Here is a 57,671-nt window from a genome sequence, read left to right as displayed (position 1 = left end):
ACGCTGTAGTAAAGGCTGTTAATGGTGAAGTCGCGGCGCTGGGCATCTTCTTCGATGGAGCCGAAGATGTTATCGCGCAGCAGCATACCGTTCTGGCCGAGCTGCGAGGTGACGCGATCGGTGGTATGCCCTTCGTGGTGGCCGCGGAAGGTGGCGACTTCGATAATCTCCGGCCCGAACATGACGTGAGCCAGGCGGAAACGGCGGCCGACCAGGCGGCAGTTGCGGAACAGTTTACGTACCTGATCCGGGGTCGCGCTGGTGGTGACGTCGAAATCTTTCGGTTTCTTGCCGAGCAGGAGGTCGCGTACGCCACCGCCGACGAGATAGGCTTCGTAGCCCGCCTTGTTCAGTCGATAGAGCACCTTGAGGGCATTATCACTGATATCTTTGCGGGAAATTGCATGCTGTTCACGCGGGATAACCGTCATATGCGTTTGTTCGACGGCGGCTTCTGCCTCGCGCTCCTCACGGCTTAGCACCTTACGGCAAAAATTAGCGACTCGGGTAAAAATGTTGCACCTCGTAGTGTCAGACGGACTTCAGATCAAAATATTACTCTATGCATTTCGGGTTGCAGCAAGGTGGCAAACTTGTGAGTCCCAGAAGCATAGATAACTATGTGACTGGAGTGAACAAGTGCAGCCAACGCAGGAGCAACTTGAAAGGCGAAGAGAAAAATAGCGGCTAATCATAGCTCAGCAAGAGTGATTTGAGAATGCTGGATTTTTTCCGCTTTCCAGTTCGCCACCGCATTCTTGAGTAAATCATCGAGACTCAACGCCCGCCACTCCTGCTCAACATCCTGATTAAGAAACATTAGCGCCCGTATAATTTCGGGACGCGGATCGCCCTCCGACAGCGGCGGGGCGTGATTTTGTTTGGAGAGTTTATTCCCCTCGGCGTTCAGCGCCAGCGGCAGATGCAGGTAATCCGGCGCCTGCCAGCCGAAGTGCTGATAGAGAGAAATCTGCCTTACCGTCGGCTCAATAAGATCGGCGCCGCGGACTATCTCAGTCACGCCCTGGAAACGATCGTCCACCACTACCGCAAGATTATAGGCGAACAGGCCGTCGCGGCGGTGGATAATAAAATCTTCGCGCGCCAGCGGCTCGTCGGCAACGAGGGTGCCGCGCAGCTGGTCATAAAACTCAAGTACCGGTCGCGTCTGGCGTATGCGCAGAGCGGCGTTCTGAGCCGGCAGCCGCAGATCGCGGCAGTGGCCGTCATAGACGCCGCCGACGGCGTGAATACGCGCGCGGGTACAGGTGCAGTAATAGCACAGCCCCTGCTCATGCAGCCAGGCAAGGCGCTCGCGGTAGGCTTCATGACGCTGCGACTGCCACAGCACTTCGCCATCCCAGCGCAGGCCGTAGTGCTCAAGCTGGCGCAGAATGGTATCGGCGGCGCCGGGAACCTCCCGCGGCGGGTCGATATCCTCAATGCGTACGCGCCAGATGCCGTTTTTTGCCCGCGCCTGGAGATAGCTGCCAAGGGCGGCAATCAATGAGCCGAAGTGGAGTTCGCCGGAGGGGGAGGGGGCAAAGCGGCCGATATAGGGTGAGTCATTCATGGTCTACAGAGCATGTAGGCGGGAGAGACTCCCGCCGGAGATACGATAGCGAAGTGGATTAGCCAGCCATCTGTTTTTCGCGAATTTCCGCCAGAGTTTTGCAATCGATGCACAGATCTGCGGTCGGACGCGCTTCCAGACGGCGAATGCCGATCTCAACGCCACAGGATTCACAAAAGCCGAAATCTTCGTCTTCGACTTTCTTCAGCGTTTTTTCGATCTTTTTGATCAGTTTACGTTCGCGATCGCGGTTACGCAGCTCGAGGCTGAACTCCTCTTCCTGGGCGGCACGATCGACCGGGTCCGGGAAGTTAGCGGCTTCATCCTGCATGTGTGATACGGTGCGATCCACTTCATCCCTGAGTTGATTACGCCATGCTTCAAGAATACGCTTGAAGTGCGCTAGCTGGGCTTCGTTCATATACTCTTCGCCCGGTTTCTCTTGGTACGGCTCCACCCCAGCGATGGCGAGAATACTCAGGGACGATGTTTTACGGTTTTGCCCTTCTTGCATGTTGCTTCTCCTTAACACGCACTATCGATCCCCATGGTGGGGGAAAAATCAGGCCGCTATAAATAGCAGATGCTTTTCCGGATAGCAATTATCTAAACGTTACACTTGACAACCCTGTGAAGAAAAGCGTATTTGCGCTCGCGACCCGGACACTATTTAGCCGTTTTTTCACCGGGGGTTAATGTCACGGTAATCGGCTTATTCAGAGTCATCATCTCGGTAGAAAGTTCCGCTTTATAGGCGAGAATTTCAACCCCCTTGGTTTGCGCTTCAATCAATAGCTGTGCGTATCTGGCATCAATGTGGTGAGCGGGAGAAAAACGGTCGATAGCCGAATGCAGCACGGCGAACAAAATAACCGCCCGATCGCCCGCCGCCGCTACGCCCATCAGCTCCCGCAGGTGCTTCTGGCCGCGCTCGGTGACCGCATCGGGAAAATAACCGCTCTCTTTTTCCGCTAAGGTAACCGATTTCACTTCAATATAGCAGTTTTGTCGTTCTTCTGCCTGTAACATAATATCGATGCGGCTACTCTCATCACCATATTTCACCTCACTTTTCAGCGTGTTATATCCAGAAAGTTCGCGAATATTTCCCGCCAGTATCGCCTCTTTCGCCAGCGTATTGGCGCGTAAAGTATTTACGCAAATTGTTGCGCCCTGCTGGGTTTCGGTTAATTCCCAGGTATGGGCATATTTGCGCTTTGGGTTATCCGACGTCGAGTACCAGACGGTATCGCCGTGAGTAGCGCAGCCGGTCATCGCCCCGGTGTTCGGGCAGTGCAGGGTCAGCTCCTGCCCGTCGGGGGTTACCACGTCGGCCAGAAATCGTTTGTAACGTTTAATCAGGATGGCGGACTGGAGCGGTGGGTTGAACTGCATCAGCTTTCCTTGTTGAAGGGATAACGTTCCAGCGCGGTATAGCGGGTGCGTCCGCGGGCAAAACTGGATTCATAAAGTACAAATTCACGCACCGCAAACGTCCAGCTGAAGCCGGGCGGCGGAATGGGTACCGCGCTGCGGGCGTCGCGCAGCAGGGTGATATGCGGGTGGAACGGCTGCGGGCTCTGATAGCAGCCGCTGCGGGCCGCCTGGGCGCGCAGCATGCCGGCCAGCTGCAGCACGCCGCGCGGCGGCTGGCGCGTACCGAGCCACACCACCCGCGAACGCAGCCACTGTCCGGCATCGTCGAGGGTCAGCGTAAAGCCGGGCTGGCGAATGCGTCCCGCCAGCGCCGCCAGCGCGCGCTGCTTATCCGCGCTGACCTCGCCAAGAAACGCCAGCGTCAGGTGCAGATTGTCTTTTGCCACCGCTCTGCCGGCGTCATCCGGGAAGCTCAGGGCGCGCCAGTCGACGATCTGTCGCTGCACCTCTTCAGGCAGTTCAAGGGCGAAAAACAGCCTTTTCGGCTCGGACATGATAAATACCCGCTAATCATTTCAGTGCGATGAATGTCAACCTGCAGCGGATCTACAACGCGAAAGACGGCAAGTCTGGCGTGATGCTACAATGCCTGCCCCTGAATGTTAAGCCCTGGAGCCTTTCGTGTCCTCATTGCCGGTTGCCGCCGTCCTCCCCGAACTTCTCTCCGCTCTGCAGCAGGCGCCGCAGGTGCTGCTCAATGCGCCAACCGGCGCCGGTAAATCGACCTGGCTGCCGCTGCAAATCCTCGCGGCGGGCCAGAACGATGGGCGCATTATTCTGCTGGAACCGCGCCGGCTGGCGGCGCGCAACGTGGCGCAGCGGCTGGCCGAACTGCTGGGCGAGAAGCCGGGCGAGACCGTGGGCTACCGGATGCGCGCGGAGACCTGCGTCGGGCCGAATACCCGCATCGAAGTGGTCACCGAGGGGATCCTGACGCGCACGCTCCAGCACGATCCCGAGCTGACGGGCGTGGGGCTGGTGATCCTCGATGAGTTCCACGAACGCAGCCTGCAGGCGGATCTGGCCCTCGCCCTGCTGCTCGACGTGCAGCAGGGCCTGCGCGACGATCTCAGGCTACTGATTATGTCGGCGACGCTGGACAACGATCGCCTGCAGCGGCTGCTGTCGCAGGCGCCGGTAATTACCTCCGCAGGTCGGGCTTTCCCGGTGGAGAAGCGCTATCAGGCGCTCGCCGCGCACCAGCGCTTTGATGAGGCGGTGGCGATAGCCGCCGCCGAGCTGCTGCGCCAGGAGAGCGGGTCGATGCTGCTGTTTCTCCCCGGCGTCGGCGAAATTCAGCGGGTACAGGAACAACTGGCCGGGCGGGTGGCCGACGATGTAGCGATCTGCCCCTTGTACGGAGCGCTGCCGCTGAGCGAGCAGCGTAAGGCGATTCTGCCGGCGGCGAAGGGCACGCGCAAGGTGGTGCTGGCGACCAATATCGCCGAAACCAGCCTGACTATTGAGGGGATTCGTCTGGTGGTGGATAGCGCCCAGGAGCGGGTTGCCCGCTTTGACGCCCGCAGCGGCTTAACCCGCCTGCTAACTCAGCGCATCAGCCAGGCCTCCATGACCCAGCGCGCCGGCCGCGCCGGGCGTCTGGAGCCCGGTATTTGCCTGCATCTGATCGCGAAAGAACAGGCGGAGCGCGCGGCGGCGCAGAGCGACCCGGAGATCCTGCAAAGCGATCTGTCGTCGCTGCTGCTGGAGCTGCTGCAGTGGGGATGTCACGATCCCGCCGAACTCCGCTGGCTGGATCTGCCGCCGGAAGTCAACCTGGCGGCGGCCCGGCGCCTGCTGACGGCGCTCTCGGCGCTGGAGGGCGGCAGGCTGTCGGCGCTCGGGCGGAAAATGGTCGCGCTGGGCAACGATCCGCGCCTGGCGGCCATGCTGATCGCGGCGGACTCTCCCGATGCGGCGGCAACGGCGGCTAAGCTGGCGGCGATCCTCGAAGAGCCGCCGCGCGGCGGTAATAGCGATCTTGGCTCGGCGTTTGCCCGCCAGCAGCCTGGCTGGCAGCAGCGGGCGCAGCAGCTGCTGAAGCGCCTCGGCGGTCGCGGGGGACATCCGGACGCGCAGCGCGCGGCGGTGCTGCTGGCGCCGGCCTTTGCCGACCGGATTGCCCGCCGCCGCGGCCAGGAGGGGCGCTATCAGCTGGCCAATGGCATGGGGGCGATGCTTAACGCCGATGACGCGCTCGGACGCCACGAGTGGCTGATCGCGCCGCTGCTGCTGCAGGGGAGCGCGTCGCCGGATGCGCGCATTTTACTTGCGCAACCGCTGGATATTACCGCGCTGCTGGAGCAGCTGCCGGATCTGGCGCAGCGCTCCGATACCGTGGAGTGGGATGAAGCGCAGGGAACGCTGAAGGCCTGGCGCCGCACCTGTATCGGCCAGCTGGTGATCAAAACTCAGCCGCTGGCAAAACCGTCGGAAGAGGAGCTGCACCGGGCGATGCTCAACGGCATTCGCGATAAAGGCCTCGGCGTGCTGAACTGGACCGCGGAGGCGGAGCAGCTCCGTCTGCGCCTGCACTGCGCGGCGCAGTGGCTGCCGGAGGAGGCATGGCCGGCGGTGGATGAGGCTTCGCTGCTGGCTACCCTGGAGGCGTGGCTGCTGCCGCAAATGAGCGGCGTGCACTCGCTGCGCGCGCTCCGGGCATTGGATATTCGCCAGGCGCTGCAAAACTGGCTGCCGTGGCCGCTGCGCCAGAAGCTCGATAGCGAGCTGCCAACCCACTACGTGGTGCCGACGGGCAGCCGGATCGCCATTCGCTACCATGAGGAGAACCCGCCGGCGCTGGCGGTACGCATGCAGGAGATGTTTGGCGAAGCGACGACCCCGACGATTGCCCAGGGCCGCATGGCGCTGGTGCTGGAGCTGCTGTCGCCCGCCCAGCGCCCGCTGCAAATCACCCGCGATCTCAGTGCCTTCTGGCAGGGCGCCTATCGGGAAGTGCAAAAGGAGATGAAGGGGCGCTACCCCAAACACGTTTGGCCGGACGATCCGGCAAACGCCGCGGCGACCCGGCGCACCAAAAAGTATGCGTCGCCGGGGTCGAACTGAGCCCGGTCTATGCCGCCTGGGCCCACAGGAACAGGCCGCCGCCGGCCAGCGCCAGCCAGGGGCCGAAGGCCAGCGGCTGGTCCAGCGCCCGGCGGGTGAGCCGGCGCTGGACCAGGGTGCAGATCAGCCCGCTGGCGGAGGCCAGCAGCAGCGTATTGGGCAGCGCCTGCCAGCCGGACCACGCGCCGAGCGCCGCCAGCAGCTTAAAATCGCCGTATCCCAGCGCCTCCTTGCCGGTCAGCAGGCGAAATACCCAGTACACCGCCCAGAGCGATACGTAGCCCGCCATCGCGCCGATAACCGCCTCCGTCAGCGGCACAAACGCGGCGTTGAGATCGCCGCCGATGGTACGATTACGCTGCCGGCCTGGTCCGTTGCGGTTCTTCCGCGATCAGGAGAAAACGTGTGATGATTCGCCATGATGAAGTGTGCGCGATGCCTGCGGTAAGCATGCGGGATGCGCAATCGCCGGTAGCGGTCGGCGGAATGGTGCAGGTTCCCTGGCTGACCGTGCCGCTCTACGCCGGGTTATTTATCGCGCTGGGCTGGTTTGGCGGCGAGCAGTGGCGAAGCGCGCCGGTCGCGCAAACGTCGCTGGCGCCGGTGGCGCACGCGGCGCTGGTGCCGCTTAGCCATTCTATGCCGGCCCCCACTCCGGATCCGGCAAAGACTTCGACAAAGAAAAAGGCGCAGGCCAGCGTAAAGAACGCTGAGGATGAGAGTTTAGAGGAGGGGTATTTACCGGCATTACGCTACAGCGCGCATATTTACGCTTCGCACGAGGATAAGCGCACAATTGTTCTCAACGGCCAGTCCTGGCAGGAGGGGCAATCACCGCTGCCGAATCTGGTGATCGAGCAGATTCAGCAGGATTTAACCGTATTTAGCTTTAAGGGCAATACCTTTACTTTGGCGGCGCTGGATGACTGGCCGGGCGGTATTATTGCGGATAGTCCGCAGGGGCAATAAATTAGGCGCCTATAAAACACAAAATAACCGGCTGCGATATTTTATTCGCGACCTAAGCCAGCAATAAAGGGCGCCAGCTGGCGATTAAACTGACTGCATTTGGTGGTTTCCGGAGTGCTATCCTGCTGCAGCTGTTGATACATCTGCGCGCTGCGCTGAGCCAGGGTCGCGTAATCGATATTTCCCCATCCTCTTTTTTTCCCCACATTCCACGCGGCCTGTGTGAGGGCCTCGTCGGCGGGCAGATCGCTGCGGTTGCATTTATTCTTCAGATAGCGGGCGCCTGCGGCTACGGGTAATGCCTCCAATCAGTAGAACATGTACTTTTCGATGAAGGCACCGATGACCTTTTCGTGCAATTCGATGGAACGTGAAAAACATATTGTTTTGCGTGCCAGCCGCTTGATACGGGTTCGCAGCGTCAGATTGTTTCGCTCAATGCGCTGTGTGAAAATTTTACCAGTCAGATGTATCTCCTTCGGCACCTCTCTGGCATAACTGCCCCAGTTATCGCTGGTAATCATGCCGATGCTAAAGGGCGTCAACAGGGCCAACAGTTCCCGACATGTCTCATCGGTACGTGGGCCGAAAGTATAAGCCAGTACGCCACCCGTTTTGGTATTGTAAGCATACCAGAGCCAGTGCTGCCGGGCTTTACTGCCAACAAAGCCCCACTGCTCATCAAGCTCGCAGATGAGTGCCACATCGGCATGAGCGACAGGAGAAGCGGTTATCCGGGACGGCGAGAGCTTTTTAATGTCCGTATGACGGTATTGATACCGACCTTAAGAACTCTGGCGGTATCGCGGACGCCGGCACCGTTGTGTGCCAGTTCAACTATCTGTTCTTTTACACCGGGTTTTCTGGCTTCATAGGTATAAGCCAGCTGAAAAACGCGGCGACATGACCGGCAACGAAAGCGCTCGTGCCCGGAACAGCTGTGCCCATGGCGATAAACAGAATCGGAATGGCAACGAGGACAATGAACAGTAACGGTAGCCATAGAAAGCCCTAAATACCAGTAGCATATCATGGTTTTCTATCGATTGAAGGCATTACCATATTATTATATATAGTTAAGCGCCTCTCACTTTTATCCGCGGATGGTTTAAGATTTATCTTTACTTACGGGAAAAATATCTATTGTCACAGTCCGAATATAATATTTCGTGCGGCGGATAGTTTCCGCTTTTATCCGCCGCGTGGAGCCCGAAAACCTTGACGCGCGCGAAGCGGTGGGGAACATTATTTATGTTATTAAAAAACATAATATTTTCCCTTTTGTTACGTCCTGGGGGTGTAAAATGCTGGTTAAGCATATCCTGGTTTAGTGCTATCCTGTGTTCCCTGGACTATTAGTGCTATGTCCCCAAATTCTCTGCAGGTAAAGTATGTAAGACAATGATTTATTTTATGATTTTTTTAACTAAACTCATGAAAACCGATCATAGCTGCGCCCTGAGACGCTGACCGCGCGAAGTACAGTCAATAGATGGCCGCCTGCAGGAATAAGACCCCACGGGCGTGAATTTGAGAGATATCTTCTTCCTCTGGCAGGGGGAAGCATTGAGAATCAGGCTTTTACGCCTGAAAGTTGCGGAGAAAAAGCATGGCGGGAGATGACCGCGAGCCTATCGGACGTAAGGGTAAACCCTCGCGTCCGGCAAAACAAAAAGTGACTCGTCGTCGGGTTCGGGACGAGGACTACGACGATGATTACGACGACGATTATGAGGACGAAGAGCCGATGCCGAAGAAAGCGAAAGGCAAAGGTAGCAAGCCTCGGCGTAAACGTACCTGGCTGTGGCTGCTGGTCAAGCTGGGTATTGTTGTTGCGGTGCTGGTTGCCGCCTACGGTGTCTACCTCGATCAGAAGATCCGCAGCCGCATTGACGGCAAGGTTTGGGAGCTTCCGGCGGCGGTATATGGCCGGATGGTCAATCTCGAACCCGATATGCAGATCAGCAAAAACGAGATGGTGCGCCTGCTGAACGCCACGCAGTATCGTCAGGTGAGCGCGATGACGCGCCCGGGCGAATACACCGTGCAGGCCAACAGCATCGAGATGATTCGCCGTCCGTTTGATTTCCCGGACAGTAAAGAAGGGCAGGTGCGCGCGCGCCTGACCTTTGACGGCGATCGCCTGGAAACGATCGAGAACATGGAGAATAACCGCCAGTTTGGCTTCTTCCGCCTCGATCCGCGGCTGATCACCATGCTGCAGTCGGCCAACGGCGAGCAGCGCCTGTTCGTTAAGCGCAGCGGCTTCCCGGACCTGCTGGTTGATACCCTGCTGGCCACCGAAGACCGCCACTTCTACGAGCATGACGGCATCAGCCTCTACTCGATTGGCCGTGCGGTGCTGGCCAACCTGACGGCGGGGCGCACGGTGCAGGGCGCCAGTACCCTGACCCAGCAGCTGGTGAAAAACCTGTTCCTCTCCAGCGAGCGCTCCTACTGGCGTAAAGCCAACGAAGCCTATATGGCGCTGATCGTTGACGCTCGCTACAGCAAGGATCGCATCCTCGAGCTGTATATGAACGAGGTGTACCTCGGCCAGAGCGGCGATAACGAAATTCGCGGCTTCCCGCTGGCCAGCCTTTACTACTTTGGCCGCCCGGTGGAGGAGCTGAGCCTCGATCAGCAGGCTCTGCTGGTGGGGATGGTAAAAGGCGCCTCGGTTTACAACCCGTGGCGCAATCCGAAGCTGTCGCTGGAGCGGCGTAACCTGGTTCTGCGTCTGCTGCAGCAGCAGAACGTCATCGACCAGGAGCTGTACGACATGCTGAGCGCTCGTCCTCTGGGCGTGCAGCCGCGCGGCGGCGTCATTTCTCCGCAGCCGGCATTTATGCAGATGGTGCGTCAGGAGCTGCAGGCGAAGCTGGGCGATAAGGTAAAAGATCTCTCCGGCGTGAAGATCTTTACAACCTTCGACTCCGTGGCCCAGGACGCGGCGGAAAAGGCGGCCATCGAAGGGATCCCGGCGCTGAAGAAGCAGCGTAAGCTGGCGGATCTGGAAACCGCGATGGTGGTGGTTGACCGCTATACCGGCGAGGTGCGGGCGATGGTCGGCGGCGCGGAGCCGCAGTTTGCCGGCTACAACCGCGCGATGCAGGCCCGTCGTTCGATTGGCTCTCTGGCCAAGCCGGCGACCTATCTGACCGCGTTAAGCCAGCCGAACAAGTACCGCCTGAATACTTCGATTGCCGATGCGCCGGTGACGCTTCGTCTCTCCAACGGCCAGACCTGGTCCCCGCAGAACGACGATCGTCGCTTTAGCGGCCAGGTGATGCTGGTTGACGCGCTGACGCGTTCGATGAACGTGCCGACCGTCAACCTCGGGATGGCGCTGGGCCTGCCGGCGGTCATTGATACCTGGGTTAAACTGGGCGCGCCGAAGGGTCAGCTCAGCCCGGTACCGGCGATGATCCTCGGGGCGCTGAACCTGACGCCGATTGAAGTGGCGCAGGCGTTCCAGACCATCGCCAGCGGCGGTAACCGCGCGACGCTGTCGGCGCTGCGTTCGGTGATCGCCGAAGATGGCACCGTTCTGTACCAGAGCTATCCGCAGGCGGAGCGGGCGGTTCCTGCGCAGGCTGCCTACATGACGCTGTGGACTATGCAGCAGGTTGTGCAGCGCGGTACCGGCCGTCAGCTTGGGGCAAAATATCCGGGCCTGCATCTGGCGGGTAAAACCGGGACCACCAACAATAACGTCGATACGTGGTTCGCCGGTATCGATGGAAGCCAGGTGACGATTACCTGGGTTGGTCGCGATAACAACCAGCCGACCAAGTTGTACGGTGCCAGCGGCGCGATGTCGATTTATCAGCGCTATCTGGCCAACCAGACGCCAACGCCGCTGGCGCTGACGGCGCCGGAAGACGTGGTGGATATGGGCGTCGACGGCAGCGGTAACTTCGTCTGCAGCGGCGGGGTGCGTACGCTGCCGGTATGGACCACCGCGCCGGATGCGCTCTGTCGCCAGGGCGAGCAGATGCAACAGCAGCAGCTTGAGCAGCAGCAGCAGAACAATCCGTTTAATCAGTCCGGCCAGCAGCCTCAGCAGCAGCAGCCGGCGACCCAGCAGCCGCCGAAGCAGGAAAAAAGCGACGGCGTAGCGGGCTGGATTAAGGATATGTTCGGCGGTAATTAACGATTTGCGAACTTCTTCAGGCCGCCGCGCTGGGGCCTGAAAGGCGATGCGAACAGGTTGTTACAGCATCAGCCCTCTGATACTTCAGTATTCGAGGGCTTTTTCATTTCTGTCGATTACTTAACAGTCACTTAACTCCACAATTACCGTCTGGTTATTTATTCAGCCTTTAATATCTTCGCGGCGGCATATCGCTTGCCTTGCGTTTCGCGTTTCGCCTATTATGTCAGCCGTCATAATAATAATTCTCGTTTACGTTATCATTCACCTTTATCAGAGATCTACCAATGGCGCGTCTAAAAACTGCTCAGCCAAATCACTCGCTGCGTAAAATCGCAGTCGTAGTAGCCACGGCGGTTAGCGGCATGTCTGTCTACGCACAGGCGGCAGTTGAACCGAAAAAAGAAGAAACCATTACCGTAACCGCAGCGCCCGTCAGCCAGGAAAACGCCTGGGGGCCGGCCCCGACTATCGCGGCAAAGCGCTCCGCAACTGCCACCAAAACCGATACCCCTATTGAAAAAACGCCGCAGTCGATTTCCGTGGTTACCCGCCAGGAAATGGAGATGAAGCAGCCGACAACGGTGAAAGAAGCGCTGGCCTATACGCCAGGAGTCTTCTCCACTCGCGGCAGCTCGACGACCTATGACGTGGTGACGATTCGCGGCTTTACGACGTCGACAACGGTCAATACCAACCAGTATCTGGATGGCATGAAGCTGCAGGGGAATAACTACTCTGAAGTGTCGATGGACCCTTACTTCCTCGAGCGTGTAGAAGTGATGCGCGGGCCAACCTCCGTGCTGTATGGTAACAGCAACCCTGGCGGTATAGTCAGCATGGTCAGCAAGCGCCCGACGACCGAGCCGCTGAGAGAAATTCAGTTTAAAATGGGTACCGATAACCTGTGGCAGACTGGCTTTGATTTTAGCGATGCAATTGATGATAGCGGCGTATGGTCCTATCGCTTGACCGGCCTGGGCCGCAGTCAGGACGCGCAGCAGCAGATGGCGAAATCGACCCGCTACGCGGTGGCGCCATCCTTTAGCTGGCGCCCGGATGATAAAACCAACTTCACCTTCCTGAGCAATTTCCAGAGCGATCCTTATGCGGGTTACTACGGCTGGCTCCCGCGTGAAGGGACCGTGGTGCCGTACTATGACGCCAACGGCAAGGCACATAAGCTGCCGACCGATTTCAACGAAGGCGAGCCGAACAACAAGATGTCGCGCCGTCAGCAGATGGTGGGCTACAGCTTCTCACACCAGTTTGACGATACCTTTACCGTACGCCAGAACCTGCGCTACGCCGACGTCAATACGCTGTATCGCTCCGTTTACGGCAACGGCTACACGGCGCCGGGACAAATCAACCGCGCTTACGTGCGTTCTGATGAACATCTCAACACGTTCACCGTTGATACCCAGCTGCAGTCCGACTTTGCCACCGGCGCGGTCGACCATAAGCTGCTGACCGGCGTGGACTATTCGCGCATGCGTAACGACGTCAATGCCGACTATGGTTCTGCAGATCCGATCGGTATGTCCAATCCGCAGTACGGTAATCCAAACGTCTCGGTGTACTTCCCGTACGCGGTGCTCAACCGGATGGAGCAGACCGGCCTCTATGCCCAGGATCAGATGGAGTGGGATAAGTGGGTGATGACGCTGGGCGGACGCTATGACTACGCTACGACCTCTACGCTGACGCGCTCCACTAATACCCTTGCCGAAAATCACGACCAGCAGTTTACCTGGCGCGGTGGTATTAACTACCTGTTCGACAACGGTATTTCTCCGTACTTCAGCTACAGCCAGTCATTTGAGCCGGTTTCAGGCTCGAGCCTGGACGGCAAACCGTTCGATCCGTCGCGCGGCGAGCAGTATGAAGCGGGCGTGAAATATGTGCCGAAAGATATGCCGGTGGTGGTCACGGCAGCGGTGTACCAGTTGACCAAGGATAAAAACCTGACGGCAGATCCGCGTAATACGACGTTTAGCATTCAAACCGGCGAGATCCGCGCTCGCGGCGTGGAGCTGGAAGCTAAAGCGGCGCTGAATGCCAATATCAACCTCACTGCAGCCTATACCTACACCGATGCTGAGTACCAGCACGACACCATATTTAACGGCAAACGTCCGGCGGAAGTTCCGCGTAATATGGCGTCTCTGTGGGCAGATTATACCTTCCACGAAACCGCGCTGAGCGGCCTGACGGTTGGCGCCGGTGCGCGCTACGTTGGCTCTACGGTTAGCTACTACAAAAACGATACCGCCGATGCGAAGCAAAATGATTCCTTCGGCGTAGCGGGCTACGCGTTGATGGATGCGACGGTGAAATACGATCTGGCGCGCTTTGGTTTACCGGGCTCGTCGCTGGGTATCAACGTCAATAATCTGTTCGATCGCGAGTACGTTTCCAGCTGCTATAGCGAATATGCTTGCTACTGGGGCGCAGGGCGTCAGGTCATTGCAACAGCAACCTTCCGTTTCTAATCACTCAATGGGCGCGGTTCGCCGCGCCGTTAAACAAGTTGGCTGTTATGCAGGAAAACACTCCGCAATCCGATACCACGTTTTCGTTGAATCGCGTTACCTTTCGCGTGCCTGGCCGCACGCTGCTGCACCCTCTTTCGTTAACCTTCCCGGCAGGAAAAGTGACCGGCCTGATTGGTCATAACGGCTCCGGTAAATCGACGCTGTTGAAAATGCTCGGCCGTCATCAGCCGCCGTCAGAGGGCGAAGTGCTGCTCGATGGTCAGCCTCTCGATAGCTGGAACAGCAAGGCGTTTGCCCGCAAGGTGGCCTATCTGCCGCAGCAGCTGCCCGCGGCGGAGGGGATGACGGTGCGTGAGCTGGTGGCGATTGGACGCTATCCGTGGCACGGGGCGCTGGGGCGCTTTGGCGCGGCGGATCGGCAGAAGGTCGAGGAGGCCATTGCGCTGGTCGGGCTGAAACCGCTGGCGCACCGGCTGGTCGATAGCCTCTCCGGCGGCGAGCGCCAGCGCGCGTGGATTGCCATGCTGGTAGCCCAGGACAGCCGCTGTCTGCTGCTGGATGAGCCCACCTCGGCGCTGGATATTGCCCACCAGGTTGACGTGCTGGCGCTGGTGCATCGCCTGAGCCAGCAGCGCGGCCTGACGGTGGTTGCCGTGCTGCACGATATCAATATGGCGGCCCGCTACTGCGACTATCTGGTGGCTCTGCGCGGCGGCGAGATGATTGCTCAGGGTACGTCGTCTGAGCTGATGCGTAGCGAAACGCTGGAACAAATTTATGGTATCCCGATGGGAATTCTGCCGCACCCGGCGGGCAGCGCGCCGGTAAGCTTCGTCTATTAATAATGGAAAAAAACAATGTGATCACCCGTCGACGTTTACTGACGGCGATGGCGCTATCGCCGCTGCTGTGGCAGATGCGTGGCGCGCGGGCGGCGGCTATCGATCCGCAGCGCATCGTGGCGCTGGAGTGGCTGCCGGTAGAGCTGCTGCTGGCGCTGGGCGTCGTGCCCTACGGCGTCGCCGATATCCCGAACTATCGCCTGTGGGTGAACGAGCCGGCGATTCCGGACTCGGTCATTGACGTCGGGCTGCGCACCGAACCCAATCTCGAACTGCTGACGCAGATGAAACCGTCGTATATCTTCTGGTCGGCAGGCTACGGCCCGTCGTCTGAGAAGCTGGCGCGTATCGCTCCGGGGCGCGGATTTACCTTCAGCGACGGCAAACGGCCGCTGATGATGGCGCAACAATCGCTCAATGAAATGGCCGAGCTTATCGGTAAGCAGCAGGCAGCGAAGCGCCATCTGGCGGAGTTCGATGCGCTGATGGACGAGCTGCGCCCGCGTTTCGCCCGCCGCGGCGACCGGCCGCTGCTGATGATCAGCCTGCTCGACCCGCGTCATGTTCTGGTTTTCGGCAATAACTGCCTGTTTCAGGAAATCCTCGAACGCTTTGATATCAAAAATGCCTGGCGCGGGGAGAGCACCTTCTGGGGCAGCGTGACCGTCGGTATCGACCGGCTGGCGGCCTATAAGGATGTGGACGTGATCTGCTTTGACCACGGCAACGATGGCGAAATGACGCAGCTGATGAACACCCCGCTGTGGCGGGCGATGCCGTTTGTCCGCGAAGGGCGCTTCCAGCGCGTGCCGGCGGTGTGGTTCTACGGCGCTACGCTCTCGGCGATGCACTTTGCCCGCGTGCTGGCGGACGCTCAGGGAGGCCCGGCGTGAGATCGCGAATTTCTCCTCTGGCGGCTCTGCTGCTGGCCCTACTGCTGATTGCCGCCTTCGCGCTGAGCCTCTTTAATCTCCGCATCGCGCTGCCGCAGAACGAGTGGCGCCAGGCGCTGTGGCAGCCGGATATCGATAATATCGCCCAGATGCTGTTTCACTACAGCCTGCTGCCGAGGCTGGCGGTATCGCTGCTGGTGGGTGCCGGCCTCGGGCTGGTGGGCGTCCTGTTTCAGCAGGTGCTACGCAACCCGCTGGCGGAACCGACGACCCTTGGCGTCGCGACCGGCGCCCAGCTGGGGATGACGGTCACCGCGCTGTGGGCGATCCCCGGCGTGCTGGCCTCGCAGTTTGCCGCCCTGGCGGGCGCGTGTCTGGTGGGGGCGCTGGTGTTTGGCGTCTCCTGGGGCAAACGGCTGTCGCCGGTGACCCTGATCCTCGCCGGCCTGGTGGTCAGCCTCTACTGCGGGGCGCTTAATCAGCTGATGGTTATTTTCCATCACGACCAGCTGCAGAGCATGTTCCTGTGGAGCACCGGCACCCTGACGCAGACCGACTGGAGCGTGGTGCAGCGGCTGTGGCCGCAGCTGCTTGGCGGGGCGATGCTGACGCTGCTGCTGCTGCGGCCTCTCACCCTAATGGGGCTGGACGACGGCGTGGCGCGTAACCTCGGCCTGGCGCTCTCCCTGGCGCGTCTTGGGGCGCTGACGCTGGCGATTGTTATCAGCGCGATGTTGGTGAATGCGGTGGGGATTATCGGCTTTATCGGCCTGTTTGCCCCGCTGCTGGCAAAAATGCTCGGCGCCCGCCGCCTACTCTCGCGCCTGCTGCTGGCGGCGCTGATTGGCGCGCTGATCCTCTGGCTCTCCGATCAAATCATTCTGTGGCTTGCCCGCGTCTGGATGGAGGTGTCAACCGGATCGGTGACCGCGCTGGTTGGCGCACCGCTGCTGCTGTGGCTGCTGCCGCGCCTGCGCAGTATTAGCGCCCCGGTGATGAACGCCGGCGACAAGGTGCCGGCTGAACGGCACAATGTGCTGTGGTTTGCCCTCGGCGGGCTGGCGATTCTGCTGCTGGCGGCTATTGCGGCGCTGGCCTTCGGCCGCGATGCGCAGGGCTGGCAGTGGGCCAGCGGTACGCTGCTCGACCAGCTGATGCCGTGGCGCTGGCCGCGGATTCTGGCGGCGCTGTTCGCCGGGGTGATGCTGGCGGTGGCGGGCTGTATTATTCAGCGCCTGACCGGCAACCCGATGGCCAGCCCGGAAGTGCTGGGGATCAGCTCCGGCGCGGCGTTTGGCGTGGTTGTGATGCTGTTCTTCGTTCCCGGCAACGCCTTCGGCTGGCTGCTGCCAGCCGGCAGTCTGGGCGCGGCGGCGACGCTGCTGGTGATCCTGGTTGCCGCCGGGCGCGGCGGCTTTTCGCCGCATCGCATGCTGTTGGCGGGCATGGCCCTGAGCACCGCTTTCACCATGCTGCTGATGATGCTGCAGGCCAGCGGCGATCCGCGGATGGCGCAGATTCTGACGTGGATCTCCGGATCGACCTACGGCGCGACGCCGGAGATGGTCACGTACAGCGGCGGCATGATGCTGGTGCTGTTGGCTCTGGCGCCGCTGTGCCGCCGCTGGCTGACGATCCTGCCGCTCGGCGGCGAGGCGGCGCGAGCGGTCGGCGTTGCGCTGACGGCGTCGCGCATCGGCCTGCTGCTGCTGGCCGCCTGCCTGACGGCCACGGCAACGCTGACCATCGGCCCGTTAAGCTTCGTCGGTCTGATGGCGCCGCATATTGCGCGCATGATGGGGTTCCGCCGGACGATACCGCATATGGTGATATCCGGGCTGATTGGCGGCCTGCTGCTGGTATTTGCCGACTGGTGCGGGCGGATGATCGCGTTCCCGTATCAGATCCCGGCGGGCCTGCTGTCGACCTTTATTGGCGCACCGTACTTTATCTATTTGCTGAGGAAGCAGAGCCGCTAGCTTTCGCGGCGTGAGCCCGGGCGAGGCGTGATGCCCGCCCGGGATAGCGCGTGGACTACAGTTTGGCGAACGCGCGGCGCGCGGCGGCGATGGTCTGGTTGATATCTTCTTTGCTGTGGGCAACGGACATAAACCCGGCTTCAAACGCCGAAGGCGCCAGGTAAACACCCTCTTCCAGCATCAGGTGGAAGAAGCGCTTAAAGCGCTCAACGTCACACTTCACTACGTCCTGATAGCAGGTGACGGTTTCGGCGTCGGTAAAGAAGATGCCGAACATGCCGCCAACGTTATTCACTACCAGCGGAACGCCCGCGTCGCGCGCGGCGTCCAGCAGTCCCTGGGCCAGCTGGTTGGTTAAATCCGTCAGCGTCTCGTGAACTCCCGGCTGCGCCACTTCGCTTAAGCAGGCGAAGCCCGCCGCCATGGCGATCGGGTTGCCGGAGAGGGTGCCCGCCTGATAGACCGGGCCGGTCGGCGCCAGCGCATCCATCACCTCGCGACGGCCGCCGAAGGCGCCCACCGGCATGCCGCCGCCGATGATTTTGCCCAGACAGGTCAGGTCAGGGACCACATCGTAGTAGGACTGGGCGCCCGCCAGAGCAACGCGGAAGCCGGTCATCACTTCATCAATAATCAGCAGGGCGCCAAATTCGTCGCACAGCGCGCGCAGGCCCGGCAGGAACTCCGGTTGCGGCGGGATGCAGTTCATATTGCCGGCTACCGGTTCAACGATAATGCAGGCGATCTCCTGCGGATACTGTTCGAACGCGGCGCGCACCGAATCCAGGTCGTTATAGGTGCAGGTGAGGGTGTGTTTGGCGAAATCGGCCGGCACGCCCGGAGAGTTCGGCTGGCCGAGGGTCAGGGCGCCGGAGCCCGCTTTGACCAGCAGGCAGTCGGCGTGGCCGTGGTAGCAGCCTTCAAATTTGATGATTTTGTCGCGGCCGGTAAAGCCGCGCGCCAGGCGAATCGCGCTCATGGTGGCCTCGGTGCCGGAGTTAACCATCCGCACCATATCCATCGTCGGCACCAGCTCCGTTACCAGCGCCGCCATTTTCACTTCCATTTCCGTCGGCGCGCCAAAGCTCAGGCCGCGCTGCGCCGCTTCAATCACCGCATTACGAATGGCCGGGTGGTTATGGCCGAGTACCATCGGGCCCCAGGAACCGACATAATCGATATAGGCTTTACCATCGACGTCGTACAGATAGGCGCCGTCCGCACGTTCGATAAACAGCGGCGTGCCGCCAACTCCGCTGAAGGCTCGTACCGGCGAGTTAACGCCGCCGGGGATAAGTTCACGCGCGGCGCTAAAGAGAGTTTCAGATTTGCTCATTGCCTGGTTCCTGGTTCGTGAAAAATGTTTTGCCGGTTATTCTAAGTTATTCCAGGATAGTTATGAAAGTTTTGCCCAATTGAAACAAAGCGCGAACGGTGCATTTTTTCCGCGACGGCGGGCGTCCCGGCAGTTAAAATGCCCTCTGCACTATTTGTATGACTATTAACCGACGAGAGTATGAAAGCACAAGCCTCCTCTTTTGAAGCAAAACAGATCGTACGCCTGCGCCGCGGCGACGTGGTTCGTCGGCTGGTTCAGCGAGACAAAACGCCGCTGGCGGTGCTGCTAATGGCTGCCGTCGTCGGCACCCTGGCAGGGCTGGTAGGCGTTGCTTTTGAAAAGAGCGTCAACTGGGTGCAGAACCTGCGCATCGCCACCCTGCTGTCGGTGGCGGACTACGGATTCCTGGTCTGGCCGCTGGCCTTTATTTTATCCGCGCTGCTGGCAATGGTCGGCTACTTTCTGGTGCGGCGTTTTGCCCCGGAAGCGGGCGGCTCAGGGATCCCGGAAATAGAAGGGGCGCTGGAAGAGCTGCGCCCGGTTCGCTGGTGGCGGGTGCTGCCGGTGAAGTTTATCGGCGGGATGGGGACGCTGGGCGCCGGCATGGTGCTGGGCCGGGAAGGGCCGATGGTTCAGCTCGGCGGCAATCTTGGGCGCATGGTGGTGGATGTTTTCCGCATGCGCAGCCCCGAAGCGCGCCATACGCTGCTGGCAACCGGCGCCGCTGCGGGCCTCTCCGCCGCCTTCAACGCGCCGCTGGCGGGGATCCTGTTTATTATTGAAGAGATGCGCCCGCAGTTTCGCTACAACCTGATCTCCATTAAGGCCGTGTTTACCGGCGTGATTATGTCGAGCATCGTATTTCGCATCTTTAACGGCGAAGGGGCGATTATCGAGGTCGGTAAGCTGAGCAACGCGCCGGTCAACACCTTGTGGCTGTATCTGATTCTGGGGATGATTTTTGGCGCCGTTGGCCCGCTGTTTAACGCTCTGGTGCTGCGTACCCAGGATATGTTCCAGCGTCTCCACGGCGGCGACCTCAAAAAGTGGGTGCTGATTGGCGGCCTGATCGGCGGCGGCTGCGGTATTCTCGGGCTGGTTCAGCCCGCGGCGGCGGGAGGCGGGTTTAACCTCATTCCGATTGCCGCGGCGGGTAACTTCTCCGTTGGCCTGCTGCTGTTTATTTTTATCGCCAGGGTGATGACCACGCTGCTCTGTTTTTCCTCCGGCGCGCCCGGCGGGATTTTCGCGCCGATGCTGGCGCTGGGAACCCTGCTGGGAACGGCGTTTGGTATGGCGGCGACGCCGCTGTTTCCGGCCTATCATCTCGATCCCGGCACCTTCGCCATCGCCGGAATGGGGGCGCTCCTCGCCGCGTCGGTGCGCGCGCCGCTGACCGGAATTGTGCTGGTGCTGGAGATGACCGATAACTATCAGCTCATTTTGCCAATGATTATTACCTGCCTCGGCGCAACACTACTGGCTCAATTTCTCGGCGGTAAACCCTTGTATTCAACTATCCTTGAAAGAACGCTGGCGAAACAGGCCGCTGAACAGGAGGCAAAAGCGCGTGCGGTTGCCGGGGAGAATACTTGAACGATTTACCAGGGTATTAGATAATGGCTCAAAAGGTCCGGCTATTCTTTAAGCGGATCGGAAGTATCAATGGGAGCATAAAATGAGTGATGATGTCGCGTTGCCGCTGGAGTTTACCGAAGCCGCAGCCAAAAAAGTAAAATTCCTGATTTCTGATGAAGACAATCCGAACCTGAAGCTGCGCGTTTATATCACCGGCGGCGGCTGCAGCGGTTTCCAGTACGGCTTCACCTTCGACGATCAGGTTAACGAAGGGGATATGACCATCGAGAAACAGGGCGTAGGCCTGGTGGTTGACCCCATGAGCCTGCAGTATCTGGTCGGCGGCGCCGTCGATTACACTGAAGGCCTCGAAGGCTCACGTTTTATCGTGACCAACCCGAATGCGAAAAGCACCTGCGGCTGCGGATCTTCGTTTAGCGTCTGATTTATCCCGCCGAAGCAAGGCCCACGGACGGGCCGCGCAGCAGATATCCCTTGCCCGACCCCGGCCTACAGGACGCCGATTTACGGCATCTACCGCCCGTTATCATCCAGCGCAAACGTCGGCAGCTTCAGGTGCCAGCGGATTGCCGCCAGCCGAATGACCAGCGTCACAACCATCCCTATCATCGCCGAATTTTGCAGCGACACCTGAAAAGTGTCGTGGGCCGTCGCGTGCACGATACCGCCGACAATACAGGCCGTGGCGTAGATTTCGGTACGTAAAATCATCGGGATTTCGCGCGCCAGCACGTCGCGAATAATGCCGCCGCCGACGCCGGTAACAACCCCCATGCAGACCGCAACCAGCGGGCCGCTGTGGGCGATAAAGGCCTTGTTGACGCCGATGCCGACAAATACCGCCAGGCCGACGGCGTCGAGCACCGGCAGTATCCACTTAGGCAGGCGGCGCGGCTGGCGCACTAGCAGAATCGTCAGCATGCTGGTGACCATTGCCACTACCAGGTCCGTGGGGTCTTTCACCCAGAACACCGGGCCGTTGGCGAGCGCCATATCGCGGATCGTCCCGCCGCCCACGGCGGTAACCACCCCCAGCACCAGCACGCCGAAAGGGTCCATCCGCAGTTTGCCGGCCAGCAACACGCCGGAGATCGCAAATACGGCGGTGCCAATAATATCCAGCCAATAGACAAGCATCGTCAGTTCCCGCTTAGCGCCTGCTTAACAGGGCAATTATTTTACCTGCTCGAGCGCAGTACAGAGTTGTTTTGCGGCGAGGATAATACGCGGGCTCGCGCGTTCAAACCAGTCGCTATGCAACGCAATCAGCGAAATTTTTAACTGATTATGCCAGTAGCGTTCGACTTCGGGGATTTTGCGCGCATCGCCGGTAATGACAATGGCCTGCGGCTGCCTGGCGAGAACCTGCTCGCGGCTGACCTGGGGCCAGGGCGCTTTACTGGCAGCGAAAATATTCTCCCCGCCGCACAGCGTCAGCACCTGATCCTGAATCGATCCCCGACTGCTGGTAAAAAGAGGATTGCTGCCAAACTGGAGAAAGACGCGCTTCTTCGGGATCTGAGCATAGCGGGCCTTCAGCGCACTGTAATCGTCCTGCATCTGCTGCGCCGCCTGACGGGCTTTTTCCGGCTGAGGGCTCCACTGCGCCAGCTGCCGCAGGGTGGTGATAATCTCTTCGATGGTGGCGGTATCGACCCAGATGACCTTGATACCGAGGGCGCTCAGCTGATTAACCTGCCGCTCGGCGTTGCCTCCGCGCCACGCCAGGACCAGGTCGGGCCTGAGGGCGACAATGCGCTCCAGATTCATCCCCTGCCAGCTGGCAACCTGCTCGATGCCGGTGGCCTCCGGCGGGTAGTCGGAATAGCTGCTGACGCCCACCGGCGTGATGCCGGCCGCAAACGCCAGCTCGGTATTAGCCGGGGAGAGCGTTATCACCCGCGGCGCGGCGAAGAGCCACGCCGGGGCCAGCAGCAGCAGGGCGGCAAGCGCCTGTTTTAGCGATTTAGCCACGCGTCAGGTTCTGTACCAGATTTTCCACCATCAGAGTGGACTGCCTGGCGGCGACGGCGAGGAACTCGTCGAAGCTCAGGTGGGACTGCTGATCGGCAACGTCGGAGATGGCGCGAACCACCACGAACGGGACGCCGAAGTTATGGCAGACGTGGGCGATGGCGGTGGCTTCCATTTCGACCGCTACGGCCTGCGGGAAGTTATGGCGGATTTTCGCCAGCCCGACGGAGCCGTTGATGAACGCGTCGCCGCTGACGATCAGACCGCGTACTGCGTTAAGGTTTAACGCTTCGATGCTGCGCTGCGCGGCGGCTATCAGCTTGTCGTCGGCTTTGAAGCCTGCCGGGCAGCCCGGCAGCTGGCCATATTCGTAGCCGAATGCGGTCACGTCGGCGTCGTGGTAGCGCGTTTCGTCGGAGATCACGATATCGCCGACTTTCAGCGTTGGCTCAAGGCCGCCGGCGGAGCCGGTGTTGATAATCACGTCCGGCTTGCAGACTTCCAGCAGCAGCGCCGCGCCCATCGCCGCGGCAACTTTGCCGATCCCCGATTTCAACAGGGCGATGTCGGTACCGTGAAGCTGGCCGGTGTAGATTTCGCTGCCGCCGAGGGTGAGTGTCTGGCGGTTTTCGATTTTGTCGCGCAGAAGGGTAACTTCCTCTTCCATAGCGCCAATAATGCCGATTTTCATAGATTTACTCGCGATGTGTCAGGTTTAGTTGCATAGTCTATCATGCACTCAAAGGGAAACGTTATTGCTCGCGAGCGGGAGAGGCTATGGCAAAGATTGATTTTCGCAACAAGATTAACTGGCACCGACGCTATCGCTCGCCGCAGGGCGTCGAAACGGAGCGTGAAATACTGCGTATTTTCGAAAGCGATCGCGGGCGCATTATTAACTCTCCGGCCATTCGCCGTTTACAGCAGAAAACCCAGGTCTTTCCGCTGGAGCGCAACGCGGCGGTGCGCACCCGGCTAACCCATTCCCTCGAAGTGCAGCAGGTCGGGCGCTACATTGCCAAAGAGGTCCTCAGCCGGCTGAAAGAGCAGCAGCTGCTGACGGCCTATGGCCTGGATGCGCTCGGCGGGCCGTTTGAGAGTATCGTCGAAATGGCGTGTCTGATGCACGACATCGGCAACCCGCCGTTCGGCCATTTTGGCGAGGCGGCAATTAATGACTGGTTCAGCCAGCGCCTGGCCCCGGACGATGCGGATGATGAAGCGCTGCCCAACGATCGCTGCACGGTTGACGTGCTGCGCCTGCGGCCGGGCGAAGCGTCGCTGAACGCGCTGCGCGGCAAGATCCGCCAGGATCTGTGCTGGTTTGAGGGCAACGCCCAGGGGATTCGGTTAGTCCATACGCTAATGCGAATGAATCTTACCTGGGCGCAGGTTGGCTGTATTCTTAAATATACCCGCCCGGCCTGGTGGCGCGGTGAAACGCCCGCCAGCCACAGCTATTTAATGAAGAAGCCTGGTTATTATCTAGCCGAAGAGGGCTATATTGCGAGGTTACGTAAAGAACTGGATCTGGCGCCTTACAATCGCTTTCCATTAACGTGGATTATGGAAGCGGCGGATGATATCTCATATTGCGTCGCCGATCTGGAAGATGCGGTAGAAAAGCGAATTTTCAGCGTGGAGCAACTCTATCAGCATCTTTACGACGCGTGGGGGCCGCATGAAAAAGGTTCGTTATTTTCTCAGGTGGTAGAAAATGCGTGGGATAAATCACGTTCTAATTCCCTAAGCCGGAGTACGGAAGATCAGTTCTTTATGTATTTACGGGTCAATACGCTGAATAAACTGGTGCCGTATGCGGCCCGGCGTTTTATAGATAATATCGCGAAGATTTTTACCGGTGACTTTAATCACGCGCTGCTTGAGGATGATAGCGACTGCAGTCAGCTGCTTGAGTTATATAAAAATGTGGCAGTAAAACATGTGTTTAGCCATCCGGATGTAGAACAGCTGGAATTGCAGGGTTATCGCGTTATTAGCGGCCTGTTAGATATCTATCAGCCGCTGCTGAAATTGTCGCTGGAGGAGTTCAGCTTATTAGTTGAAAAAGAGAGAGTGAGAAGCCTGCCTATCGCTTCGCGACTATTTCAGAAACTTTCAACACGACATCGGCTGGCCTACGTGGAGGCGGTAAACAAAATTCCGGCTGATTCCGCCGAGTTTCCGCTGATGGAATACTATTATCGCTGCCGCCTGATCCAGGACTATATTAGCGGGATGACGGACCTGTATGCATGGGATGAATATCGGCGGCTGATGGCGGTAGAATAGCTGCAGGTTTTGTAAAGACGGACAATAATTTTTTACTTTTTGGCAGTACTTAATTCCGGAACTTAGCGCGATAAAATGACTCTGATAGTCACTTACATAGCAATTCTGCGTTATCTAAAATCGAGATTGAGACATATGAAAAAAACCACGTTAGCAATGAGTGCACTGGCTCTGAGTTTAGGTCTGGCGTTATCCCCGCTCTCTGCGAGCGCGGCAGAAACAGCTTCTTCGGCGACCAATGCGCAGCAGATGCCGAGTCTGGCCCCGATGCTGGAAAAAGTCATGCCGTCGGTCGTCAGCATTAACGTTGAAGGCAGCACCACCGTGAACACGCCGCGGATGCCGCGCAACTTCCAGCAGTTCTTCGGCGACAACTCGCCGTTCTGCCAGGACGGTTCTCCGTTCCAAAGCTCTCCGTTCTGTCAGGGCAGCGGGCAAGGCGGTGGCCAGGGCGGCGGCGCGCCGGCTGACGGCGGGCAGCAGCAGAAATTCATGGCGCTCGGCTCCGGGGTGATTATTGATGCGGCGAAAGGCTACGTCGTCACCAACAACCACGTAGTGGATAACGCGACGACTATCAAGGTTCAGCTCAGCGACGGGCGCAAGTTTGACGCCAAAGTGGTGGGGAAAGACCCGCGTTCCGATATTGCGCTGATTCAGATTCAGGACCCGAAAAACCTGTCGGCAATCAAGCTGGCTGATTCTGACGCCCTGCGCGTCGGCGACTACACCGTGGCGATTGGTAACCCGTTTGGCCTGGGCGAAACCGTGACCTCCGGTATTGTTTCCGCTCTTGGCCGCAGCGGCCTGAACGTGGAAAACTACGAAAACTTTATCCAGACGGATGCCGCGATTAACCGCGGCAACTCCGGCGGCGCGCTGGTTAACCTGAACGGCGAGCTGATTGGGATCAATACCGCGATCCTCGCACCGGACGGCGGCAACATCGGTATCGGCTTCGCTATCCCAAGCAACATGGTGAAAAACCTGAGCGAGCAGATGGTTAAATATGGCCAGGTGAAACGCGGTGAACTGGGGATCATGGGGACCGAGCTGAACTCCGAGCTGGCAAAAGCGATGAAGGTCGATGCCCAGCGTGGTGCCTTTGTTAGCCAGGTGATGCCGGGCTCCGCCGCGGCGAAAGCCGGAATCAAGGCCGGGGACGTAATCACCTCGCTGAACGGTAAACCGATTAGCAGCTTTGCCGCACTGCGCGCGCAGGTTGGCACAATGCCTATCGGCAGCAAGGTTGAGCTTGGCCTGGTGCGCGATGGCAAACCGGTAACTGCGACCGTTGAGCTGCAGCAGAGCAGCCAGACCCAGGTTGATTCCAGCACCATCTTCAACGGTATTGAAGGGGCTGAAATGAGCAACAAGGGCCAGGATAAAGGCGTGACGGTTAATAACGTCAAGGCCGGGACGCCTGCGGCACAGATTGGCCTGAAGAAAGGTGACATTATCGTCGGCGCTAACCAGCAGCCGGTGAAAAATATTGCCGACCTGCGCAAAATCTTTGACGCTAAACCGTCGGTTCTGGCGCTGAATATTCAGCGCGGTGATAGCACTATCTACCTGCTGATGCAGTAATCTCCGTCGGCTAAATCAGCCCCTTCTCCTCGCCCGAGGGAAGGGGCTTTTTTTACCCCGCACGACGCCGATCTTTCATTCTGTGATTTCTTCCACAACTCCATACTTCTCTCCCGTGCTTTGTGCATACGCACAATGCACCGCTAACCCAACTCTTTTATGCTGATGCCCTGCTCAGGGGAGGGTTACATGGCTGGCTGGCATCTTGATACCAAAATGGCGCAGGATATCGTGGCGCGTACCATGCGCATTATTGATACCAATATCAACGTAATGGATGCCCGTGGGCGCATTATCGGCAGCGGCGATCGCGAGCGTATTGGTGAATTGCACGAAGGCGCGCTACTGGTTCTCTCCCAGGGGCGCATTGTCGATATCGATGATGCGGTGGCCCGTCACCTGCACGGCGTACGTCAGGGGATCAACCTGCCCCTGCGCCTGGAAGGAGAAATTGTCGGCGTCATCGGCCTCACCGGGGAGCCAGAAACGCTGCGCAAGTACGGCGAACTGGTATGCATGACCGCGGAAATGATGCTGGAACAGTCCCGGCTGATGCATCTGCTGGCGCAGGATAGCCGCCTGCGTGAAGAGCTGGTGATGAACCTGATTCAGGCAGAAGAGAATACCCCGGCGCTAACCGAATGGGCGCAGCGCCTGGGCATCGACCTGAATCAGCCGCGGGTGGTGGCTATGATTGAGGTCGACAGCGGCCAGCTGGGTGTGGATAGCGCCATGGCGGAGCTGCAGCAGCTGCAGACCGCTCTGACCACCCCCGACCGTAATAACCTGGTGGCGATTGTCTCATTAACTGAGATGGTGGTTCTTAAGCCCGCGCTGAACGCTTTTGGCCGCTGGGATGCGGAGGATCACCGCAAACGGGTCGACCAGCTTATCGCCAGGATGAAGGAAAACGGCCAGCTGCGGTTTCGCGTGGCGTTAGGCAACTTCTTTACCGGGCCTGGCAGCATTGCGCGCTCGTATCGTACCGCTCGCACCACCATGATGGTCGGCAAGGAGCGCATGCCGGAGAGCCGCAGCTATTTTTATCAGGATTTGATGCTGCCGGTGCTGCTCGATAGCCTGCGCGGCGGCTGGCAGGCCAACGAGCTGGCCCGCCCGCTGGTTCGCCTGAAGGCGATGGACAATAACGGTCTGCTGCGCCGTACGCTGCAGGCCTGGTTTCGCCATAACGTCCAGCCGCTGGCGACCTCAAAGGCGCTGTTTATTCATCGGAATACGCTGGAGTATCGGCTGAATCGTATTTCAGAGCTGACGGGGCTGGATCTGGGCAGTTTTGACGATCGGCTGCTGCTCTATATTGCGCTACAGCTGGATGAGCAGAGATAGGGAATAATCCCGGACGATAGCGCTAACGCCTTATCCGGGCGGCTGTATCCATAGCCCCGACGGGCGTCGCCGGTCAGGGAAGGGGAGCAGGCTTACTTGTTGCGGGTCAGTTTTTCCAGATCGGCTTCAATTTCGCTGATCTTATGGGTGACGACGCTTTCCAGATGACGCAGATCGTCGAGGATCTTACGCTTCAGATCGACTTCAGTGCGATCGCGCTGACAGATCTGATCGAGCTCATCGATAACGTAGCGCAGGTTGGGACTGATCTCCTGCACTTCTTTATAGCCCTGGCCTACGCCATCGGCGACAACGGTCTTACGCTGACGCGGATATTTAAACTTAACGCTTTTAGCGAAGAACTCGCCTTTGTCCTTCTGAAAATAGATTTTCAGAATATCGTTGTTAGCTTCCTGGCGCAGGCTATAGCGATCGATCTCATCAGGATTGGTAATGCCAAGACTTTTCAGATTATCGTACATAACGGTACCTTTGATATCATCATAACCTTTGAATAATTAACGAAAAAACTAATCTTCGCCAGCGTCAAATATAAAAAAAGCGGGATATCTCCCGCTTTTTATACTGCTTAGTCGATAGTACGCAGAAGTTCGTTAATGCCGACCTTGCCGCGGGTTTTCGCATCTACCTTCTTGACGATCACCGCGCAGTACAGGCTGTACTTGCCATCCTTCGACGGCAGGTTGCCGGAAACCACCACCGAGCCGGCCGGTACGCGGCCGTAGAAGACTTCGCCGGTTTCGCGGTCGTAGATTTTGGTGCTCTGGCCCAGGTACACGCCCATGGAGATAACGGAGCCCTCTTCGACAATCACGCCTTCAACCACTTCAGAACGCGCGCCGATAAAGCAGTTATCTTCGATGATGGTTGGGTTAGCCTGCAGCGGTTCCAGAACGCCGCCGATACCGACGCCGCCGGAGAGGTGCACGTTTTTACCGATCTGCGCGCAGGAGCCGACGGTAGCCCAGGTATCAACCATGCTGCCTTCATCAACGTAGGCGCCGATGTTGACGTAGGACGGCATCAGCACGGTGTTGCGGGCAATGAACGCGCCCTGACGAACGGCCGCCGGCGGAACCACGCGGAAGCCCTCTTTCTGGAAGCGCGCTTCATCGTAGTCGGCGAATTTCATCGGGACTTTATCGAAGTAGCGGCTTTCCGCACCGTCGATAACCTGGTTATCGTTAATACGGAAAGAGAGCAGAACCGCTTTCTTCAGCCACTGGTGGGTGACCCACTGGCCGTCGATCTTTTCAGCGACACGCAGAGCGCCGGAATCCAGCAGGGAAATAACCTGGTTAACCGCTTCGCGGGTTACGGTATCCACATTTGCCGGCGTGATGTCGGCGCGACGCTCAAAGGCGGACTCAATAACATTCTGTAATTGCTGCATTGTTTACTCTTTCTCTATTACACATAAAAGTTCGTTACCCTTTATCGTTTGGATTGAGGGCCTCTGTCAACCGTTGTTGTACTTCTTGTTGCAGCTCGTTATTAAGCGCACGCCGGTCTGCCGTGGCGATTATAAATAAATCTTCTACTCGCTCACCAATTGTCGTAATTCTGGCCCCGTGAAGGGAAATATTGAGGTCGGCGAAGACCTGGCCAACCCGGGCCAGCAGGCCGGGCTGATCGAGCGCAATCAGCTCAAGGAACGATTTTCGATCGGTATGCGTGGGCAGGAAATTGACCTCGGTGGCGACGGAGAAATGGCGCAGTTTTGCCGCCTGTCGGCGCGGAGCCGGCGGCTGCCAGCTGCGCTGGGTAATGGTCTGCTCCAGACCAAGGCGGATCATCTCGTGGCGATCGGCGGAGAGCGGGCTGCCATCCGGTTCGAGCACAATAAAGGTGTCCATCGCCATGCCGTCGCGGGTGGTAAAGACCTGGGCGTCGTGAACGCTCAGATTTCGGCGGTCAAGCTCGCCGCAGACGGCGGCGAACAGATAGGGTCGATCCGGACTCCAGATAAAAATTTCGGTGCCGCCGCGCGTGGCCTGCGAACTGAGCAGAATCATCGGCTTATTGAGGTCATGTCGGAGCAAATTACGCGCATGCCAGGCGAGCTGATTTGGCGTGTGGCGCACGAAGTAGTTAGCCCGGCAGCGGCTCCAGATTTGATGCAGGGCCTCTTCATTAATGTTTTCCATCCGCAGCAGCGCCAGCGCCTGCAGCTGATGATGGCGAACCCGTTCGCGCATATCCGGCGTGCTTTGCATACCGCGGCGCAGCTGTTTTTCGGTGGCGAAATAGAGCTCGCGCAGCAGGCTTTGCTTCCAGCTGTTCCACAGGGTTTCGTTGGTGGCGCAGATGTCGGCCACGGTCAGGCACACCAGGTAGCGCAGGCGGTTTTCGGTTTGCACTTCTTCCACGAACTGCTTGATGACCTCGGGATCCTGAATATCACGGCGCTGGGCGGTGACGGACATTAGCAGATGATGGCGAACCAGCCAGGCGACCAGCTGAGTTTCTCGCGAGTTCAGGCCGTGCAGCTCGGCAAACTTCAGCACGTCCTGAGCCCCCAGCACCGAGTGGTCGCCGCCGCGGCCTTTGGCAATGTCGTGGAACAGGGCGGCAATCAGGATTAGCTCCGGATGGGTCAGGCGCGGCCACAGCTCGACGCACAGTGGGTGGCGGCTGCGGGTCTCCTCTTTGGCAAAACTCTCCAGCTTCAGCAAGACGCGGATCGTATGTTCATCCACGGTGTAGGCGTGGAACAGATCGAACTGCATCTGGCCGACGATATGCGACCACTGCGGCATATAGGCCCACAGCACGCTGTGGCGATGCATCGGCAGCAACCCGCGGCTGACCGCGCCCTGGTGGCGCAGCATGCTAAGAAAAATGGTTCGCGCTTCCGGGATATAGCACAGCGGCTGCGTCAGATGGCGGCGAGCGTGGCGCAGATGGCGCAGCGTCGTGGAGTAGATGCCGGTGATGCTGCTGTTGCGCACCATAATATAGAACATGCGCAGAATCGCCTGCGGTTCGCGGATGAACAGCGTATCGTCGCGCAGATCGATGAGCGAACCGCGCAGCTGAAAATCATCGTCAATCGGCCGCGGCTTTTCATCTTCGGTCAACGCAAGAATGGCTTCATCAAACAGCTGCAGCAGCATATGGTTCAGCTCGCTTACCCGGCGGGTAACGCGGAAGAAATCCTTCATCATATGCTCGATGGGCTGGTTCCTTTCACCTTCATAGCCTAAGCGACGGGCGACGCTGAGCTGGCGGTCAAAGAGTAAGCGGTTATCGTAGCGGGTTAGCTCCAGGTGCAGGGCGAATCGAATGCGCCACAGCTGATGCAGGCATTCGTTGAGCTCGTTGCGTTCCGCCTCCGTCAGGAAGCCGAAGCCCACCATCTCATCCATCGAGGTGGCGCCGAAGTGGCGGCGAGCGACCCACTGCAGGGTATGAATATCCCGCAGGCCGCCGGGGCTGCTTTTCACATCCGGTTCAAGGTTATAGCTGGTGCCGTGATAGCGCTGATGGCGTTCGTTCTGTTCCTCTACCTTGGCGGCGAAGAATTTCTCCGACGGCCAGAAGCCGTCGCTAAAAATGTGTTTTTGCAGCTCAAGAAACAGCGCGACGTCGCCGATTAGCAGGCGCGATTCAATCAGGTTGGTGGCGACGGTCAGATCGGATAAACCTTCCAGCAGGCACTCTTCGAGGGTGCGCACGCTGTGCCCTACCTCGAGCTTGACATCCCACAGCAGCGTCAGCAGCTCGCCGACCTTCTGCGCCTGTTCATCGGAGAGTTTTTTGCGGCTTAATATCAGCAGGTCGACGTCGGAGAGCGGGTGCAGTTCGCCGCGGCCATAGCCGCCGACCGCCACCAGGGCCATGTCGCCAACTGACCCGAAGCCGTAGTCCACCCACAGGCGCTGCAGCAGCTGGTCGATAAACTCGGTGCGGGCCTCAATCAGCCGCTCCGCGGCGGTGCCGGCATCGAAAGCCTCGCCCAGCCAGCGCTGGAAAAGTTCGAGATGGGACTTAATCGTTGCGCAGGTTAAATCATCCTGCGGCCAGGCGCCCGGATTCTCAGGTTGGCCCGAGAGGGCAGGGGAGACAGTGTCAGGTAAAGAGTTGCTCATCGCGTCACCATAAGAAAAGACTATCGCCCATAAAAAATCGCCGGGAGCGATTTTTAACGTCGCCCGCGACGGCCCAAAGGGTGACGGGCAGGAAGCCCGTCATAAAAAAGCCGGCGGGCGCCGGCTTTTCGTTATGCTTCGTGCGAGATTATCGCCGGGATGGTGTCATCCGGGCGTAACGTCAGAATTTCGCAGCCGTTATCCGTCACCACAATAGTATGCTCGTACTGGGCAGACAAGCTCCGATCTTTAGTTTTCACCGTCCAGCCGTCTTTCATGCTGCGGATCTCTTTTTTACCGGCGTTGACCATCGGCTCGATGGTAAAGGTCATCCCCGGCTTGAGCACCACGTTGGTCTCCGGGGAGTCGTAGTGCAGTACCTGCGGTTCTTCATGGAAGCCGCGGCCAATGCCGTGCCCGCAGTATTCACGCACCACGGAAAAACCTTCCGCTTCGACAAATTTCTGAATGGCCGCACCGATTGCCCGCAGGTTGATGCCGGGCTTGACCATCTTCAGGGCCAGATAGAGGCTCTCCTGAGTGACGCGGCACAGACGCTCGCCGAGAATTGTCGGCTTGCCGACGATAAACATTTTGGAGGTGTCGCCGTGGAACTCATCCTTAATGACCGTGACGTCAACGTTGACGATATCGCCGTCTTTTAGCAGTTTTTCATCGTCCGGGATACCGTGGCACACCACTTCGTTGATCGAGATACACACCGATTTCGGGAAGCCGTGGTAGCCGAGGCAGGCGGAGATCGCTTTCTGCTCATTGACGATGTAATCGTTACAGATGCGGTCCAGTTCGCCGGTGCTGACGCCCGGTTTTACATAGGGTTCAATCATTTCGAGCACTTCTGCGGCCAGGCGGCTGGCGACGCGCATTTTTTCGATGTCTTCAGATGTCTTGATAGAAATAGCCATGGATTGTGTCCAGCAGTGTCGATTTTTTCGACAATAAATAGAGTAAGTCCCGCCAATGTTAACAGTCCGGGCGACCTGGTGCCAAACTGAGAATCATTAACAGCACTCCGCGTCAACAAGAGTTGGTGTCCAATCCTATTTTGTGATATAAAGCGCGCCGGACTTCCGTTCCATTTCGTACTACACAGGATGGACTGAAGCGACAAATCTCACTTTGTGTATATAACACACACGTATCGACACATATTCCGGGGTGCCCTTTGGGGTCGGTAATATGGGATACGTGGAGGCATAACCCCAACTTTATCTATAGAGGTTTTAAACATGGCAACTGTTTCCATGCGCGACATGCTCAAGGCTGGTGTTCACTTTGGTCACCAGACCCGTTACTGGAACCCGAAAATGAAGCCTTTCATCTTCGGCGCGCGTAACAAAGTTCACATCATCAACCTTGAGAAAACTGTACCGATGTTCAACGAAGCCCTGGCTGAACTGAACAAGATCTCTGCTCGTAAAGGTAAAATCCTTTTCGTTGGTACTAAACGCGCTGCAAGCGAAGCGGTAAAAGACGCTGCTAACAGCTGCGATCAGTTCTTCGTGAACCATCGCTGGTTGGGCGGTATGCTGACTAACTGGAAAACCGTTCGTCAGTCCATCAAACGTCTGAAAGACCTGGAAACTCAGTCCCAGGACGGTACCTTCGAGAAGCTGACCAAGAAAGAAGCGCTGATGCGTACTCGTGAACTGGCCAAGCTGGAAAACAGCCTGGGCGGTATCAAAGACATGGGCGGCCTGCCGGACGCACTGTTTGTTATCGATGCAGACCACGAACACATCGCTATCAAAGAAGCAAACAACCTGGGTATCCCGGTATTTGCTATCGTTGATACTAACTCCGATCCGGACGGCGTAGATTTCGTTATCCCGGGTAACGACGATGCAATCCGCGCTGTTAGCCTGTACCTGGGTGCAGTAGCTACAACCGTGCGTGAAGGTCGTTCTCAGGATCTGGCTTCTCAAGCGGAAGAAAGCTTCGTAGAAGCTGAATAATAAGGTCTAGCCCTTATTTAGTACCGTGTATAAATAGGGGCCTATATTTGGCCCCTTTTTCACTTTTAAACCTGTTTGGTTCCTGGAACCGGGCAGGTCATATCTCTCCCGAGGATTAAAGAATGGCTGAAATTACCGCATCCCTGGTAAAAGAGCTGCGCGAACGTACTGGCGCAGGCATGATGGATTGCAAAAAAGCGCTGACTGAAGCTAACGGCGACATCGAGCTGGCAATCGAAAACATGCGTAAATCCGGCGCGATCAAAGCGGCGAAAAAAGCAGGCAACGTTGCTGCTGACGGCGTGATCATCACCAAGATCGACGGTACCTACGGCATCATCCTGGAAGTTAACTGCCAGACTGACTTCGTAGCGAAAGACGGCGGTTTCCAGGCATTTGCTAACAAAGTTCTGGACGCAGCCGTTGCCGGTAAAATCACCGACGTTGAAGTTCTGAAAGCGCAGTTCGAAGAAGAGCGCGTTGCGCTGGTTGCTAAAATCGGTGAGAACATCAACATCCGTCGCGTTTCTGCCCTGGAAGGCGAAGTTCTGGGTTCATACCAGCACGGCGCGCGTATCGGCGTTCTGGTTGCCGCTAAAGGCGCAGACCAGGAGCTGGTTAAACAGCTGGCAATGCACATCGCTGCAAGCAAGCCAGAATTCGTTAAGCCGGAAGACGTTTCTGCTGAAGTGGTAGAGAAAGAGTACCAGGTTCAGCTGGACATCGCGATGCAGTCCGGTAAGCCGAAAGAGATCGCAGAGAAAATGGTTGAAGGCCGCATGAAGAAATTCACCGGCGAAGTTTCTCTGACCGGCCAGCCTTTCGTTATGGACCCAAGCAAATCTGTTGCTCAGCTGCTGAAAGAGCACAACGCAGACGTAACTGGCTTCATCCGCTTTGAAGTGGGCGAAGGCATCGAAAAAGTTGAGACTGACTTTGCAGCAGAAGTTGCTGCGATGTCCAAGCAGTCTTAATTTTTTAAAAGGAGCCGCCTGAGGGCGGCTTCTTTTTGCGCCCATTTTGTAAATTCAGCCAACCGCTTATAGTGGCTGCGCTGAAAAGCGACATACAATGTCGCCAGAATTAACTCATCTCACTCGTTGACAGTCTCAGGAAAGAAACATGGCTACCAATGCAAAACCCGTCTACAAACGTATTCTGCTGAAGTTAAGTGGCGAAGCTCTGCAGGGATCGGAAGGCTTCGGTATTGATGCAAGCATACTTGACCGTATGGCTCAGGAAATCAAAGAACTGGTTGAACTGGGTATTCAGGTTGGCGTAGTGATTGGTGGCGGTAACCTGTTCCGTGGTGCTGGTCTGGCGAAAGCGGGTATGAACCGCGTTGTGGGCGACCACATGGGCATGCTGGCAACGGTTATGAACGGCCTTGCAATGCGTGACTCCCTCCATCGCGCCTATGTGAACGCTCGCTTGATGTCAGCGATTCCGCTGAACGGCGTTTGTGACAACTACAGCTGGGCAGAAGCGATTAGCCTGCTGCGGGCTAACCGCGTGGTGATCCTTTCCGCGGGTACCGGCAACCCGTTCTTCACCACCGACTCCGCAGCCTGCCTGCGCGGTATTGAAATTGAAGCTGACGTGGTGCTGAAAGCGACCAAAGTCGACGGCGTATTTACCGCCGACCCGGCTAAAGACCCGTCTGCGACCATGTACGATCAGCTGAGCTACAGCGAAGTGCTCGATAAAGAGCTGAAGGTTATGGATCTGGCGGCCTTTACCCTGGCGCGTGACCATAAACTGCCGATTCGCGTGTTCAACATGAACAAACCCGGCGCGCTGCGCCGCGTGGTAATGGGCGAAAAAGAAGGTACGTTAATTACGGAATAATTTCCGTAATACGCTTCATCGTTCAGGCTGTCTCTGCGTTGGCTGCTTTTGAGCCCCGGTCGCTGACTTCAGTATGCCGCCGGGAATGAATGAGGGATATTCCGGTTCCTCGCCGAAGGCAGCCTTCGGCCGTGCAAGTTCGTGCTGACGGATTTGTCGCTCCGCTGTCAGCCTTGATACAACGTGAATGATTTTGTGTAGAAATGAAGGTAAGATTCCGCTCTACCTTAGTAGCGGTTTTTTACTCAGACGCGCCCGGGCGTCGTCATGAATTAAACGAGACTATACTTAGCTCACCTGATAGCAGCTGTGCGGCGTTTAGTCTGCCTGAGACAAGTTTCCAAGGATTAGTAACGTGATTAACGACATCAGAAAAGATGCTGAAGTGCGCATGGAAAAATGCGTTGAAGCGTTCAAAAACCAAATCAGCAAAATCCGCACGGGTCGCGCTTCCCCCAGCCTGCTGGACGGCATCGTCGTGCCATATTACGGCACGCCTACTCCGCTGCGTCAGCTGGCAAGCGTAACGGTAGAAGACTCCCGTACGCTGAAAATCAACGTATTCGACCGCTCCCTGAGCGCGGCCGTTGAAAAAGCGATCATGGCTTCCGACCTCGGTCTGAACCCAAGCTCTGCGGGCAGCGATATCCGCGTTCCGCTGCCTCCGCTGACCGAAGAGCGTCGTAAAGATCTGACTAAGATCGTACGCGCCGAAGCCGAACAGGCCCGCGTGTCGGTACGTAACGTTCGTCGCGATGCTAACGATAAAGTGAAAGCGCTGCTGAAAGACAAAGAGATCAGCGAAGATGACGATCGCCGTTCTCAGGACGACGTGCAGAAAATGACTGACGCCGCGATTAAGAAAGTGGATGCGGCGCTGGCAGATAAAGAAGCGGAACTGATGCAGTTCTGATTTCCTGCCGTTATGCCCGTCCTCATTGCCGTTTGATAAACGGGACGGGCATACAGTCTGAAACGCCGTACAGAAGACCGAACGTTCAGCTCCAGGGAGTGCGTCGAAAGGTCGGCCCCTGTAGCCTTTAGCTCTCTTGTTGAAGGCTATATACCGCCTGACTACCTCCTGATCGTTGATACGCAAAGGTCTGCTGACGGCGTTTTTCTTTTATCCTGTCTTACTTCTTCTGGACGCCTCATGAAGCTCTTAACCGTTCTCGGTTCGACCGGTTCAATTGGCTGCAGCACGCTGGATGTCGTGCGCCATAACCCCGATCGCTTTTCCGTCGCCGCGCTGGTCGCGGGGAAAAATGTCGACCGCATGGTTGAACAATGTCTGGAATTCGCCCCCCGCTACGCGGTCATGGATGATGCGAAAAGCGCCGAATCTCTGCGTATCGCGCTGCGCGAACGCGCCTGCCGTACCGAAGTTCTGAGCGGCCAGCACGCCGCGGCGGAAGTTGCCGCATTGGATGACGTTGACCAGGTGATGGCGGCGATTGTCGGTGCCGCAGGGCTGGTTCCGACGCTCGCGGCCATTCGCGCCGGCAAAACGGTGCTGCTGGCCAACAAAGAGGCGCTGGTGACCTGCGGTCGTCTGTTTATGGACGCCGTGCAGCAGTCCGGCGCGCGCTTGTTACCCGTCGATAGCGAACATAACGCTATTTTTCAGAGTATGCCGGAAACAATTCAACACAATCTGGGATACGCTGACTTAACGCAGAACGGCGTCTCGTCGATTCTGCTTACCGGTTCCGGTGGTCCTTTCCGGGAAACAGCACTCTCTGAGCTGGCGGCAATGACGCCGGATCAGGCCTGCCGCCACCCTAACTGGGCAATGGGACGTAAAATTTCCGTCGATTCCGCCACGATGATGAATAAAGGGCTGGAGTATATCGAAGCCCGCTGGCTGTTCAACGCCTCGGCCCGGCAGATGGAAGTGCTGATCCACCCGCAATCTGTTATCCACTCAATGGTGCGCTATCGCGATGGCAGCGTTCTCGCGCAGCTCGGTGAGCCGGATATGCGTACGCCGATCGCCCACACCATGGGATGGCCACAGCGTCTGAATTCCGGGGCTGAAGCGCTGGATTTCTGCCGTCTGAGCAATCTGAGCTTTGCTGCGCCGGATTATGAACGCTATCCGTGCCTGAAGCTGGCGATGGACGCGTTTGATATCGGCCAGGCGGCGACGACGGCGCTGAATGCCGCCAATGAAATTTCGGTAGCCGCGTTCCTCGCTACGGAGATTCGCTTCACCGATATTGCGGCGGTTAACCTGGCGGTACTGGATCGGCTGGCGCTGGATGAGCCGCAAAGTATTGAAGAAGTTCTGATTGTCGATGCCCAGGCGAGAGCGGCTGCTCGTCAGCAGTTGAAACATCTGGCGGCGCGGGGCTGACCGACGCAATACGTTGTGATATTTGTGGGCGCTGGGCTTCAGTGATATAGTCTGCGCCACCCGATCGTTGTCTAAGATTGCGGTGGCCGTGGCATGACACGGCTTTTTTGCGTAAAGCTTTTGGTTGTTCTCTGCGATTAGCCGCGACCTCGGCACTGGATAAAAATGCGTATATAGCGCTGACCGGTTGCTTGCGTTTAGCGGCGTGGCTAATCCTTATTATGGACTTAAAACGCGTTATGTTGTCTGCTAATCAAACTGTCAGCGAAATATCACCTGTACATGGCTGTCGTCATGTCGCCATCATTATGGATGGCAACGGACGCTGGGCGAAACAGCAAGGGAAAATTCGCGCATTCGGCCATAAAGCCGGAGCGAAGTCGGTCCGTCGCGCAGTTTCCTTCGCGGCGAACAATGGTATTGAAGCGTTGACGCTATACGCATTCAGCAGTGAGAACTGGAACCGCCCGGCGCAGGAAGTCAGCGCGCTGATGGAGCTGTTCGTCTGGGCGCTGGATAGCGAAGTCAAAAGCCTGCACCGGCATAACGTTCGCCTGCGTATCATCGGCGAAACCACGCGTTTTAACGCTCGCCTGCAGGAGCGGATCCGCAAAGCGGAAGCGCTGACCGAGAACAACACCGGCTTAACGCTGAATATTGCTGCGAACTACGGTGGACGCTGGGATATCGTTCAGGGCGTCCGCAATCTGGCCGAACAGGTAAAAAACGGGTTACTTCAGCCCGAACAGATCACGGAAGACATGCTGAGTCAGCAGGTCTGTATGCATGAACTGGCACCTGTAGATTTAGTTATTAGGACCGGGGGAGAGCATCGCATCAGTAATTTTTTGATTTGGCAAATTGCCTATGCCGAACTTTACTTTACCGATGTTCTTTGGCCCGATTTCGCTGAACAGGACTTTGAAGGTGCACTCCATGCCTTTGTTAATCGTGAGCGTCGTTTCGGCGGCACTGAGCCGGGTGGCAGCAATGCCTGATGGGGGTCGCTTTTGCTGAAGTATCGCCTGATATCGGCTTTTGTTTTGATCCCCGTGGTAATTGCGGCGCTGTTCCTGTTGCCGCCTGCGGGTTTCGCCATCGTCACGCTGGTCGTTTGTATGCTCGCCGCGTGGGAGTGGGGGCAGCTAAGCGGCTTCACTTCAACGACCCAACGCGTCTGGCTGGCGCTGCTCTGCGGCCTGCTGCTGGCGCTGATGCTTTTCCTGATGCCTGAATATCACTATGACGTCCATCAACCGGTGGTTGAGGGGGCGCTGTGGACATCTCTGGGCTGGTGGATTGCGGCCCTGCTGCTGGTACTTTCCTACCCGGCTTCTGCTGCCTTTTGGCGGAGCTCTAAAACCCTGCGCCTGGTTTTTGGCATTCTGACCATCGTCCCGTTCTTCTGGGGCATGCTGACGCTGCGCGCATGGCACTACGCGGATAACCATTACAGCGGCGCGCTGTGGCTACTGTACGTGATGATTCTGGTTTGGGGCGCGGACTCCGGAGCCTATATGTTTGGCAAAATGTTCGGTAAGCACAAGCTGGCGCCGAAGGTTTCGCCGGGCAAAACCTGGCAAGGTTTTTTTGGCGGGCTGGTTACCGCCGCGGTTATTTCCTGGGCGTACGGCCTGTGGGCGAATCTCGATGTTACGCCGGCGGTACTGCTCACTTGCTCTATCGTTGCGGCGCTGGCTTCGGTGCTCGGCGACCTGACGGAAAGTATGTTTAAGCGAGAGGCCGGCATCAAGGATAGCGGGCATCTGATTCCCGGACATGGCGGAATTCTGGATCGTATCGATAGCCTGACGGCGGCGGTTCCGGTATTCGCGTGTCTGCTATTGTTGGTCTTCAGGACGATTTGACGGAAGGTTTTATGCTAAGCGTTCTCTGGAATTTGGCCGCTTTTATCATTGCGCTGGGCGTATTGATCACCGTGCATGAGTTTGGCCATTTCTGGGTGGCTCGTCGCTGCGGCGTTCGCGTAGAACGCTTCTCTATCGGCTTTGGCAAAGCGCTATGGCGGCGCTTTGACAAGCAGGGAACGGAATTCGTTATCGCCCTTATCCCACTCGGCGGTTACGTCAAGATGCTCGACGAGCGCGTCGAGCCGGTGGCGCCAGAGATGCGCCACTGCGCTTTCAATAATAAAACCGTCGGTCAGCGCGCAGCGATAATCGCCGCAGGACCGATCGCGAACTTCATTTTTGCCATCTTTGCCTACTGGCTGGTGTTTATCATCGGCGTCCCCGGCGTGCGTCCGGTTGTTGGCGAAATAGTACCCGATTCGATTGCCGCACACGCACAAATTGCAAAAGGAACGGAACTTAAAGCGATAGATGGCATCGAAACGCCTGATTGGGATGCTGTGCGTATGGCCCTGGTAACGAAGATCGGCGACCCGCAAACAATAGTTTCGGTCGCCCCTTTCGGGACAAGCCAACGCCAGGATAAAATCCTCGATTTACGCCACTGGGCGTTCGAGCCGGACAAACAGGATCCGGTGACATCGCTGGGCATTCAGCCCCGGAGCGCGCAGGTTGATACGGCTCTGGCGGAAGTACAATCGAATTCGGCAGCGCAGAAGGCGGGTTTGCAAGCGGGCGACAGGATCGTTAAAGTCGATGGTCAACCGTTAACGCAGTGGATGACGTTTGTTAATCTGGTGCGTGATAACCCCGGCAAGGCGCTGGTTTTGGACATCGAACGGCAGGGGGGGCCTCTGTCAGTGACGCTGACACCAGATTCGAAGTCCGGTAGTAAAGGTCAGGCTGAGGGATTTGCAGGGGTTGTGCCTAAGGTCATCCCGCTGCCCGATGAATATAAGACAGTTCGTCAGTACGGGCCGTTTGCCGCCATCGCTGAAGCCACGGATAAAACCTGGCAACTGATGTCGCTAACGGTCAGGATGCTGGGTAAATTGATAACCGGTGATGTCAAACTGAACAACCTCAGCGGGCCGATTTCTATCGCCCAGGGGGCTGGAATGTCAGCGGAGTTTGGGTTGATTTACTATCTGATGTTCCTTGCGCTGATAAGCGTGAACCTCGGAATAATCAACCTGTTCCCGCTTCCCGTCCTGGACGGGGGGCACCTGCTGTTTTTAGCGATTGAAAAGCTAAAAGGCGGGCCGGTATCCGAGCGAGTTCAAGACTTTAGTTATCGCATTGGCTCAATACTGCTGGTGTTGTTAATGGGGCTTGCACTTTTCAATGATTTCTCTCGGTTGTAAGAGAGTTTGTTAGGAAGAACGCATAATAACGATGGCGATGAAAAAGTTGCTCATAGCGTCGCTGCTGTTTAGCAGCGCAACCGTATACGGTGCTGAAGGGTTCGTGGTGAAGGACATTCATTTCGAAGGCTTGCAGCGTGTCGCTGTTGGTGCGGCCCTCCTCAGTATGCCAGTGCGTCCTGGCGATACGGTGACCGATGATGATATCAGTAACACCATTCGCGCTCTGTTTGCCACCGGCAACTTTGAGGACGTCCGCGTCCTGCGCGATGGTGATACCCTGCTGGTGCAGGTGAAAGAGCGCCCAACGATTGCCAGCATCACTTTCTCCGGTAACAAATCGGTGAAGGATGACATGCTCAAGCAAAACCTTGAGGCATCCGGCGTGCGCGTTGGGGAGTCTCTTGACCGGACAACGCTCGCTGATATCGAGAAAGGGCTGGAAGATTTCTACTACAGCGTCGGTAAGTACAGCGCCAGCGTAAAAGCTGTCGTCACGCCGCTGCCGCGTAACCGCGTCGACCTGAAGCTGGTGTTCCAGGAAGGCGTCTCGGCGAAAATCCAGCAGATCAATATTGTCGGTAACCATGCATTCAGCACCGATGAACTGATTTCAACCTTCCAGCTGCGCGATGAAGTGCCGTGGTGGAACGTGGTTGGCGATCGCAAATACCAGAAGCAGAAGCTGGCAGGGGATCTCGAAACGCTGCGCAGCTATTATCTGGATCGCGGCTACGCGCGTTTCAACATCGACTCCACCCAGGTGAGCCTGACGCCGGATAAAAAAGGCATCTATATCACCGTGAACATTACCGAAGGCGATCAGTACAAGCTGTCGGGTGTGCAGGTGACGGGCGATCTGGCAGGGCACTCGGCGGAAATCGAAGCGTTGACCAAAGTCGAGCCGGGCGAGCTGTATAACGGCGCCAAAGTGACCAAAATGGAGAATGACATTAAGAAACTCCTCGGTCGCTACGGTTACGCCTATCCGCGTGTTCAGTCGCAGCCGGAAATCAACGACGCCGACAAGACCGTGAAGCTGCACGTCAATGTCGATGCCGGGAACCGCTACTACGTGCGTAAAATTCGCTTTGAAGGCAACGACACCTCTAAAGATTCCGTTCTGCGTCGCGAAATGCGCCAGATGGAAGGGGCGTGGCTGGGCAGCGACCTGGTTGACCAGGGTAAAGACCGTCTGAACCGTTTAGGCTATTTCGAAACCGTTGATACCGATACGCAGCGCGTGCCGGGCAGTCCGGATCAGGTCGACGTGGTCTATAAGGTCAAAGAGCGTAACACCGGCAGCTTCAACTTCGGTGTCGGCTACGGTACTGAGAGCGGCGTGAGCTTCCAGGCGGGCGTTCAGCAGGACAACTGGTTAGGTACCGGCTATTCCGTTGGCATTAACGGTACCAAAAACGATTACCAGACCTATACTGAACTGTCGGTCACTAACCCGTATTTCACCGTGGATGGCGTCAGTCTCGGTGGTCGTATCTTCTATAACGACTTTGATGCCAGCGATGCGGATCTGTCCGACTATACCAACAAAAGCTATGGTACGGACGTGACGCTGGGCTTCCCGGTTAACGAATACAACACGCTGCGAGCGGGACTGGGGTATGTTCATAACTCCTTGTCCAACATGAAGCCGCAGGTCGCGATGTGGCGCTATCTGAACTCACTGGGGCAATACCCAAGTACGACGAACGATAGCAACGGCTTCAGCGCTAACGACTTCACTTTCAACTACGGTTGGACGTATAACAAGCTGGACCGCGGTTTCTTCCCGACGGAAGGTTCGCGCGTTAACCTGAATGGTAAAGTGACCATTCCAGGTTCAGATAACGAATATTACAAAGCCACGCTGGATACGGCGACCTACGTACCGATCGATGACGATCACAAGTGGGTGGTTCTGGGACGTACCCGCTTTGGCTACGGTGACGGTCTGGGTGGTAAAGAGATGCCGTTCTACGAGAACTTCTACGCCGGTGGTTCAAGCACCGTGCGCGGGTTCCAGTCGAACACCATTGGTCCGAAAGCGGTCTATTTCCCGGCCAGCAGCCGTCATGATGATGACAGCGGCTACACTAATGACTGTAAGAGCACCGCATCCGCGCCGTGTGAATCAGATGATGCTGTGGGCGGTAACGCCATGGCGGTCGCCAGCCTGGAGATGATTACGCCGACGCCGTTTATCAGCGATAAGTATGCGAACTCGGTCCGTACTTCCTTCTTCTGGGATATGGGGACCGTGTGGGATACTCACTGGGATTCGAGCGCCTACGCCGGCTATCCGGACTATGGCGATCCGAGCAACATCCGCATGTCCGCAGGTATTGCGATACAGTGGATGTCGCCGTTGGGGCCGTTGGTATTCTCCTACGCCCAACCGTTTAAAAAGTACGAGGGAGACAAGGCCGAGCAGTTCCAGTTTAACATTGGTAAAACTTGGTAACTGTAGGGTGACAAAGGAATGTAAGTGCAGTATCGCGCTGACTTTAGGCGATAACCTCGGTTGTCGCCTGGCCACGCAAATAACGGTACCCCTGGGTACTCATGGGATGGTAAGGAGTTAATTGTGAAAAAGTGGTTATTAGCTGCAGGTCTGGGTTTAGCAATGGTAACTTCCGCACAGGCGGCAGATAAAATTGCAATGGTAAACATGAACAGCCTGTTCCAACAGGTTGCCCAGAAAACAGGCGTTTCTAATACGCTGGAAAACGAGTTCAAAGGCCGTGCGAGCGAGCTGCAGCGTATGGAAGGTGACCTGCAGTCTAAAATGCAGCGTCTGCAGTCCATGAAGCCGGGCGCCGATCGTACTAAGCTGGAAAAAGACGTCATGGCTCAGCGCCAGACCTTCTCTCAGAAGGCACAGTCTTTTGAGCAGGATCGTTCACGTCGTTCTAACGAAGAACGCGGCAAGCTGGTTACCCGTATCCAGACCGCTGTGAAAAGCGTCGCGAACAGCCAGAGCATCGATCTGGTTGTAGATTCTAATGCCGTTGCATACAACAGCAGCGATGTAAAAGACATCACCGCTGATGTGCTGAAACAGGTTAACTAAGTAATGCCTTCAATTCGACTGGCTGATCTTGCGCAGCAGTTGGATGCAGAATTACACGGTGATGGCGATATCGTCATCACCGGCGTTGCATCCATGCAGTCTGCAAAAGCGGGCCAAATTACGTTCATGGTAAATCCTAAATACCGTGATCGCCTGGCCGATTGCCAGGCTTCTGCCGTTGTGATGACGCAGGATGATTTACCCTTTGCCCACGGCGCCGCGCTGGTAGTGCGTAACCCCTACCTGACCTACGCGCGCATGGCTCAAATACTTGATACCACGCCGCAGCCGGCGCAGAATGTCGCGCCCAGCGCGGTCATCGATGCCACGGCGAAGCTGGGTAAGAACGTAGCGATCGGCCCTAACGCCGTTATCGAATCCGACGTAGAGCTCGGCGATAACGTGGTTATCGGCGCCGGATGCTTCGTCGGTAAAAAGACCAAAATTGGCGCAGGCTCGCGTTTATGGGCCAACGTCACCGTTTATCACGAGATTGAGATCGGCGAAAATTGCCTGATCCAGTCCGGTACCGTTATTGGTGCCGACGGTTTCGGCTACGCCAACGATCGCGGTAACTGGGTGAAGATCCCGCAGCTGGGTCGCGTCATTATTGGCGATCGCGTGGAGATCGGCGCCTGTACTACTATCGACCGCGGGGCGCTGGATGACACCTCGATCGGCAACGGCGTCATTATCGACAATCAGTGCCAGATTGCGCACAACGTCGTGATTGGCGACAATACCGCCGTTGCTGGCGGCGTGATCATGGCGGGTAGCCTGAAAATCGGCCGCTACTGTATGATTGGCGGCGCCAGCGTGATCAACGGTCACATGGAGATCTGCGACAAAGTGACCGTGACGGGGATGGGAATGGTTATGCGTCCTATCACCGAACCCGGCGTTTACTCGTCAGGTATTCCGCTGCAGCCGAATAAGGTTTGGCGTAAAACAGCCGCGCTGGTGATGAATATTGATGATATAAGCAAGCGCCTGAAAGCAGTTGAGCGCAAGGTTAATCAGCAAGATTAGCGCACCCAGCCAGACGCGAAATCTGCCACGTAGCCGCTAAAGCGGCTGTCTGGAGGGTAGCGCGTTAAAATTTTCGGCCTGTTGCATTCATAAGATTGCCGCAGGCCGTGTTATTATTGCCTTTTAGTATATTTAGACAGGAAGAGTATTTTGACTACTGACACTCATACTCTGCACATTGAAGAGATTCTGGAACTTCTGCCTCACCGTTACCCGTTCCTGCTGGTAGACCGCGTGCTGGATTTTGAAGAAGGTCGTTTTCTGCGCGCAGTAAAAAATGTTTCTGTTAACGAGCCGTTTTTCCAGGGGCATTTCCCTGGTAAACCGATTTTACCAGGCGTACTGATTCTGGAAGCCATGGCGCAGGCCACCGGCATTCTGGCATTCAAAAGCGTGGGCAAGCTCGAACCGGGCGAACTGTACTACTTTGCCGGGATTGATGAAGCGCGTTTCAAACGCCCGGTAGTGCCTGGCGACCAGATGATTATGGAAGTTACTTTTGAGAAAACCCGCCGCGGGCTGACGCGTTTTAAAGGCGTCGCGCTGGTTGACGGGAAAGTGGTGTGCGAAGCAACGATGATGTGCGCGCGTAGCCGGGAGGCCTGATACGTGATTGATAAAACCGCCTTTATTCATCCTTCAGCCATTGTAGAAGAAGGCGCCGTTATCGGTGCTAACGCTCACATTGGTCCGTTTTGTATTGTTGGTGCTAACGTCAAGATTGGTGAAGGCACCGTACTGAAATCTCATGTTGTGGTTAACGGTCATACTACGATTGGCCGCGATAATGAGATCTATCAGTTCGCTTCCATCGGCGAAGTTAACCAGGATCTGAAATATGCTGGTGAACCGACCCGCGTGGAAATTGGCGATCGCAACCGCATCCGCGAAAGCGTCACCATTCATCGCGGCACAGTACAGGGCGGTGGATTAACGAAGGTGGGCAGCGATAACCTGCTCATGATCAACGCCCACGTGGCGCATGATTGTACGGTCGGCGACCGCTGTATTCTGGCCAATAACGCGACCCTTGCCGGACACGTCACGCTGGACGATTACGTTATCATCGGCGGCATGACCGCGGTGCATCAGTTCTGCATCATCGGTGCCCACGTGATGGTTGGCGGCTGCTCCGGCGTGGCGCAGGACGTTCCGCCGTTCGTTATTGCTCAGGGCAACCACGCGACGCCGTTTGGCGTCAATATTGAAGGTCTGAAGCGCCGCGGCTTCAGCCGCGAAGCGATTACCGCAATTCGTAACGCGTATAAGCTGCTGTACCGCAGCGGCAAAACGCTGGACGAAGCCAAGCCGGAAATCGCCGAACTGGCGGTTCAGTATCCTGAAGTTCAGCCATTTTTCGACTTCTTTGCCCGCTCAACCCGCGGCCTGATTCGTTAATGGCTGCACAGCGTCCCCTGACGATTGCCCTGGTCGCCGGAGAAACCTCCGGCGATATTCTTGGTGCAGGTCTGATCCGCGCGCTCAAGGCTCGTATTCCCGATGCGCGCTTTGTGGGGGTGGCGGGGCCGCTAATGCAGGCAGAGGGCTGCGAAGCCTGGTATGAAATGGAAGAGCTGGCGGTGATGGGCATTGTTGAAGTGCTCGGTCGCCTGCGTCGGCTGCTGCATATTCGCGCCGATCTCACCCGTCGCTTCGGCGAGCTGCGTCCCGACGTGTTTGTCGGCATCGACGCGCCGGACTTCAATATCACCCTTGAAGGCAACCTGAAAAAACAGGGCATCAGGACGATTCACTACGTCAGCCCATCCGTTTGGGCGTGGCGACAAAAACGCGTTTTCAAAATTGGCAGATCGACCGATCTGGTGCTGGCATTCCTGCCTTTCGAAAAAGCGTTTTACGACAAATTTAACGTTCCCTGCCGTTTTATCGGCCACACCATGGCGGATGCGATGCCGCTGGATCCGGATAAAGGCGCCGCGCGCGAGCGTTTAGGCGTCGCCCGGGACGCGCACTGCCTGGCGCTGCTGCCGGGGAGCCGCGGGGCAGAGGTTGAAATGCTCAGCGCAGACTTCCTCAAAACCGCGCAGATTTTGCGTGAAAGCTATCCCGATCTGCAGGTGCTGGTCCCGCTGGTTAACGCTAAACGGCGTGAGCAGTTTGAACGTATTAAAGCCGAAACGGCTCCGGATCTCCCGGTTCACCTGCTGGACGGTCAGGCGCGTGATGCGATGATTGCCAGCGATGCCGCGCTGCTCGCCTCCGGGACGGCGGCGCTGGAGTGCATGCTGGCCAAGTGTCCGATGGTCGTCGGCTACCGCATGAAGCCCTTTACCTTCTGGCTGGCGAAGCGGCTGGTGAAAACCGATTACGTTTCGCTCCCCAATCTGCTGGCCGGGCGCGAGCTGGTTAAAGAGCTGCTGCAGGATGAGTGTCAGCCGCCGCTGCTTGCCGATGCGCTGCGGCCGCTGCTGGCCGACGGCAAAACCAGCCATGAAATGCACGACACCTTCCGCGCGCTGCATCAACAAATTCGCTGTAATGCTGATGAACAGGCGGCGGACGCGGTACTGGAGTTAGTAAAATGATTGAGTTTGTCTATCCGCATACCCACCTCGTTGCCGGCGTTGATGAAGTTGGACGCGGGCCGCTGGTTGGCGCGGTCGTCACCGCGGCGGTGATCCTCGATCCGGCAAGGCCGATTATTGGCCTGAATGACTCCAAAAAATTAAGCGAAAAGCGTCGCCTGGCGCTGTTTGATGAAATCAAAGAGAAGGCCTTATCCTGGAGCCTTGGCCGCGCGGAGCCGCATGAAATTGACGAGCTGAATATCCTGCACGCCACGATGCTGGCCATGCAGCGCGCCGTCGCCGGCTTGCACATTGCGCCGGAGTTCGTGCTGATTGACGGTAACCGCTGCCCGTCGCTACCGGCTCCCTCTCTGGCGGTGGTGAAAGGCGACAGTCGGGTGGCGGAAATCAGCGCGGCGTCTATTCTGGCTAAAGTCACGCGCGATGCCGAGATGGTGACGCTGGATCTGCAATTTCCTCAATACGGCTTTGCGCAGCATAAAGGCTATCCCACCGCTTTCCATCTGGAAAAGCTGATAGAGCATGGCGCAACGGAGCATCATCGGCGCAGCTTTGGCCCGGTAAAACGCGCGCTGGGCCTCGCGTCCTGAATCAATACGCAATCAAGTAACGCGGAATCTGAAGATGGCTGAACCACGTTTCGTACACCTCAGGGTGCACAGCGACTATTCCATGATCGACGGGCTGGCGAAAACCGGGCCGCTGGTGAAAAAGGCGGCCGCGTTAGGCATGCCGGCGCTGGCGATCACCGATTTTACCAACCTGTGCGGGCTGGTGAAGTTCTACGGAGCGGGACACGGATCCGGGATCAAACCGATCGTCGGCGCGGATTTTCACGTCCAGAGCGATCTCCTCGGCGATGAGCTGACCGAGATTACCGTCCTGGCGGCCGATAACGCCGGCTATCAAAACCTCACCCTGCTCATTTCCCGCGCCTACCAGCGCGGCTACGGCGCTCTCGGGCCGTGGATCGACAGAGAGTGGCTGGCTGAGCATCAGGAAGGGCTGATTCTGCTCTCCGGCGCGCGCAAAGGCGACGTCGGCGTCTGCATGACGCGCGGCAATGCGGCGCTGGTTGAGCAGTGCGTCGCCTTCTACGAAGAACACTTTCCCAATCGCTACTATCTGGAGCTGATCCGCACCGGCCGGGCGGACGAAGAGACCTATCTGCACGCCGCCGTACGGCTGGCGGAGGAGCGCGGGCTGCCGGTGGTGGCGACGAACGACGTGCGCTTCCTGGAGACCGGCGACTTCGACGCGCATGAAATCCGCGTGGCGATCCATGACGGTTTTACCCTCGACGATCCCAAGCGTCCGCGCAACTATTCGCCGCAGCAGTATATGCGCAGCGAAGATGAGATGTGCGAGCTGTTCTCCGATCTCCCCGAGGCGCTGGAAAATAGCGTAGAAATTGCTAAACGCTGTAACGTCACCGTGCGCCTTGGCGAATACTTCCTGCCGCAGTTCCCGACCGGCGAAATGACCACCGAAGATTTCCTGGTGTTGAAATCGAAAGAGGGTCTGGAGGAGCGCCTGGCATTCCTGTTCCCGGATGAAGCCGTGCGTCAAGAGAAGCGCCCGGAATACGATCAGCGTCTGGATATTGAGCTGCAGGTTATCAACCAGATGGGCTTCCCTGGCTACTTCCTTATCGTAATGGAATTTATCCAGTGGTCGAAGGATAACGGCGTACCGGTCGGCCCCGGCCGCGGCTCCGGCGCCGGCTCGCTGGTCGCCTACGCGCTGAAAATTACCGATCTCGACCCGCTGGAGTTCGATCTGCTGTTCGAACGCTTCCTGAACCCGGAGCGCGTGTCGATGCCCGACTTTGACGTCGACTTCTGTATGGAGAAGCGCGACCAGGTTATCGAACACGTTGCGGACATGTATGGCCGCGACGCGGTATCGCAGATTATTACCTTCGGTACGATGGCGGCAAAAGCGGTTATCCGCGACGTCGGCCGCGTGCTGGGCCATCCCTATGGCTTCGTCGATCGCATCTCAAAACTGGTGCCGCCGGACCCGGGCATGACCCTGGCGAAAGCGTTTGAAGCCGAGCCGCAGCTGCCGGAAATCTACGAGGCCGACGAAGAGGTCAAAGCGCTGATCGATATGGCGCGCAAGCTGGAAGGCGTCACGCGTAACGCCGGCAAGCACGCGGGCGGGGTGGTTATCGCCCCGACCAAAATCACCGATTTTGCCCCGCTCTACTGCGATGAGGCCGGGCAGCACCCGGTGACCCAGTTTGATAAGAACGACGTGGAATACGCCGGGCTGGTGAAGTTTGACTTCCTCGGCCTGCGTACGCTGACGATCATCAACTGGGCGCTGGAGATGATCAACAAGCGGCGCGAAAAGAACGGCGAAGCGCCGCTGGATATCGCCGCCATTCCGCTGGACGATAAGAAAAGCTTTGATATGCTGCAGCGCTCGGAAACCACCGCGGTTTTCCAGCTTGAATCGCGCGGCATGAAAGACCTGATTAAACGTCTGCAGCCGGACTGCTTCGAAGATATGATCGCTCTCGTGGCGCTGTTCCGCCCGGGCCCGCTGCAGTCGGGGATGGTGGATAACTTTATCGACCGTAAGCACGGTCGGGAGGAGATCTCCTATCCGGACGTGCAGTGGCAGCATGAGTGTCTGAAACCGGTGCTTGAACCGACCTACGGCATCATCCTGTACCAGGAACAGGTCATGCAGATCGCCCAGGAGCTTTCCGGCTATACCCTCGGCGGCGCGGATATGCTGCGTCGTGCGATGGGTAAGAAAAAGCCGGAGGAGATGGCCAAGCAGCGCGGCACCTTCGAAGAAGGGGCTAAGAAAAACGGCGTTGACGGCGAGCTGGCGATGAAAATCTTCGACCTGGTGGAGAAATTCGCCGGTTACGGATTTAACAAATCGCACTCCGCGGCCTATGCGCTGGTCTCCTACCAGACGCTGTGGCTGAAGGCGCACTACCCGGCAGAGTTTATGGCTGCGGTAATGACGGCGGATATGGACAACACCGAGAAGGTGGTTGGGCTGGTGGACGAGTGCTGGCGGATGGGGCTGAAAATCCTGCCGCCGGACATTAACTCCGGCCTGTACCATTTCCACGTTAATGACGATGGCGAAATCGTCTACGGCATCGGGGCAATTAAAGGCGTCGGCGAAGGCCCGATCGAAGCGATTATTGAAGCGCGTAACGAGGGCGGCTATTTCCGCGAGCTCTTCGACCTCTGCGCCCGCACCGATACCAAAAAGCTGAACCGTCGGGTGCTGGAAAAACTGATTATGTCCGGGGCGTTCGACCGCCTCGGGCCGCATCGCGCGGCGCTGATGAATTCGTTGGGCGACGCGCTGAAGGCCGCCGACCAGCACGCTAAGGCCGAGGCCATCGGCCAGGCCGATATGTTCGGCGTGCTGGCGGAAGAGCCGGAGCAAATCGAGCAATCCTACGCCAACTGCCAGCCGTGGCCGGAGCAGGTGGTGCTTGATGGCGAAAGGGAGACTCTGGGACTCTATCTGACCGGTCACCCCATCAACCAGTATTTGAAAGAGATCGAGCGCTACGTAGGCGGCGTAAGGCTCAAAGACATGCATCCGACCGATCGTGGTAAAGTGACCACGGCGGCGGGGCTCGTTATTGCCGCGCGGGTAATGGTCACCAAGCGCGGCAATCGTATCGGCATCTGTACGCTGGATGACCGTTCCGGGCGCCTGGAGGTGATGTTATTCACCGACGCCCTGGATAAATATCAGCAATTGCTGGAAAAAGACCGCATACTTATCGTCAGCGGACAGGTCAGCTTTGATGACTTCAGCGGGGGGCTTAAAATGACCGCCCGCGAAGTGATGGACATTGACGAAGCCCGGGAAAAATATGCTCGCGGGCTTGCTATCTCGCTGACGGACAGGCAAATTGATGACCAGCTTTTAAACCGACTCCGTCAGTCTCTGGAACCCCACCGTTCGGGAACTATTCCAGTGCACCTCTATTATCAGAGGTCGGATGCGCGCGCGCGGCTGCGCTTTGGCGCAACATGGCGCGTCTCTCCGAGCGATCGTTTACTCAACGATCTGCGTGGCCTTATCGGCTCGGAGCAGGTGGAACTGGAGTTTGACTAATACAGGAATACTATGAGTCTGAATTTCCTTGATTTTGAACAGCCGATTGCAGAGCTGGAAGCGAAAATCGATTCCCTGACTGCAGTAAGCCGTCAGGATGAGAAACTCGATATTAACATCGATGAAGAAGTGCATCGTCTGCGTGAAAAAAGCGTAGAGCTGACGCGTAAAATCTTCGCCGATCTCGGCGCATGGCAGGTTGCTCAGCTGGCACGCCATCCACGTCGCCCATACACCCTGGATTATGTCCGCCTGGCGTTCGACGAGTTTGACGAACTGGCCGGCGACCGCGCCTACGCTGATGATAAAGCTATCGTCGGCGGTATTGCGCGTCTGGACGGGCGTCCGGTGATGATTATCGGCCACCAGAAAGGGCGCGAGACGAAAGAGAAAATTCGTCGCAACTTTGGCATGCCGGCGCCGGAAGGCTACCGTAAGGCGCTGCGTCTGATGGAGATGGCCGAGCGCTTTAAAATGCCGATCATCACCTTTATCGACACCCCGGGGGCCTATCCGGGCGTGGGCGCGGAAGAGCGCGGCCAGTCGGAAGCGATTGCCCGCAACCTGCGCGAAATGTCGCGCCTGAGCGTACCGGTCATCTGTACCGTTATCGGCGAAGGCGGTTCCGGCGGCGCGCTGGCGATTGGCGTCGGTGACAAAGTGAATATGCTGCAGTACAGTACCTATTCCGTTATTTCGCCGGAAGGCTGCGCCTCCATTCTGTGGAAAAGCGCGGACAAAGCCCCGCTGGCCGCTGAAGCCATGGGGATCGTTGCCCCGCGTCTGAAAGAGCTGAAGCTTATCGACTCCATTATTCCGGAGCCGCTGGGCGGCGCGCATCGCAATCCGGAAGCCATCGCTGCCAGCCTGAAAGCGCAGCTGCTGGCAGATCTGGCGGACCTCGATATCCTGAGCGAAGAAGAGCTGTTGAACCGTCGCTATCAGCGTCTGATGAACTACGGCTACGCCTGATTATTCCTTGCGTTATCCCGTAAAAAGGACCGGATTTTCCGGCCCTTTTTTATGTGCGATACGCTGGCGCGATTGCTATGATGCCTGCCTTAGGTTAGTTCCAGGAGGAAAGCGTGAATATCATTGCCATCATGGGCCCCCACGGCGTCTATCATAAAGACGAACCGATTAAAGAACTGGAAGCCGCTCTGCGACAGCAAGGCTTTCAGACCATCTGGCCGCAAAATAGCGCCGACCTGCTGCAGTTTATCGAACACAACCCGCGGATCTGCGGCGTCATCTTTGACTGGGATGAGTACAACGTCGAGCTGTGCAGCGATATCAATCAGCTCAATGAGTATCTGCCGCTGTACGCGTTTATCAACGCGCACTCGACGATGGACGTCAGCAGCCAGGATCTGCGCATGACGCTGTGGTTCTTCGAGTATGCCCTTGGCCTGGCGCAGGAGATTGCCACCCGTATCGGCCAGTACACCCGCGAGTATCTGGACAACATTACGCCGCCGTTTACCAAAGCCCTGTTCAACTACGTGCAGGAGGGAAAATATACCTTCTGTACGCCGGGGCATATGGGCGGCAGCGCCTACCAGAAAAGCCCGGTAGGCTGCCTGTTTTATGATTTTTTTGGCGGCAATACGCTCAAGGCCGACGTCTCTATTTCCGTGACGGAGCTGGGCTCGCTGCTCGATCACTCCGGCCCGCACCTCGAGGCCGAGGAGTATATCGCCCGCGCATTCGGGGCGGAGCAGAGCTACATGGTGACTAACGGCACCTCAACGTCGAACAAAATTGTCGGCATGTACTCCGCGCCGGCGGGGAGCACGCTGCTTATCGATCGCAACTGCCATAAGTCGCTGGCGCATCTACTGATGATGAGCGACGTCGTGCCGCTGTGGCTGAAGCCGACGCGCAATGCGCTGGGGATCCTCGGCGGCATCCCGAAGCGGGAATTTACCCGCGACAGCATTCAGCATAAGGTGAGCACCACGGGCGGGGCGCAGTGGCCGGTACATGCGGTGATCACCAACTCAACCTACGATGGGCTGCTCTATAACACCACCTGGATAAAAGAGACGCTCGACGTTCCCTCCATCCACTTTGACTCCGCGTGGGTGCCCTATACTCATTTTCACCCGATCTATCAGGGGAAGAGCGGCATGAGCGGCGATCGCGTTCCGGGCAAGGTTATCTTTGAAACCCAGTCAACGCACAAAATGCTGGCGGCGCTGTCGCAGGCTTCGCTGATCCATATTAAAGGCAGCTATGACGAAGAGACCTTTAATGAAGCCTTTATGATGCATACCTCTACCTCGCCGAGCTATCCCATCGTCGCCTCGATTGAAACCGCCGCGGCGATGCTGCGCGGGAACTCAGGCAGGCGCCTGATCCAGCGCTCGATAGAGCGGGCGCTGGATTTTCGCAAAGAGGTGCAGCGCCTGCGCGAAGAGGCCGACGGCTGGTTCTTCGATATCTGGCAGCCGGAAGATATCGCCGAGACCCGCTGCTGGCCGGTTGCTGCCGGCGAGCAGTGGCACGGTTTTCAGGATGCCGATGACGACCACATGTTCCTCGATCCGGTTAAGGTGACGATCCTGACGCCGGGTATGGATGAGCAGGGTAATATGGATGACGAAGGGATCCCGGCCGCGCTGGTGGCGAAATTCCTCGATGAGCGCGGCGTGGTGGTGGAAAAAACCGGGCCCTATAACCTGTTGTTTCTTTTCAGTATCGGCATCGACAAGACCCGGGCGATGGGACTGCTGCGTGGCCTGACGGAGTTTAAGCGCGCCTACGATCTCAATCTGCGGGTGAAAAACATGCTCCCGGATCTCTATGCGGAAGATCCGGATTTCTACCGCAATATGCGGATTCAGGATCTGGCCCAGGGGATCCATCGCCTGATCCGCCAGCACCAGCTTTCGCAACTGATGCTGAGCGCCTTCGACGTCCTGCCGGAAATGAAGATGACGCCGCACCAGGCCTGGCAGCGGCAGATCAAAGGCGAGGTGGAGACCATTGAGCTGGAAAATCTGGTCGGGCGTATATCCGCCAACATGATTCTGCCGTACCCGCCGGGCGTACCGCTGCTGATGCCCGGCGAGATGATCACCGAAGAGAGCCGGGCGGTGCTCGATTTCCTGCTAATGCTGTGCTCCATCGGGCGCCATTATCCGGGCTTTGAAACCGACATTCACGGAGCGAAGCGCGACGAGGATGGCGTATATCGGGTACGGGTCTTAAAAAACGATTAGGTGCTTGCGCCGCGGTGAGCGATGCGGGTAACCTGGCCGATATCAAAACGAGGATGTTTACCATGCTGGGTCTAAAACGGGTTCACCATATTGCGATCATTGCGAGCAGCTACGCGCAGAGCAAAGCCTTCTACTGCGATATTCTCGGGTTTACGCTGCAGAGCGAGTTCTATCGCGAAGAGCGCGACTCGTGGAAGGGGGATCTGGCGCTGAACGGGGAGTACGTTATTGAACTCTTCTCCTTTCCTTTCCCTCCGGCCCGCCCGTCGCGCCCCGAGGCCTGCGGCCTTCGTCACCTGGCCTTCAGCGTGGATGATATTGACGCGTCGGTGGCCCACCTTGAGGCTCACGGAGTGAAGTGTGAAGCGATACGCATCGATCCCTTCACCGATAAGCGTTTTACCTTCTTTAACGATCCGGACGGCCTGCCGCTGGAAATTTATCAGCAGTAGCGCTTGCCAGAGATGGCCCTGGCCGGTAACGTGCCGGGCTATCTCTCCTCAGCCAGCATTAACATGAAGATGACCCCAGATCTTGCGCAAACCCTTCAGCCGCACCGCCAGTTTTTAGTGGCCTTCAGCGGCGGCCTCGATTCAACGGTTTTGCTACACCAGCTGGTCTGCTGGCGTGAACGCGACCCGACGTTAAGGCTGCGAGCTATCCATATTCATCATGGCCTGAGCGCCAATGCCGACCAGTGGGTCGCGCACTGCCGGCAGCTGTGCCGGCAGTGGCAGGTTCCGCTGGTGGTCGAGCGCGTGGTGCTGGCGGATGCCGGTCTGGGGGTTGAGGCGCACGCCAGGCTGGCGCGCTATCAGGCCTTCCGCACGGCGCTTGAGCCGGGGGAGGTGCTGGTGACCGCCCAGCATCTCGACGATCAGTGCGAAACCTTCTTGCTGGCGCTCAAGCGCGGCAGCGGCCCGACCGGGCTGTCGGCGATGGCCGCGTCTTCCGCCTTTGCGGACACCCTGCTGCTGCGCCCGCTGCTCAATACCACCCGGGAAGCGCTACGCCAGTGGGCGCTTCATCATCAGCTCAGCTGGATTGAAGATGAGAGCAACCAGGACGATACCTACGATCGCAACTTTCTGCGCTTGCAGATTATTCCTCGGCTTAGCGCCCGCTGGCCGCACTTCGCCGAGGCGGTTGCCCGCAGCGCGGATCTCTGCGCCGAGCAGGAGAGCCTGCTGGATGAGATGCTGGCGGAAGAGCTGACGGCGCTGATGGCGGATGACGGTACCTTAGCGATTGACCCCCTGGCTGAAGTGAGCGCGCCGCGCCGCGCCGCTCTGCTGCGCCGCTGGCTAGCATGGCACAACGCGCCGATGCCCTCCCGCGAGGTGCCGGAACGGATCTGGCGCGAGGTTGCCCAGGCGCGGGAGGATGCGTTTCCCTGCCTGCGTCTCGGCGAGTTTACCGTGCGCCGCTACCGGCAGCGGCTGTGGTGGGTGAAATATCTTCCCGGCCAGGCGGAGACGGTGCTGTCGTGGCCCGACAGCCGCCAGCCGCTGCGGCTGCCGGAGGGGATGGGCGAGCTGGAACTGCCTGCCGGAGGGCCGCTGCGTGCTCCGCTGGCCGGTGAAGCGGTGACGGTGCGCTTTCGCGCCGGCGGCAATCTGCATATCGTCGGTCGTCACGGCGGGCGCAAGCTGAAGAAAATCTGGCAGGAGCTGGGGGTTGCGCCCTGGCGTCGCGACGCCACGCCGCTGCTGTTTTACGGCGAAACGCTCATTGCCGCCGCGGATTCGCTGTTTATTACCCGTGACGGGGAGGCGCAGGATAGCGAGGGCGTAGGGCTGGTATGGAGGAAAACGGGCGGCTAAGCCGCCCGTTTTTGGTCAGGACTCACTCACCACCACGGTACCGATTTGCGGATGGCTGAAGCTGGCGATGGTATCCAGGCGTAGCTCTCGACTAGTTCCGCCAAGCTCCACTACCAGATACTCGATGTTTTTGCGCGAGATAAGATCGTTTGCCTTCGCCTGCAGCTGCTCGCCGTCTTTGAGCGCCAGCGCCAGCACCAGATGATGCTGGCAGGCTAGTTCGAGATTGTCATAATCATCGCAGTTGATGGGTTGATAAGTATCATTCATTGACATAATCGCTCACCAGTAAGTTTGCTGCCGCACAGGCGGCCTTTTCCCCGACTGACTCCGAAAGGGCCTCATCCGCCGCAATTTCATTCAATACTTTCAACACGCAACCCAGCGCATTCGGGATATACCCCAGGTCTCCGCTGGCTATTTCCGCATACCGCCTGCGTATTAACTCACAATATTGGTCCACATGCCCTCCTGTCAGTATTCTGACTCAACCGTGGGATGCAAGTTTAAGCCTACGAAGATAAACTCTGTTTAGCAAGGTGACTATACCATAGTCATTTAAGCAATATCAGCAGGATGAAAAGGGATCCCACGATTGTCGACAGCCTTTTGTCGCCAGTTTCGCTACAATGTACGCCATTTTTTTCGGGAGTTTTTTCATGGCGCTGAAAGCGACGATTTATAAAGCGACGGTAAATGTAGCCGATCTGGATCGCAACCGGTTTATTGACGCCAGCCTGACGCTGGCCCAGCATCCGTCTGAAACCCAGGAGCGCATGATGCTGCGCCTG

At 57.7% G+C, this 57,671-nt stretch carries 50 protein-coding genes and 1 pseudogene (2 of these 51 running past the window's edge); 33 read left to right on the top strand and 18 right to left on the bottom strand.

Going from position 1 to position 57,671, the window contains the following annotated elements; all coding sequences use genetic code 11:
• The 5 genes from pcnB to thpR form a co-directional block, all read right to left on the bottom strand.
• On the bottom strand, positions 1 to 515 hold the beginning of the coding sequence (pcnB, locus tag AC1M2H_RS22635; RefSeq protein WP_480152019.1) for a polynucleotide adenylyltransferase PcnB. 880 nt of this gene lie to the left of the window's left edge; the window shows 515 of its 1,395 coding nt (coding positions 1–515); it begins with the start codon at positions 513 to 515; the stop codon falls past the left edge of the window.
• 176 nt (positions 516 to 691) lie between these two features.
• Entirely contained in the window at positions 692 to 1,573 is an 882-nt protein-coding gene (gene gluQRS, locus AC1M2H_RS22630) for a tRNA glutamyl-Q(34) synthetase GluQRS (protein ID WP_480149135.1), read from the bottom strand.
• A 58-nt stretch (positions 1,574 to 1,631) separates the two neighbouring features.
• Positions 1,632 to 2,087: an RNA polymerase-binding protein DksA gene (gene dksA / locus AC1M2H_RS22625; RefSeq protein WP_004858018.1), complete on the bottom strand. Its 456-nt coding sequence runs from the start codon at positions 2,085 to 2,087 to the stop codon at positions 1,632 to 1,634.
• 152 nt (positions 2,088 to 2,239) lie between these two features.
• Positions 2,240 to 2,968, bottom strand: a complete 729-nt coding sequence (gene sfsA, locus AC1M2H_RS22620) for a DNA/RNA nuclease SfsA (protein WP_480149134.1) — start codon at positions 2,966 to 2,968, stop codon at positions 2,240 to 2,242.
• Entirely contained in the window at positions 2,968 to 3,504 is a 537-nt protein-coding gene (gene thpR, locus AC1M2H_RS22615; protein WP_480149133.1) for an RNA 2',3'-cyclic phosphodiesterase, read from the bottom strand. The genes sfsA and thpR overlap by 1 nt, the downstream gene beginning before the upstream one ends.
• 127 nt (positions 3,505 to 3,631) lie before the next feature.
• Between thpR and hrpB the strand changes: the two genes are divergently transcribed.
• Complete coding sequence (gene hrpB / locus AC1M2H_RS22610) at positions 3,632 to 6,076, top strand: ATP-dependent helicase HrpB (RefSeq protein WP_480149132.1); 2,445 nt, start codon at positions 3,632 to 3,634, stop codon at positions 6,074 to 6,076.
• Positions 6,077 to 6,083: 7 nt separating this feature from the next.
• Here hrpB and AC1M2H_RS22605 read toward each other — a convergent pair.
• Positions 6,084 to 6,389, bottom strand: a pseudogene (locus AC1M2H_RS22605) (prepilin peptidase); the annotation flags it as partial.
• 92 nt (positions 6,390 to 6,481) lie between these two features.
• Here AC1M2H_RS22605 and gspB point away from each other — a divergent pair.
• Positions 6,482 to 7,045: a type II secretion system assembly factor GspB gene (gspB, locus tag AC1M2H_RS22600; protein ID WP_480149131.1), complete on the top strand. Its 564-nt coding sequence runs from the start codon at positions 6,482 to 6,484 to the stop codon at positions 7,043 to 7,045.
• Between the two features lie 41 nt (positions 7,046 to 7,086).
• Here the strand turns inward: gspB and gspS are convergent, their stop codons facing one another.
• Both gspS and AC1M2H_RS22590 read right to left on the bottom strand, forming a co-directional pair.
• Positions 7,087 to 7,353, bottom strand: coding sequence for a type II secretion system pilot lipoprotein GspS (gene gspS / locus AC1M2H_RS22595; RefSeq protein ID WP_480149130.1), 267 nt, complete (start codon positions 7,351 to 7,353; stop codon positions 7,087 to 7,089).
• Positions 7,354 to 8,048 (bottom strand): IS1 family transposase gene (locus tag AC1M2H_RS22590; protein ID WP_480147781.1). Its coding sequence is split into 2 segments (ribosomal slippage): positions 7,354 to 7,802 and positions 7,802 to 8,048, totalling 696 coding nucleotides; the frame shifts between segments, so codons are not numbered across the junction. It lies immediately after the preceding gene.
• A 606-nt stretch (positions 8,049 to 8,654) separates the two neighbouring features.
• Here AC1M2H_RS22590 and mrcB point away from each other — a divergent pair.
• The 5 genes from mrcB to fhuB all read left to right on the top strand — a co-directional run bounded on the left by mrcB (position 8,655) and on the right by fhuB (position 17,413).
• Positions 8,655 to 11,201 carry a bifunctional glycosyl transferase/transpeptidase gene (mrcB, locus tag AC1M2H_RS22585; protein WP_480149129.1) on the top strand — a complete coding sequence of 849 codons (2,547 nt, stop codon included), beginning with the start codon at positions 8,655 to 8,657 and terminating at the stop codon, positions 11,199 to 11,201.
• A gap of 287 nt (positions 11,202 to 11,488) precedes the next feature.
• Positions 11,489 to 13,696, top strand: coding sequence for a ferrichrome porin FhuA (fhuA, locus tag AC1M2H_RS22580; protein WP_480149128.1), 2,208 nt, complete (start codon positions 11,489 to 11,491; stop codon positions 13,694 to 13,696).
• A 47-nt stretch (positions 13,697 to 13,743) separates the two neighbouring features.
• The gene (gene fhuC, locus AC1M2H_RS22575; protein ID WP_480149127.1) at positions 13,744 to 14,541 is read left to right on the top strand and encodes a Fe3+-hydroxamate ABC transporter ATP-binding protein FhuC; all 798 of its coding nucleotides are present in this window, start codon (positions 13,744 to 13,746) and stop codon (positions 14,539 to 14,541) included.
• A 2-nt stretch (positions 14,542 to 14,543) separates the two neighbouring features.
• Positions 14,544 to 15,434 carry a Fe(3+)-hydroxamate ABC transporter substrate-binding protein FhuD gene (fhuD, locus tag AC1M2H_RS22570; RefSeq protein ID WP_480149126.1) on the top strand — a complete coding sequence of 297 codons (891 nt, stop codon included), beginning with the start codon at positions 14,544 to 14,546 and terminating at the stop codon, positions 15,432 to 15,434.
• Positions 15,431 to 17,413 carry a Fe(3+)-hydroxamate ABC transporter permease FhuB gene (fhuB, locus tag AC1M2H_RS22565; protein ID WP_480149125.1) on the top strand — a complete coding sequence of 661 codons (1,983 nt, stop codon included), beginning with the start codon at positions 15,431 to 15,433 and terminating at the stop codon, positions 17,411 to 17,413. The genes fhuD and fhuB overlap by 4 nt, the downstream gene beginning before the upstream one ends.
• Positions 17,414 to 17,468: 55 nt before the next feature.
• On the opposite strand, the gene hemL is transcribed toward fhuB, so the two are convergent.
• The gene (hemL, locus tag AC1M2H_RS22560) at positions 17,469 to 18,749 is read right to left on the bottom strand and encodes a glutamate-1-semialdehyde 2,1-aminomutase (protein WP_480149124.1); all 1,281 of its coding nucleotides are present in this window, start codon (positions 18,747 to 18,749) and stop codon (positions 17,469 to 17,471) included.
• Between the two features lie 180 nt (positions 18,750 to 18,929).
• Between hemL and clcA the strand changes: the two genes are divergently transcribed.
• The gene (gene clcA, locus AC1M2H_RS22555; protein WP_480149123.1) at positions 18,930 to 20,348 is read left to right on the top strand and encodes a H(+)/Cl(-) exchange transporter ClcA; all 1,419 of its coding nucleotides are present in this window, start codon (positions 18,930 to 18,932) and stop codon (positions 20,346 to 20,348) included.
• An 82-nt stretch (positions 20,349 to 20,430) separates the two neighbouring features.
• The gene (gene erpA / locus AC1M2H_RS22550; protein ID WP_426813035.1) at positions 20,431 to 20,775 is read left to right on the top strand and encodes an iron-sulfur cluster insertion protein ErpA; all 345 of its coding nucleotides are present in this window, start codon (positions 20,431 to 20,433) and stop codon (positions 20,773 to 20,775) included.
• A gap of 89 nt (positions 20,776 to 20,864) precedes the next feature.
• On the opposite strand, the gene AC1M2H_RS22545 is transcribed toward erpA, so the two are convergent.
• From AC1M2H_RS22545 to mtnN, 3 genes are read right to left on the bottom strand one after another with little or no spacing between them, the layout of a single operon-like run.
• Positions 20,865 to 21,488: a TRIC cation channel family protein gene (locus AC1M2H_RS22545; RefSeq protein WP_480149122.1), complete on the bottom strand. Its 624-nt coding sequence runs from the start codon at positions 21,486 to 21,488 to the stop codon at positions 20,865 to 20,867.
• A gap of 36 nt (positions 21,489 to 21,524) precedes the next feature.
• The gene (gene btuF / locus AC1M2H_RS22540) at positions 21,525 to 22,325 is read right to left on the bottom strand and encodes a vitamin B12 ABC transporter substrate-binding protein BtuF (protein ID WP_480149121.1); all 801 of its coding nucleotides are present in this window, start codon (positions 22,323 to 22,325) and stop codon (positions 21,525 to 21,527) included.
• Positions 22,318 to 23,016, bottom strand: coding sequence for a 5'-methylthioadenosine/S-adenosylhomocysteine nucleosidase (mtnN, locus tag AC1M2H_RS22535; protein WP_480149120.1), 699 nt, complete (start codon positions 23,014 to 23,016; stop codon positions 22,318 to 22,320). Before mtnN ends, btuF begins: the two co-directional genes overlap by 8 nt.
• An 86-nt stretch (positions 23,017 to 23,102) precedes the next feature.
• Here mtnN and dgt point away from each other — a divergent pair, with 86 nt between their 5' ends.
• The 3 genes from dgt (at position 23,103) to cdaR (ending at position 27,551) form a co-directional block, all read left to right on the top strand.
• A complete protein-coding gene (dgt, locus tag AC1M2H_RS22530) occupies positions 23,103 to 24,617 on the top strand; it encodes a dGTPase (protein ID WP_480149119.1) in 1,515 nt (504 codons plus the stop codon).
• A 135-nt stretch (positions 24,618 to 24,752) separates the two neighbouring features.
• Positions 24,753 to 26,204, top strand: a complete 1,452-nt coding sequence (degP, locus tag AC1M2H_RS22525) for a serine endoprotease DegP (RefSeq protein WP_480149118.1) — start codon at positions 24,753 to 24,755, stop codon at positions 26,202 to 26,204.
• A 189-nt stretch (positions 26,205 to 26,393) separates the two neighbouring features.
• On the top strand, positions 26,394 to 27,551 hold the full coding sequence (gene cdaR, locus AC1M2H_RS22520) for a DNA-binding transcriptional regulator CdaR (RefSeq protein WP_426813029.1): 1,158 nt from the start codon (positions 26,394 to 26,396) through the stop codon (positions 27,549 to 27,551).
• Between the two features lie 92 nt (positions 27,552 to 27,643).
• On the opposite strand, the gene AC1M2H_RS22515 is transcribed toward cdaR, so the two are convergent.
• The 4 genes from AC1M2H_RS22515 to map all read right to left on the bottom strand — a co-directional run bounded on the left by AC1M2H_RS22515 (position 27,644) and on the right by map (position 32,589).
• Positions 27,644 to 28,033 (bottom strand): DUF3461 family protein, encoded by a 390-nt coding sequence (locus tag AC1M2H_RS22515; RefSeq protein WP_004858100.1) that lies wholly within the window; start codon positions 28,031 to 28,033, stop codon positions 27,644 to 27,646.
• Between the two features lie 107 nt (positions 28,034 to 28,140).
• Entirely contained in the window at positions 28,141 to 28,965 is an 825-nt protein-coding gene (dapD, locus tag AC1M2H_RS22510; protein WP_004872026.1) for a 2,3,4,5-tetrahydropyridine-2,6-dicarboxylate N-succinyltransferase, read from the bottom strand.
• Positions 28,966 to 28,999: 34 nt separating this feature from the next.
• Positions 29,000 to 31,663, bottom strand: coding sequence for a bifunctional uridylyltransferase/uridylyl-removing protein GlnD (glnD, locus tag AC1M2H_RS22505; protein ID WP_480149117.1), 2,664 nt, complete (start codon positions 31,661 to 31,663; stop codon positions 29,000 to 29,002).
• A 131-nt stretch (positions 31,664 to 31,794) separates the two neighbouring features.
• Positions 31,795 to 32,589: a type I methionyl aminopeptidase gene (map, locus tag AC1M2H_RS22500; RefSeq protein ID WP_480149116.1), complete on the bottom strand. Its 795-nt coding sequence runs from the start codon at positions 32,587 to 32,589 to the stop codon at positions 31,795 to 31,797.
• A 324-nt stretch (positions 32,590 to 32,913) separates the two neighbouring features.
• Between map and rpsB the strand changes: the two genes are divergently transcribed.
• The 20 genes from rpsB to tilS all read left to right on the top strand — a co-directional run bounded on the left by rpsB (position 32,914) and on the right by tilS (position 56,880).
• Positions 32,914 to 33,639, top strand: coding sequence for a 30S ribosomal protein S2 (gene rpsB / locus AC1M2H_RS22495; RefSeq protein ID WP_480149115.1), 726 nt, complete (start codon positions 32,914 to 32,916; stop codon positions 33,637 to 33,639).
• Between the two features lie 122 nt (positions 33,640 to 33,761).
• Positions 33,762 to 34,613, top strand: coding sequence for a translation elongation factor Ts (gene tsf, locus AC1M2H_RS22490; protein WP_464414897.1), 852 nt, complete (start codon positions 33,762 to 33,764; stop codon positions 34,611 to 34,613).
• 148 nt (positions 34,614 to 34,761) lie between these two features.
• Complete coding sequence (gene pyrH / locus AC1M2H_RS22485) at positions 34,762 to 35,487, top strand: UMP kinase (RefSeq protein ID WP_426813025.1); 726 nt, start codon at positions 34,762 to 34,764, stop codon at positions 35,485 to 35,487.
• A gap of 355 nt (positions 35,488 to 35,842) precedes the next feature.
• On the top strand, positions 35,843 to 36,400 hold the full coding sequence (frr, locus tag AC1M2H_RS22480; protein WP_426813024.1) for a ribosome recycling factor: 558 nt from the start codon (positions 35,843 to 35,845) through the stop codon (positions 36,398 to 36,400).
• A gap of 240 nt (positions 36,401 to 36,640) precedes the next feature.
• Positions 36,641 to 37,843: a 1-deoxy-D-xylulose-5-phosphate reductoisomerase gene (gene ispC / locus AC1M2H_RS22475; RefSeq protein WP_480149114.1), complete on the top strand. Its 1,203-nt coding sequence runs from the start codon at positions 36,641 to 36,643 to the stop codon at positions 37,841 to 37,843.
• Positions 37,844 to 38,082: 239 nt separating this feature from the next.
• Complete coding sequence (gene ispU, locus AC1M2H_RS22470; RefSeq protein WP_095104095.1) at positions 38,083 to 38,841, top strand: (2E,6E)-farnesyl-diphosphate-specific ditrans,polycis-undecaprenyl-diphosphate synthase; 759 nt, start codon at positions 38,083 to 38,085, stop codon at positions 38,839 to 38,841.
• 12 nt (positions 38,842 to 38,853) lie between these two features.
• Positions 38,854 to 39,711, top strand: coding sequence for a phosphatidate cytidylyltransferase (gene cdsA, locus AC1M2H_RS22465; protein WP_480149113.1), 858 nt, complete (start codon positions 38,854 to 38,856; stop codon positions 39,709 to 39,711).
• Positions 39,712 to 39,722: 11 nt separating this feature from the next.
• Positions 39,723 to 41,078 carry a sigma E protease regulator RseP gene (gene rseP, locus AC1M2H_RS22460; RefSeq protein WP_480152018.1) on the top strand — a complete coding sequence of 452 codons (1,356 nt, stop codon included), beginning with the start codon at positions 39,723 to 39,725 and terminating at the stop codon, positions 41,076 to 41,078.
• A 31-nt stretch (positions 41,079 to 41,109) separates the two neighbouring features.
• Positions 41,110 to 43,539, top strand: coding sequence for an outer membrane protein assembly factor BamA (gene bamA, locus AC1M2H_RS22455; protein WP_464414896.1), 2,430 nt, complete (start codon positions 41,110 to 41,112; stop codon positions 43,537 to 43,539).
• Positions 43,540 to 43,662: 123 nt separating this feature from the next.
• Entirely contained in the window at positions 43,663 to 44,148 is a 486-nt protein-coding gene (skp, locus tag AC1M2H_RS22450; protein ID WP_041144136.1) for a molecular chaperone Skp, read from the top strand.
• A 3-nt stretch (positions 44,149 to 44,151) separates the two neighbouring features.
• Positions 44,152 to 45,177 (top strand): UDP-3-O-(3-hydroxymyristoyl)glucosamine N-acyltransferase, encoded by a 1,026-nt coding sequence (gene lpxD / locus AC1M2H_RS22445; protein WP_480149112.1) that lies wholly within the window; start codon positions 44,152 to 44,154, stop codon positions 45,175 to 45,177.
• Positions 45,178 to 45,327: 150 nt separating this feature from the next.
• The gene (gene fabZ, locus AC1M2H_RS22440; RefSeq protein WP_004145858.1) at positions 45,328 to 45,783 is read left to right on the top strand and encodes a 3-hydroxyacyl-ACP dehydratase FabZ; all 456 of its coding nucleotides are present in this window, start codon (positions 45,328 to 45,330) and stop codon (positions 45,781 to 45,783) included.
• 3 nt (positions 45,784 to 45,786) lie between these two features.
• On the top strand, positions 45,787 to 46,575 hold the full coding sequence (gene lpxA, locus AC1M2H_RS22435) for an acyl-ACP--UDP-N-acetylglucosamine O-acyltransferase (protein ID WP_480149111.1): 789 nt from the start codon (positions 45,787 to 45,789) through the stop codon (positions 46,573 to 46,575).
• On the top strand, positions 46,575 to 47,723 hold the full coding sequence (gene lpxB / locus AC1M2H_RS22430) for a lipid-A-disaccharide synthase (RefSeq protein ID WP_480149110.1): 1,149 nt from the start codon (positions 46,575 to 46,577) through the stop codon (positions 47,721 to 47,723). The genes lpxA and lpxB overlap by 1 nt, the downstream gene beginning before the upstream one ends.
• Positions 47,720 to 48,316, top strand: coding sequence for a ribonuclease HII (gene rnhB, locus AC1M2H_RS22425; RefSeq protein ID WP_480149109.1), 597 nt, complete (start codon positions 47,720 to 47,722; stop codon positions 48,314 to 48,316). The genes lpxB and rnhB overlap by 4 nt, the downstream gene beginning before the upstream one ends.
• 34 nt (positions 48,317 to 48,350) lie before the next feature.
• A complete protein-coding gene (gene dnaE / locus AC1M2H_RS22420) occupies positions 48,351 to 51,833 on the top strand; it encodes a DNA polymerase III subunit alpha (RefSeq protein WP_480149108.1) in 3,483 nt (1,160 codons plus the stop codon).
• Positions 51,834 to 51,845: 12 nt separating this feature from the next.
• Positions 51,846 to 52,805: an acetyl-CoA carboxylase carboxyl transferase subunit alpha gene (accA, locus tag AC1M2H_RS22415; RefSeq protein WP_041144142.1), complete on the top strand. Its 960-nt coding sequence runs from the start codon at positions 51,846 to 51,848 to the stop codon at positions 52,803 to 52,805.
• Between the two features lie 113 nt (positions 52,806 to 52,918).
• Positions 52,919 to 55,057, top strand: a complete 2,139-nt coding sequence (locus AC1M2H_RS22410; RefSeq protein WP_480149107.1) for a lysine decarboxylase LdcC — start codon at positions 52,919 to 52,921, stop codon at positions 55,055 to 55,057.
• Positions 55,058 to 55,119: 62 nt separating this feature from the next.
• Positions 55,120 to 55,509, top strand: a complete 390-nt coding sequence (locus AC1M2H_RS22405) for a VOC family protein (RefSeq protein WP_426813014.1) — start codon at positions 55,120 to 55,122, stop codon at positions 55,507 to 55,509.
• A 69-nt stretch (positions 55,510 to 55,578) separates the two neighbouring features.
• Positions 55,579 to 56,880: a tRNA lysidine(34) synthetase TilS gene (gene tilS, locus AC1M2H_RS22400; RefSeq protein WP_480152017.1), complete on the top strand. Its 1,302-nt coding sequence runs from the start codon at positions 55,579 to 55,581 to the stop codon at positions 56,878 to 56,880.
• Positions 56,881 to 56,895: 15 nt separating this feature from the next.
• Here the strand turns inward: tilS and rof are convergent, their stop codons facing one another.
• Positions 56,896 to 57,156, bottom strand: coding sequence for a Rho-binding antiterminator (gene rof / locus AC1M2H_RS22395; RefSeq protein WP_480149106.1), 261 nt, complete (start codon positions 57,154 to 57,156; stop codon positions 56,896 to 56,898).
• Positions 57,143 to 57,343, bottom strand: a complete 201-nt coding sequence (locus AC1M2H_RS22390) for a YaeP family protein (RefSeq protein ID WP_480149105.1) — start codon at positions 57,341 to 57,343, stop codon at positions 57,143 to 57,145. Before AC1M2H_RS22390 ends, rof begins: the two co-directional genes overlap by 14 nt.
• A 196-nt stretch (positions 57,344 to 57,539) precedes the next feature.
• On the opposite strand from AC1M2H_RS22390, the gene AC1M2H_RS22385 reads away from it, so the two are divergent.
• On the top strand, positions 57,540 to 57,671 hold the start of the coding sequence (locus AC1M2H_RS22385) for a YaeQ family protein (RefSeq protein ID WP_480149104.1). 414 nt of this gene lie beyond the right edge of the window; 132 of the gene's 546 nt are visible here — the first part of the coding sequence; the start codon lies at positions 57,540 to 57,542; its stop codon lies off the right edge, out of view.

It is taken from the genome of Klebsiella sp. F11, from assembly GCF_056712265.1.
The sequence above is the reverse complement of the archived record's forward strand: the minus strand, read 5'-3'. Positions and strand labels throughout refer to the sequence as shown.

Coding starts and splice junctions, on each gene's coding strand:
- mtnN (WP_480149120.1), bottom strand. CDS start 23,016: ATGAAAATCGGCATTATTGGCGCTATGGAAGAGGAAGTTACCCTTCTG.
- sfsA (WP_480149134.1), bottom strand. CDS start 2,968: ATGCAGTTCAACCCACCGCTCCAGTCCGCCATCCTGATTAAACGTTAC.
- dapD (WP_004872026.1), bottom strand. CDS start 28,965: ATGCAGCAATTACAGAATGTTATTGAGTCCGCCTTTGAGCGTCGCGCC.
- pyrH (WP_426813025.1), top strand. CDS start 34,762: ATGGCTACCAATGCAAAACCCGTCTACAAACGTATTCTGCTGAAGTTA.
- dgt (WP_480149119.1), top strand. CDS start 23,103: ATGGCAAAGATTGATTTTCGCAACAAGATTAACTGGCACCGACGCTAT.
- lpxB (WP_480149110.1), top strand. CDS start 46,575: ATGGCTGCACAGCGTCCCCTGACGATTGCCCTGGTCGCCGGAGAAACC.
- tilS (WP_480152017.1), top strand. CDS start 55,579: ATGACCCCAGATCTTGCGCAAACCCTTCAGCCGCACCGCCAGTTTTTA.
- rpsB (WP_480149115.1), top strand. CDS start 32,914: ATGGCAACTGTTTCCATGCGCGACATGCTCAAGGCTGGTGTTCACTTT.
- AC1M2H_RS22545 (WP_480149122.1), bottom strand. CDS start 21,488: ATGCTTGTCTATTGGCTGGATATTATTGGCACCGCCGTATTTGCGATC.
- rof (WP_480149106.1), bottom strand. CDS start 57,156: ATGTCAATGAATGATACTTATCAACCCATCAACTGCGATGATTATGAC.
- AC1M2H_RS22405 (WP_426813014.1), top strand. CDS start 55,120: ATGCTGGGTCTAAAACGGGTTCACCATATTGCGATCATTGCGAGCAGC.
- AC1M2H_RS22515 (WP_004858100.1), bottom strand. CDS start 28,033: ATGTACGATAATCTGAAAAGTCTTGGCATTACCAATCCTGATGAGATC.
- clcA (WP_480149123.1), top strand. CDS start 18,930: ATGAAAGCACAAGCCTCCTCTTTTGAAGCAAAACAGATCGTACGCCTG.
- fhuD (WP_480149126.1), top strand. CDS start 14,544: ATGGAAAAAAACAATGTGATCACCCGTCGACGTTTACTGACGGCGATG.
- dnaE (WP_480149108.1), top strand. CDS start 48,351: ATGGCTGAACCACGTTTCGTACACCTCAGGGTGCACAGCGACTATTCC.
- ispU (WP_095104095.1), top strand. CDS start 38,083: ATGTTGTCTGCTAATCAAACTGTCAGCGAAATATCACCTGTACATGGC.
- fhuC (WP_480149127.1), top strand. CDS start 13,744: ATGCAGGAAAACACTCCGCAATCCGATACCACGTTTTCGTTGAATCGC.
- thpR (WP_480149133.1), bottom strand. CDS start 3,504: ATGTCCGAGCCGAAAAGGCTGTTTTTCGCCCTTGAACTGCCTGAAGAG.
- glnD (WP_480149117.1), bottom strand. CDS start 31,663: ATGAGCAACTCTTTACCTGACACTGTCTCCCCTGCCCTCTCGGGCCAA.
- mrcB (WP_480149129.1), top strand. CDS start 8,655: ATGGCGGGAGATGACCGCGAGCCTATCGGACGTAAGGGTAAACCCTCG.
- ispC (WP_480149114.1), top strand. CDS start 36,641: ATGAAGCTCTTAACCGTTCTCGGTTCGACCGGTTCAATTGGCTGCAGC.
- gluQRS (WP_480149135.1), bottom strand. CDS start 1,573: ATGAATGACTCACCCTATATCGGCCGCTTTGCCCCCTCCCCCTCCGGC.
- accA (WP_041144142.1), top strand. CDS start 51,846: ATGAGTCTGAATTTCCTTGATTTTGAACAGCCGATTGCAGAGCTGGAA.
- degP (WP_480149118.1), top strand. CDS start 24,753: ATGAAAAAAACCACGTTAGCAATGAGTGCACTGGCTCTGAGTTTAGGT.
- rnhB (WP_480149109.1), top strand. CDS start 47,720: ATGATTGAGTTTGTCTATCCGCATACCCACCTCGTTGCCGGCGTTGAT.
- dksA (WP_004858018.1), bottom strand. CDS start 2,087: ATGCAAGAAGGGCAAAACCGTAAAACATCGTCCCTGAGTATTCTCGCC.
- erpA (WP_426813035.1), top strand. CDS start 20,431: ATGAGTGATGATGTCGCGTTGCCGCTGGAGTTTACCGAAGCCGCAGCC.
- hemL (WP_480149124.1), bottom strand. CDS start 18,749: ATGAGCAAATCTGAAACTCTCTTTAGCGCCGCGCGTGAACTTATCCCC.
- lpxD (WP_480149112.1), top strand. CDS start 44,152: ATGCCTTCAATTCGACTGGCTGATCTTGCGCAGCAGTTGGATGCAGAA.
- rseP (WP_480152018.1), top strand. CDS start 39,723: ATGCTAAGCGTTCTCTGGAATTTGGCCGCTTTTATCATTGCGCTGGGC.
- bamA (WP_464414896.1), top strand. CDS start 41,110: ATGGCGATGAAAAAGTTGCTCATAGCGTCGCTGCTGTTTAGCAGCGCA.
- map (WP_480149116.1), bottom strand. CDS start 32,589: ATGGCTATTTCTATCAAGACATCTGAAGACATCGAAAAAATGCGCGTC.
- cdaR (WP_426813029.1), top strand. CDS start 26,394: ATGGCTGGCTGGCATCTTGATACCAAAATGGCGCAGGATATCGTGGCG.
- tsf (WP_464414897.1), top strand. CDS start 33,762: ATGGCTGAAATTACCGCATCCCTGGTAAAAGAGCTGCGCGAACGTACT.
- fhuA (WP_480149128.1), top strand. CDS start 11,489: ATGGCGCGTCTAAAAACTGCTCAGCCAAATCACTCGCTGCGTAAAATC.